Here is a 48477-nt window from a genome sequence, read left to right on the forward strand (position 1 = left end):
CCATGCTCAATTCCGTCGCCAATGCCTTCGGCGCCGGCAAATCCAAGTCCTCAACCTCAACCGCAGCGTCCAATGACGACTGGGAGGAATTTTGATGCAAGACATAACAAAGAGTTCGGCCGACGCGGGCTTTCTCGAGATCATCTCGTTTCACCTGGGCAAGCAGGTCTTCTGCGTCAACATCATGTCGGTTCGCGAAATCCGCGGCTGGGCGCCATCGACGACGCTGCCGCATTCGCCGCCGCATGTGCTGGGCGTGATCAACCTGCGCGGCTCGGTGATCCCGGTGATCGACATGGCGATCCGTCTCGGCCTCCAGCCGATCGAGCCGACCGAGCGCTCGGCCATCATCGTCACCAACATCGCCGGCAAGCTGGTGGGCCTCTTGGTCGAGAATGTCTCCGACATGATCACTGTCAACACCTCCGAGCTGCAGCCCGCGCCCGATGTGCTGCCGGCGGCCGAGCGCGCGCTGACCAAGGCGATCATCCCGCACGACAAGCAGATGATCTGCTATCTCGATCTGGACGCCCTGTTCGCCAGCGCCGAGGACATCGCCGCCTGACAGGCGTCGTCCCAAGCCCGATCTTTCGCGCCGCGTCTTCGCCCGAAGCCGCGGCGTTTGCCTTGCGGCCTCCGCCCGGTGACTGCGGGGCGTTCACCCGCCGAGCGCGTCGAAGGCCAGTTCCGAGACGATCAGCCCGGTCATCACCATCATCACGGTGATGAAGATCGGGACCATCAGGTCGCCGCCCAGGCAGGCGCGGATCACCCGGTAATAGAGCCAGATCACCACCAGATAGACGAACAGCGAGACAAAGGCGTTGGCCGTCTCGGGCAGCGGCGCGAGATAGCGCAGCGCCGCGGGAAAGAACCCGACATAGGCCGACAGCAGACCGTACCAGTTGGTGACCACCACGAGCTGGGCGAATTTTCCGGACAGGCCGAAGAGCTGGGAGACCGCGAACAGCAGCGCCGCCGGCGCCACCCAGGCGGCCACGTCGAAACTGGTCGAGACGAAGAAGAACCGGATCGTCTCGCCCGCGGTTTCGGGCCTGGTGTCGGGCAGCGCCCGCCACATGCCGGTCCACAGGAAGCACTGCACCGGCCAGGCCCAGGCAAACACCCCGAAGGACCGCCAGAAGCCGTCCGGCGAGGCGTCGATGAGCCGCAGTCCCTCCGGCCGCTTCAGGATCAGATAGAACAGCCCGGCCAGCGAGCGGCCGGCCTCCGCCCGCGACGGAACCAGTGTGCCCGCCAAGATCAGCGGATCCCGGCGGCGGACCGGTGGTCGAACCAGCGCTCCAGGAATGTCTCGTAGATCCGGGTCAGGCTCTCGAGATCGCTGAGCGCGACGCGTTCGTCGACCATGTGCATGGTCTGCCCCACCAGGCCGAACTCGACCACGGGGCAGTAATCCTTGATGAAGCGGGCGTCCGAGGTGCCGCCGGTGGTCGACAGCGCCGGGGTCCGCCCCGTGGCCTCGCGGACCGCCGCCGACAGCGTCTCGATCAGCGCGTCGTCGCGGGTCAGGAACGAGGGCGAGCTGCGCGGGGCAAATTCGACCCGGTAGCGCACGGGCTCGTGCCCGGCGCGCAGCCGCGTGTCTTTGGCGGCGCGCGCGAGCCGCGCGCGGAGTTCCGCCGCGAGGCTTTCGGCCGTCCAGATGTCGTTGAAACGGATGTTGAACGTCGCCGTCGTGCGCGCCGGGATGACATTGGCGGCGGGGTTGCCGGTGTCAACGCTGGTGAATTCCAGATTTGTGGGCGGAAACCGGTCATTGCCCGCATCGAGCGGCGGGTCGAGCAGGCCGTCCATCAGCGTCACCAGCCCGCTCAATGGATTGTCGGCCAGGTGCGGATAGGCCACGTGGCCCTGCACGCCCTCGACCGTGAGCACGCCCGACAGCGAGCCGCGCCGGCCGATCTTGATCATGTCGCCCATCTCGTTCGGGTTGGTGGGTTCGCCCACCACCGCCGCGTCCCAGCGCTCGCCCTTGGCGGCGGCATGGGCGAGCAGCTTCTCGGTGCCGTTGATCGACGGGCCTTCCTCGTCGCCGGTGATCAGCACCGACACCGATCCCTGCGGCGCGCCGCGGCGTTCGATCAGCCGCGCCAGGGCCGAGACGAAGCAGGCGATGCCGCCCTTCATGTCGACCGCGCCGCGGCCATACATGAAGCCGTCGACGATATCGGCGGAAAACGGGTCGCGGGTCCAGGCCTCGCGGTCTCCGGCCGGCACCACGTCGGTATGGCCGGCAAACATCAGGTGCGGCCCCTCGGTGCCCAGCCGGGAATAGAGATTGCCGACATCCGGCGTGCCCTCGTCGCTAAAGGTCACGGGGTCGTTGGAAAAGCCGAGTTCGCCCAGCATCTCGCCCAGCGTCGCCAGCGCGCCGCCGTCCTCGGGCGTGACGGAAGGGCAGCGGATCAGGGCGGCAAGGGTCTGGGCGGGATCGGTGAGGGTCATGTCTCGTGATTAGCCGATTGGCCGGGACCTGTCGACTGGTCTCGCCACGGCGGGCGGTCCGCAACCGCCCTCAGTATCCCGGCTGGTCCGGGGCCGGGCCGTGGCGGTTGGGCCCCCTGACCGAGGGCCAGATCACGATGATCAGCAGCATGAACAGCGACGCGGCCGGGATCACCAGGACACCCGCGAGGATGCCGGGAAGGCCGGCGTCGTGCAGCCGCTTGATGCTCATCACCGCGATCGACCACGCGGCCGGCAGGAACGCCAGGAGAATGCCGAAGCCGGCCAGGGTGAGCGCGGTGCTGTCGGGGGCGGCGCGGACCGCCGCCGAGATCGGGATCGCCAGCACCAGCGTCCAGAACAGCATCGCCCAGGCATAGGTCAGCCGCGACAGCCGGCCCGAAACGCCGAACAGCAGCCAGCGCATTCTGGAGCCGGGTCGCCGCGCCATGGCGCTGTCAATCCCTCAGCAGTTCGTTGATGCCGGTCTTCGAGCGCGTCTGCGCGTCCACGATCTTGACGATCACCGCGCAATAGAGATTTGGCGCCGCCGCGCCGTTGCCCATGGCGGCGGAGCCGGGCATCGAGCCCGCCACCACCACCGAATAGGGCGGCACTTCGCCATAGCTGACTTCGCCGGTCATGCGGTTGACGATCTTGGTCGACTTGCCGATGTAGACGCCCATGCCGAGCACCGAGCCCTCGCGGATGATGCAGCCCTCGACCACTTCCGAGCGCGCGCCGATGAAGCAATTGTCCTCGATGATGGTCGGCCCCGCCTGCAGCGGCTCGAGCACGCCGCCGATGCCGACGCCGCCCGACAGATGCACGTTCTTGCCGATCTGCGCGCAGGAGCCGACGGTGGCCCAGCCGTCGACCATCGTGCCCTCGTCGACATAGGCGCCGAGATTGACGAAGGATGGCATCAGCACGACATTCCGGCCGATGAACGAGCCGCGCCGCACGATCGAGCCGGGAACCGCGCGGAAACCGGAGCGCTCGAATTCATTGGCGGTCCAGCCCTCGAACTTCGACGGCACCTTGTCCCACCAGACCGCATCCCCCGGACCGCCCTTGATGATTTCCATCGGATTGAGCCGGAACGACAGAAGCACCGCCTTCTTGAGCCACTGGTTGACCGTCCAGACGCCGTCGTCGCCGCGCTCGGCGACCCGCGCCTCGCCCCTGTCGAGCAGGTTGAGCGCGGTTTCCACCGCTTCGCGCACCGGCCCGGTGGTCGTCGTGGCGATGGAGTCGCGGCTGTCAAAGGCGGCTTCAATCGTGGCGGCGAGGGCGGCCAGGTCGTGCTTCATCGTGGCGATTCCTTAAGGTTCAGCGTCTAGTGTGACGGCCATGGGCACGGGGAGCCGGACCGTCAGCGTGGTTGCACTTCTCCTAAGCGAGGCAGGGCGCGGGGTCAATTCCGACGCCGCCAAAGCCAGAACGGGAATTTGCAGATGAATGCCAAGCGTACCAATCAGGTCTGGGATCCACTCGCCGACAGCAGCCTGGACAAGCAGCGCGCCGAACGGCAGCCGAAAACGCCGCAGAGCATGTCGCCGACCTACCGGCTGGCCTATGCCGACGAGGAGTTCCTCTGCCGCGAGGAACTGCGGCCGGTGCGGCTGCAGCTCGAACTGCTCAAGTCCGAGCTCATCCTTGCGGAGGCCGGAATCCGCTCGACGGTGGTGATGTTCGGCGGCGCCCGCATTCCCGAGCCGGGCAAGGCGCCCTGGGCCGCCAAGAACGAGACCCAGGCGAAGAACCTGACCGCGGCGGCGAAATATTACGACGAGGCCCGCGCCTTCGCCCGGCTGTGCTCGACCCATTCGCTTGCCGCCGATGGCAAGGAGTTCGTCGTGGTCACCGGCGGCGGGCCGGGGGTGATGGAGGCGGGAAACCGCGGCGCCCACGATGTCGGCGCGGCCTCGATCGGCCTCAACGTGGTGCTGCCGCACGAGCAGGCGCCCAACCAGTATGTCACGCCGGAACTCAGCCTCAACTTCCACTATTTCGCCATCCGCAAGATGCATTTCCTGATGCGGGCCCGGGCGATCGCCATCTTCCCGGGCGGCTTCGGGACGATGGACGAGCTGTTCGAATCGCTCACCCTGATCCAGACCGGCCGCATGGAGCATGTGCCGCTGATCCTGTTCGGCTCGGAGTTCTGGAACCGGATCGTCGATTTCCAGGCGCTCGCCGATTTCGGCACGATCTCGCCGGGCGATCTCGACCTGATCAGCTTCGTCGACACCGCCGCCGACGCCTGGTCGATCATCCAGGAGCATTACGGGATCACCTCCGCCGCATGAAAAAGCCAGGCCGGACAGGGTCCGGCCTGGCTCTATCTTGCGTCTGATCCGGCGGGATCAGTTGTTGTCGGCGCGCTCGCGATAGAAGTCGGTGATGTCGATCTTCTTGTCGCCATTGCGGTCGAAGCGCTCGAACATCTTGCTGTCGACGGCGGTGAATTCCTGAAGGCTGATCTCGCCGTTCTTGTCGGCGTCGATCCGCTCCATCCTCATGCCGCCGCGCCGGTCGTCCCGGCCCTTGCCGTCGTGCTTGCCTGCCATGCGGCCGTCACGGTCGCCGGGCTTGCCCTTCATGTCGCCCTTCCCGGCGTCGCGCTCGGCGCGGCGCTCTTCGCGGTTCTTCTGGCGCATCTCCATGCGCTGCTCGCCGAAGGCCTTGAGCTCGGTCTCGCTCAGCGTGCCGGACTTGTCGGTGTCGACGGCCTGGAACATGGCCTGGCGATGGGCCGAGATCTCCTCGGGCAGGACGATGCCGTCCCGGTTGGCGTCGAAGCGTTCCATCATGCGGGCGACGGGCGGTCCCTTGCGGGGGCCGTCGCCGCGCTGGGCGGCCATGGCGGGAGCCGCGACGGAGGCGACAAGGGCGGCGGCGAGTGCGGTGAGAAGAAGTTTTTTCATGGTCTGGTTCCTCGAGTGGGGCTTGATGATTTTGCCTCCCCAATGTGGACCGCCGCAGCGCCCGCCACCACTTAAACCCCTGTAATGTGGATTAAAACTTGGCAAGGTTTGGCGCAAGGCCTTGCCGCGCCCTTGCCCGGGCTCAGGCCACCGCGGCGGCCAGGAAGGCCGCCAGATCATCGGTGATGTGGTCGATATGGGCGCCGTCCTTGCCCTCGTGCTCCCAGACCTCGTCGAGCACCTGGTCGAGATTGTTGGGCACGATCAGCACGGTGCGCATCCCCAGCTCGTGCGGCGCCACCAGGTTGCGCGGCAGATCCTCGAACATCGCCGCCTTGTCCTTGTGCACCCCGTGCCGGGCGAGAAACCGGTCGTAGGTCGCCGGCGCCGGCTTCGGCTGCAGGTCGGCGGCGATGATGTCGAAGATGTCGTCGAAATCGTCGAGGATCCCCAAGGCCCGCGCCGTCCGCTCCGCATGTGGCGTGTCGCCATTGGTGAAAATGAACTTCCGGCCCGGCAGCGCCCGGATCGCCGCGCCCAGCGCCGGATCGGGCTTGACCCAGGAATAGTCGATGTCGTGCACCTTCTCGAGGAAATCGCTGGCATTGATGCCGTGGTTGAGGATCAGGCCCTGCAGCGTGGTGCCGTGCTCCCGGTAATATTGCTTCTGGATGGAGCGCGCGGCGTCGTGATCGAGATCGAGCAGGTCCTGGACATAGGCCGTCATCTTCTTGTCGATCTGCGAGAACAGGTCGGTGTGGCGCGGATAGAGCGTGTTGTCGAGATCGAACACCCATTCGGTGACATGGGCGAAATCGGCGGGATCGGGCAAGGCCGATTTATGGGTCATGCGAACCTCGGTGGGTTGGTGGGACGAGTGATACTTGTGGCGGAACCCTCGACCGTCAAGCGTTAACGGTTCCATCAATTTCCGGGGATATTAGAAAAGTATAATATGGTCCCGTTTGCAGGCTTTGTGCCGGAATCGCCCGGCTTTCGCCCGCGGCCGGATTGTCATGGTTCATTCCGGGGCACCCCGCCCGGCCGTAAACGCCAGATTTACCTAGTCTGTACACCTGCTGTCAAAACTATCCTGCGATGTGACGCGTCACGGACATCAGGAATCGCTTAACATGCAGTCTCCCGGCCGATCGCCGACAATTTCCCGCGCCATGATCAGGAAGATCGGCGTCCTGACGGTTGGGTCGGTGGCGCTTTCCGTGCTGATCACCGGCATGATCATGCTCCTGCTCGGCGCCGGCCCGGACGGCACCCGGCTGGCACTGACCATCGCCGGGTTCTGCCCGCTGGTGGTGACGCCGCCGGCGACGTTTCTGTTTTACCGGCAGACGCTGGAGCTCGAGCTGGCGCACCAGGCCCTGCACGAGGCGCACAGGAACCTGTTTGCGATTCACGCCGAGCTCAAGGCCGCGCACGAGCGGCTGGAGCACCGGGCGAGCCATGACGGCATGACCGGCCTCGCCAACCGCGAGACCTTCCACGAGCGTCTGTCCGAGATCAAGCGCGGAGCCGGCCGCGGCTATCTGCTGATGATCGACGCCGACAGGTTCAAGCAGATCAACGACGAATTCGGCCATGATGCCGGCGACCGCGCCCTGCTGGCGATTGCCGGTGCCATATCCGGCTCGATCCGGCCCACCGACTTCGCCGCCCGCATCGGCGGCGAGGAATTCGCCATCGTGCTGCGCGACGCCGGCGTGGAGGAGACGCTGCTGATCGCCGAGCGGGTCCGCGCCAATGTCGAGCGGATGTCGGTGACCACGGCGGACGGCACGCCGTTCAAGGTCACGATCAGCGTCGGCTGCGCCGCCTTCGCCGGCGCCTCTCACACCAAGGAGATCATGCGCGCCGCCGACCGCGCGCTCTACGAGGCCAAGGGCGGCGGCCGCAATCAGGTGCGCATCGAAACCAGCGTGACCCGCGCGGCCTGAGGCCCGCCCTGTTCGGCGCGCATCCGGCTTGTCGCGATGCGCATCCGGCTGTAGACCCGTTGGATCATGCCGGCCGCTCCGCCATCCCGGTCCCCTGAGGCGGGCGGCGGCGCCGTCCCCCTCGAACAGGATTCAGACCGCCAAGATGGAAACCTGGGTGCTCATCACCATCGCCGCGGCGTTCCTGCAGAACATCCGCTCGGTCCTGCAAAAGCACCTCAAGGGAGTGATGGGCACCGCCGGCGCGACCTTCGTGCGCTTCGGCTTCGGCGTGCCCTTCGCGCTGGGCTACGTGGCGCTGCTGGCCTTGGCGCTCGACTATCCGATCCCCCGGCTCTCGCCGGTCTTCGGCTTCTGGGTCACGCTCGCGGCGCTGGCCCAGATCGCCGCACAGGCCCTGCTGATCCAGATGTTCGGCCATCGCAACTTCACCGTCGGCACCGCCTATTCGCGCACAGAGCCGGCCCAGGCGGCGCTGTTCGGCCTGATATTCGTCGGCGACCGGGTCAGCGGCGGCACGCTCGCCGCCATCGCCATCAGCCTGGTCGGCGTCGTGCTGATCTCCGTCGCCCGCTCCGCGACCGGCGCCTCGGCGCTCATGCGCTCGGTGTTCTCCCGCACCGCCGCACTTGGACTGGCGTCGGGCACCATGTTCGGCATCGCCGCCGTCGCCTACCGCGCCGCCTCGCTGTCGCTCGAAGGCCCCAACTTCATGATGCAGGCCGCCGTCACCCTGCTTGCGTCGATCATCCTGCAAACCCTCGTCATGCTGGTGTGGATGTGGTTCAGGGCGCCCGGAGAGCTCGGCCGGATCCGCGCCGCCTGGAGGATCTCGGCGCTGGTCGGCCTGGTCGGCGCCACCGCGTCCTTCGGCTGGTTCATGGCCATGACGCTGCAGACCGCGGCCGCGGTCAAGGCGCTCGCGCAGGTGGAAATGATTTTCACCTTCGCATCGTCGGTGCTAGTCTTCCGCGAGCACGTCAACAAGCTCGAAATAGCCGGCTGCGTTCTCATCGTGGCGGGTATCCTTGTGCTCCTGCTGGTCTGAGCCGTACGATGCCGATGGCGGCCCGCCCGGGCGCGGCCGCTGTCTTGAAACCGAACGGGATTCCCATGCCTGCCTGCCGCCTGTCCACGATCCAGCCGCCGCCCGCACCTGTCGGAGCCAGGCTTCGCGCCGGCCTGCTGCTGCTCGCGGTGGGGCTGGCAGGCTGCGCAAGCCCGCCCGAAGGCGTGCTGACGCCCGTCGCCCAGTCGGCGCCCGGCGCGACCGAGGTCTCGATCCTGGTCGCCACCACCCGCGCCCCGTCGGGCAATCCGGGCCTGCTTTACTCGGGCGAGCGCGGCGATGCGGTCGATTTCAACGAACTGGTGGTGTCGATCCCGCCCGAAGCCAGCCGCAAGGTCGGCGAGGTGCAATGGCCGCGGAAATTGCCCGCAGACCCCTCGCGCGAATTCGCCACGCTCTCGGCCAGCCGCTTCACCACGGTCGACCAGGTCGACGCTTGGTATGAGCGCAACCAATCGCCCACCGGGCGGCTGCTGATCTTCGTGCACGGCTTCAACACCCGCTATGAAAGCGCCGTCTACCGCTTCGCCCAGATCGCCCATGATTCGGGGACCGACGCCACGCCGGTGATGTTCACCTGGCCGTCGCGCGGCTCCGTGTTCGATTACGGCTACGACAAGGAAAGCACCAACTATTCCCGCTCGGCGCTGGAGGCGCTGCTGAAGGGGGCCACCGAATCGCCGGAAATCAGGGAGGTCACCATCCTGGCCCATTCGATGGGCACGTGGCTCACCATGGAATCGCTCAGGCAGATGGCGATCCGCCATGACGGCGTGCCGTCCAAGATCAGCAATGTCATCCTCGCCTCGCCCGATCTCGACGTGGACGTGTTCCGCCAGCAACTGGCCGACATGGGGCCGAAACGGCCGAACTTCACCGTGTTCGTCTCCAAGGACGACCGCGCGCTGACCCTGTCGCGGCGGATCTCCGGCAATGTCGACCGGCTCGGCCAGGTCGACATCACCAATCCCCTCTATCGCGACGAGTTCGAAGCCGGAGGGATCACGGTTCTCGATCTCTCCGCGCTGCAGGTGGGCGACCGCCTCAACCATTCCAAATTCGCCGACAGCCCCGAGGTGGTCAAGCTGCTGGGGCAGCGGCTGATCGACGGCCAGGCCGTGACCGACCAGGATCTGGGGCTCGGCGCGGAGCTGGGCGCGACCGCCCTGAGCGTGTCAAACACCGTGGGCTCCGCCGCGGGCATGGCGATCTCCGCCCCCATCGCCATCCTCGACCCCAAGGCGCGCGACACCTTCGACGCGCAGGCGCGGCGGCTGGGCCAAGGCCTCGGCGACAGCATCGACGGCGTCGCCACCGGACTGACCCTGGGACTGGCGGGAGCGCCTCCGGCGCGGCGCTGCGATCGCGAACGGACCGAGTGCTGAGCTGGATCCGGGTTATTGAGCGTGGCAGTGATCGTGCCGCCGCGCCAGCTTGAGCCCCGGCGCCGTTGCGGATAGCATGGCCCTCCAACCGGCATTCTCACGGGAGGCAGCCTTGACGGAACAGCGCCAGGTCCAGTCCGTGCTGTGGCTCGACACGCCGATCGGCCCGATGCGGGCGGTCGCCGACGAAACGCATCTGCTCGGACTGGAATTTCATGATCGGCGCCCGGAGCCCGAGCCGTTCGCGTCATCGGGTTTGAGCGCGCCGCTGGTCCGGATCGAGGCCGAGCTGAAAGCCTATTTTGCCGGCACCGGCGCCGAGTTCCATACGCCCCTGAAGATCGAGGGCAACGACCTCGAGCGCAAGGTCTGGGCGAGGCTCCTCGACGTGCCGCTCGGCGAGACCTGCTCCTATGGCGACATCGCCCGCGACACCGGCGCGATCGAGTCGATCCGCGTGGTCGCCCGCTACTGCGGCACCAACCGCTTTCCCGTCGTCATCCCCTGCCACCGCTGCATCGGCTCGGACGGGTCGCTCACGGGCTTCGGCGGCGGGCTGTGGCGCAAGAAATGGCTGTTGCGCCATGAGGGCCGGATGCGGCCGGTCGGATTGTTCGCGGAGGAAAGACAGTGACCCAGAATGAAAAAGCCAGACTGTTCGCAAGCCTGCACCGGAAGGGCGAGCCCGTCATCCTCTACAATGTCTGGGACGCCGGCAGCGCCGGGGCCGTTGCCGCCGCCGGCGCCAAAGCGCTCGCGACCGGCAGCGCCCCGGTGGCCTTCGCCAACGGCTATGCCGATGGCGAGCAAATCCCGATCGAGCGCCTGTTCGAGGTGGCGCGGTCGATCGTGGCGTCGACCAACTTGCCCGTCAGCATCGATTTCGAGGGCGCCTATGCGACCGATCCGCAGGAGGGCGCCCGCAATGTGGGTCGGCTGCTCGACACCGGCGCCGTCGGCCTCAATTTCGAGGATCAGGTGGTGGGCGGCGAGGGCCTGCATCCGGTCCGGGAACAGGTCGCCCGCATCGCCGCGATCCGGGCGATGGCGGCGGAGCGGGGCATCGAGCTGTTCCTCAATGCCCGCACCGACCTGTTCCTCAAGCAGAAGGACGCCGGCGCCCATCAAGCCTTGATGCCGGAGGCGATCGACCGCGCCCGCGCCTATGCGGAGGCCGGCGCCAGCGGCTTTTTCGCGCCGGGTCTCGATACGAAGGACCTGATCGGGGCGCTGTGCGACGCCTCGCCGCTGCCGGTCAATATCATCATGCGGCCCGGCGTGCCCGATGCCGCAACGCTGGCAAGCCTCGGCGTGAGCCGCATCAGCCACGGCCCCTATCCTTACCGGGCGATGATCGAGCGGCTGACGGAGGCCGCGCGCGAGGCGCTCCGGGCGGCCTCCGTCGACCGGTAGCAGCGGTCAGGCCGAAGCCGCGTCCTGCTCCTCGAAAAGCTGCATCGCCACGTTCATGCCGTTGATCGCCGCCGGCATGCCGCCATAGACCGACATCTGGAGAATGACCTCGAGCAGTTCCCGCCGGCTCGCGCCCGCCGCCAGGGCATGTTCGAGGTTGACGCGCAGTTGCGGCCCGGTCTGCCCGCCGAGCGCAGTCAGCGCCGCGACCGTGGCGATCTGCCTCGTCTTCAGGTCGAGCCCCTCGCGGGCGTAAAGCCTGCCATAGGCGAACTCGACCAGGGTCTCGGCAAATTCCGGAAACTGCGCGTCGTATTTCGCCGCCAGCGCCTGTTCGAGCCCGGGATTGATCTGGGCAACGATGGCGCGTCCGCGCTCGAGCGCGGTGCCGGGTGCAGTCTCGGATAGGGCGGTTTGCGTGTTCATTTCACAGTCCTTTTCCTGTCGGCACGCTCATGGGCGGCTTCGATCTCGTGATAATTGGCGATCTTGTGCTCGAGCAGCGCCGCGCAGGCCTGCAGCTCTGCCATGCGCGCGAGAACCGTCGCATGCTGCTTTTCCAGCATCACCCGGCGGTTGGCGGCGGTGGCGTTGCCCCTGGCCCGCATCAGCGCATAGCGCTTCATGTCCTCGAGGCTCATGCCGGTGGCCTTGAGCGCCTTGAGAAAATCGATCCAGCGCACGGCGTCGGGATCGTAGAGCCGTTGTCCGCCCGCCCGATAGGGCGGATCGATCAGCCCGATCTTTTCGTAGTAGCGCAGCGTGTCTATGCTGAGCCCGGTCAGCTCGGAAAGCCTGCCGATCTTCATGCGCGGACGCCTGCCCGCATCGCCGTCGCGTCCGTGTTCATTGCCATCACCTGTTCTCCAATTGCCAGTCTGCGCAAAGCCTACGGGCTGGAGTACGGTTCAGGTCAAGCGGCTTTCGGCATCTTTTTTCAGGGAACCAGAAGGGTGCCCGCGCCATGCGCGGTGAACAGTTCCAGCAGCACCGCATGCGGCGTCTTGCCGTTGAGGATGACCACGCCCTTCACGCCGCGCTCGATCGCCTCGATGCAGGTCTCTACCTTGGGGATCATGCCGCCCGAGATCGTTCCGTCGGCGATCAGCGCGCGGGCTTCGCTCACTGTCAGCTCGTCGATCAGCTTCTTGTCCTTGTCGAGCACGCCCGGCACGTCGGTGAGGAACAGAAGCCGGGAGGCTTCCACCGCGCCGGCGATGGCGCCGGCGAAGGTGTCGGCATTGATGTTGTAGGTGTGGCCGTCGCGGCCGGGCGCGACCGGGGCCAGCACCGGGATCATCTCCGACTTGGCGAGAAGGTCGAGCAGCGTCCGGTCCACTTCCACCGGCTCGCCGACGAAGCCCAGATCGAGGATCCGCTCGATGTTGGAATCGGGATCGACGAAGCGCTTCTGCGCCTTTTCGGCATAGACCATGTTGCCGTCCTTGCCGCACAGGCCGATGGCCCACTCGCCCTCTGCGTTGATCAGCGCGACGATTTCCTTGTTGATCGAGCCGGCCAGCACCATTTCGACGATCTCGACGGTCTTCTCGTCGGTCACGCGCAGCCCGCCCTCGAACTTGGATTCGATGCCCATCTTGGCGAGCATGGCGCCGATCTGCGGTCCGCCGCCATGGACGACGATCGGGTTGACGCCGGACTGCTTCAGGAGCGCGATGTCCTGGGCGAAGGCCTTGCCGAGCGCGGCGTCGCCCATGGCGTGGCCGCCATATTTGACCACCACGGTCTTGTTCTCGTAGCGCTGCATGTAGGGCAGCGCCTCGGCAAGCAGGCGGGCCTGGGTTGCGGCTTCGCCGCTGGTGATCTCTGACATTGGCGTGGCATCCCGGTTCGGCGTGAGCGCAAGAACAAAAAGGTCCGGCGCTGTTTAGCGGCAATCGGTCGCGGCGGCAACAACTCCGGCAGTCAATGCCGCAATCCCGGCCGGATCCACAACCGCGACGGCATTTCTTGCGTAGAGGGTTTCACCAGGGCCTTAAACTGGTATGGATTGATCGAAATCTCGGAGAAGCCAAGCCCCCCATGAGCAATGATGACCTCTCAGGATTGATCGCGCAGACCGCGCTGGGCGACCGCAAGGCGTTCTCGGCGCTGTATGCGGAGACGGCCGCGAAACTTTTCGGCGTCACCATGCGTATTCTCAAGGACAGGGCCCAGGCCGAAGACGCTGTCCAGGAAGTCTATGTCCGCATCTGGCGGCGCGCCGGCAGTTTTCGGGTGGGCCAGGCCTCCGCCATGGCGTGGCTGGTGACGATCGCCCGCAACCAGGCGATCGACATGATCCGGGCCCGCCAACCGGCAACACTGGACTATGACGAGGCGCCCGATGTGGCCGATCCGGATCCCGATCCGGAGGCCCGGGCGGCGATGAGCGGCGAGGCGCGGCGGATCGAGGCCTGCCTCGGCGAACTGGAGGCCGACAAGGCCAAGGCGGTGGTCGCCGCCTATGTCGAGGGGTTGAGTTACCAGGAGCTGGCAGAGGCGAACGCCGTGCCGCTCAACACAATGCGAACCTGGCTGCGGCGCAGCCTGTTGAAACTGAGAGAGTGCCTGAACCGATGAGCACCAACCGATGACAGAGGGCGAGCGCAGTCCCGACGACACCGCCCTGGCGGGCGAATACGTGCTTGGCGTGCTGCCGCTTGCCGAGCGGCGCGCGGTCGAGGAGCGCATGCTCCGAGACCCGGACTTCGCCGCCCTGGTGGTGTCCTGGCAGGCGCATCTTTCAAGCCTCGACGACGCCTATCAGCCCCAGTCCCCGCCCCAGGGCGTCAAGGCCCGGATCGACGCGCGCCTGTTCGCCGAGGCGGCGCCGGCTGCAGGCGGCCTGTGGGGATCGCTCGTCTTCTGGCGCGGCCTGGCCTTCGCCGGCCTCGCAGCGGCGGCGGCGATCGGCATTTTCCGTGACGATCTGCTTGGTTCCGCCGATCCTGGCGCGGCCCCGTCGCTGGTGGCTGAGCTCGGCGCGCCGGGCAGCTCGGTCGGGCTGGTCGCAGCACTCGATCCCGCCTCCGGCGCCCTGACCATCACGCCGGCCGCGTTCTCGCCCGATGACGGCAAGTCGCTCGAATTGTGGCTGGTGCCGGGCGAGGGCGCCCCGGTGTCGCTCGGCCTAGTGCCCGACGACGGCGGCCGGCTGGTGCTCGACCGCGGGCTGGCGGAGCGACTGGACGCCGGCGCGCTGCTGGCCGTCAGCCTCGAGCCCCCGGGCGGCTCGCCCACCGGCGGACCGACCGGCCCCGTGGTGCTGTCGGGCGCGCTCGGAAAGAAATAATAAGGTTTTGCTGAAACTCTTTTCCGACAGCTCCCGTCTTCCTCTTTAACCGCCGCAGATCAATGCGGCGGGTGATCAAAGGGCCGGATGATCCGTCCCTGTAAGCACACCAAAGAGGTCGTCTCATGAAAAACACTCTTCGCGCCTTCGCCGCCACCGCCGTTCTTCTGTCCGGCGTGAGCCTGGCCCATGCCGAAAATCCGATGGTCGGCGGCGCCGCCATGTTCGCCGACAAGACCATCGTCGAGAACGCCGTCAATTCGGCCGACCACACCACGCTCGTCGCCGCCGTCAAGGCCGCCGGCCTGGTCGAGACCCTGTCGGGCGAAGGTCCGTTCACCGTGTTCGCGCCGACCAACGCGGCCTTCGAAGCCCTGCCTGAAGGCACCGTCGACACGCTGCTCAAGCCCGAGAACAAGGACCAGCTCACCAAGGTGCTGACCTGCCACGTGGTTGCTGCCGATGCGATGTCCTCGGCGATCATGAAGATGGTCGACGATGATGGCGGCAAGCACCCGGTCGAAACCGTCGGCGGTTGCATGCTCAACGTCACCTACAAGGGCGACAAGATCATGATCGAAGACGAGACCGGCGCCGTGGCCAACGTCACCATCGCCGATGTCGACCAGTCGAACGGCGTCATCCACGTCATCGACAAGGTGCTTCTGCCCAAGTCGTAAGCCTCAAGAAGTCCGGGCGCGGCAGGCCAGGCGTCCACAACCGCCCAGCCGCCGCGTCAACCGGACCACCTCCCGCCCGTTCAGGCCCCTGTCGGGCGGGAGGCCTGTCACGGCCATGTGAGAACATGTGCTTGGCCTTTGGGGCGTCGCTGTCCTAGCTTTCAATCAGCACAAGGAGACACGAGATGACCACGACCACCGACTTCACCCGTCGCGCTCTGCTGACCGCCGGTGTCGCGGGCCTGGCCCTTTCGGTGTTTGGCCGCTTCACGTCGGCGCGCGCCACAGAAGGCACCTTCGAGATCACGCTGAGCGAAGCGGAATGGCGGGCGAAGCTCACCGAGCAGCAGTTCGCCGTGCTCCGCGAGGAAGCCACCGAACGCGCCTTCACCAGCCCCCTCAACGAGGAGAAGCGCAAGGGCATGTTCCATTGCGCCGGCTGCGATCTTCCCGCCTATTCGTCCGAGGCGAAATACGACAGCGGCACCGGTTGGCCGAGCTTCTGGAAGGCCGAGGACGGCGCCATCGGCACCAAGGAGGACCGCTCGCTGTTCTCCCTGCGCACCGAGGTCCACTGCAGCCGCTGCGGCGGCCATTTCGGCCATATCTTCGATGACGGCCCGGCGCCCACCGGCAAGCGCCACTGCCTGAACGGCGTGGCCCTGGCCTTCAAGCCGGCGCAGAACGCCTGATCTACCGGCCTGGCCGTCACCGACGGCCGGGCCTTTTTGATTTTACTGGGTGATGGCCAGCGCGATCGCCAGCCTGAGGTCGGCGATGCCGGTGTTCTTTTCCGACGACGTGGCGATGATTTCCGGATAGGCGGCGGGCCGGCGCTTGAGCACGGCGACCGTCTCGCTCATCAGCCGCGGCACGCCGGCTTCCTTGATCTTGTCGGTCTTGGTCAGGATCACCTGGTAGGACATCGCCGCCTTGTCCAGAAGATCCATCACCCCTTCATCGTTCTTCTTCACGCCGTGGCGGCTGTCGATCAGCAGATAGACCCGCTTGAGCGTCGAGCGGCCGCGCAGATAGTCGAACACCAGCTTGGTCCACAGGTCGACCTGATCCTTGGGCGCCTTGGCGTAGCCGTAGCCCGGCATGTCGACCAGCGCCATCGGCGGCAGGTCGTCCTCCGCGCCCGAATAGCCTTCCGGGACGAAGTAGTTGAGCTCCTGGGTGCGGCCCGGCGTGTTCGACGTCCGCGCCAGCCCGTGCATGCCGACCAGCGCATTGATCAGCGACGACTTGCCGACATTGGACCGGCCGGCGAAGGCGATCTCCGGCGGGCCTTCCGGCGGCAGGAACTTGAGCGCCGGCACGCCGCGGATGAACACCCAGGGCTTGGTAAACAGCGTCGCCGACAGCGCCTTGGCGGCCTGGACGGCCGGATCGGCGGACAGTTGGGTCATGGCTCCCGCCTTTCGCGCGCCATCAGGTCCCTTTCGGCTTGCGCTTGAACAGCGCCGTGAGATTGTCCCACAGCTCGATCTTGGCGCCCTGGCGCTTCATGATGACGCCCTGCTGGATCACCGAGAGCGTGTTGTTCCAGGCCCAGTAGATCACCAGACCCGCCGGGAAGGTGGCCAGCATGAAGGTGAAGACCACCGGCATCCAGGTGAAGATCATCGCCTGGGTCGGGTCCGGCGGCGTCGGGTTCATGCGCATCTGGATGAACATGGTGATGCCCATGATCAACGGCCAGACGCCGATCATCAGGAACGTCGGCACGTCATAGGGCAGCAGTCCGAACAGGTTGAACAGCGAGGTCGGGTCGGGCGCCGACAGGTCCTGGATCCAGCCGAAGAACGGCGCATGCCGCATCTCGATGGTGATGTAGAGCACCTTGTAGAGCGAGAAGAACACCGGGATCTGCAACAGCACCGGCCAGCAGCCGGCCACCGGATTGATCTTTTCCTTCTTATAGAGCTCCATCATACCCTGCTGCAGCGCCATCTTGTCGTCGCCGTGCTTGGCTTTGAGCTCCTCGAGCTTGGGCTGCACCTTCTTCATGTTGGCCATCGACACATAGGACTTGTTGGCCAGCGGGAAGAAGATCAGCTTGACGATCACGGTGGTGACCAGGATCGAGATGCCGAAATTGCCGAACAGCTTGTAGAGGTAGTCGATCAGCCAGAACATCGGCTTGGTCAGGAAATAGAACCAGCCCCAGTCGATCATCAGGTCGAAGTTGAGGATGCTGTACTGGTCCTTGTAGCCGGCGATCACCGGCACTTCCTTGGCGCCGGCGAAGACCAGCGTCTTCGAGGTGGCGCTGTCGCCGGGCGCGATCGACTGCGCGTCGGTCTTGAAGTCGGCCTGGTAGCGGGCGCGGCCGTCGGTGAAGTGGGCGAAGCGGGTCTCGAAGCCCGCGCCCTGCGGCGGCACAAGCGCCGCGGCCCAGTATTTGTCGGTGATGCCCATCCAGCCCGCGGTGGCCTTGGGCGGCGCGATGACGGGCGTGTCCTCGACATCGGCATAGTCGACTTCCTGCAGGCCCTCGTCGCCGATGACGCCGATCAGGCCTTCATGCAGCACGTAGATCCCGGCGGTCTTGGGCTTGAAGAAGCGGGTCACGCGGCCATAGCCGGCCACGGAGGCGGCAGTGCTGCCGGTGTTGGCAATGGTGTCGTCGAAGTTGAACATGTAGTGTTCGTCGACGGAGATGACGCGGGTGAAGACCAGCCCGGCGCCGTTGTCGAAGGTCAGCGTCACCGGCGAGGACGGCGTCAGCACCTGTCCGGGCTCCGCGCTCCAGACCGTGTCGGGTCCCGGAACCGGTCCCGACGCGGGGTCGGCGATGAAGCCCACTTCCGCGAAATAGCCGTCATTGAGCGCCGCCGGGCTCAGCAGCGTGATCCTCGGGCTCGTGGGGTCCACGGTCAGGTGGTATTCCTTGAGCAGGATATCGTCGATCCGCGCGCCCGACAGGTTGATCGATCCCGACAGCGACGGCGTGTCGATGGCGATGCGCTGCGTCTGCGCCAGCAGCTCCTCGCGCGAGGTTCCGGCCGCGGGTGCGGCCGAGGATCCCGGCGCCGAGCCGCTGACGGTAGCGCCCGGCGCCGCGGCGCCATCGGTGCCCGCGGCGGGCGTCTGCGCCGCCTGCTCGGCCTGCACAGCCTCGGCGGCCAGGCGTTCGCGCTCGATCTTCGGGCTGACATAGAGGAATTGCCAGGCGACGAGGACAATTACCGACAAGAGGATTGCGACGAAATAATTGCGGTTGTTTTCCATCACTCATTCCTGGTGGCCGGGCTCGGAGCGCCTGGCGTTCTGATGTTGTCCGGTGTGGCGGGATTGTTCTCCGCGCGCACAGGTCGTTGCCGTGTCGGTCCGCCGCTTTCGCCGATCCGCTCGGCGAGTGCCTGAACCAGCCGGTCAAACGGAGCGGCCAGCGTATCGCGGCGTGCGACAACCACATAGTCGTGTCCGGGCTTGAAGGGAACCCCTGCAATGTGACGCACGGCTTCTTTGAGACGGCGGCGCATTCTGTTGCGCTCGACCGAATTGCCCTGTTTTTTCGTCACTGTGTAGCCGATGCGGGGAGGGTGGTCCGGTTTGCCCCTGTCGAGGGTTTCCAGCAGGAAATAGGGTCCGCGCAGGCGTTTGCCCTTTTGCACGGCGAGGAAATCCGGGCGGGTTTTAAGCCGCCCGGGTTTCTTGGTGATGTCGTCTTGCGCCACGCGATTTTCTCTCTTCGCGGGCCGTCACTGATGATCAGGCCGAAAGACGATTGCGCCCGCGGGCGCGGCGAGCCTGGATGACCTTGCGGCCGCCCTTGGTGGCCATGCGCGCACGGAAGCCGTGGCGACGCTTGCGAACAAGCTTGGATGGTTGGTAAGTACGCTTTGGCATTTATTTTAATACCGCGGTGTGCGGCCCTTCTTGGAACATCTGCGTTTGGGTGTTCAGTCCGCCAAGAAACACTCCCGGAAACCGGAAGCATGCACGGACGAGCGGCTTATAAGCGTGTTCCCCGTCAAAAGTCAATGTGCGGCCCGGATCCGGCCCGGATGGCCCCGTTTCCCCCTGCCGCCCCGCCCGCGTCGCCGGCCGAAGTGCCGGGCGACACCTGCCCGATGCGCGCCGGGGCCAATGCGCTGTGGGGCCATGATGACGCGACTCTCACGACCGCGTGAGGTGTTCGTGCCCCTGCATCACGCGACTTTGGCGGAAAGCGAGGGATTGTCATTGGCGAGAAAAGACGCAACCGTCTATCAATTCTGGCAAGCACTGCTGGTTTCCGCTCGCCACGGGGACGAGGCGCGAGACCAGACATGACCCTGCAATCCCGGATCGGGCGGATGGACAAGACCATGCCACACATATCGGAGACGAGGCCCGCGCCGGATTGCCCGCTTGAGAGCGCGTCGGCTTGCGCGCAGGCCGCGGACGCAGCCTGCGCCGCCAGGACGCCGCTGTGGCGCCGTTTCCTGCCGCTCGCCGTCATCGCCGCCGGCCTTGGCGCCTTCTATGCGCTCGGTTTCCAGGACTACCTGTCGCTGAGCGTGCTGGCCGAGCAGCGCGAGACGCTCAAGGGCTTCGTCGCCGACCACCGCATCGGCTCGATCCTGGGCTATTTCCTCATCTACACCCTCGCCGTGGCCTTCGCCTTTCCCGCGGCCTCGGTGCTGACGATCTTCGCGGGCTTCGTCTTCGGCTGGTGGATCGCCGGCATCCTCACCGTCTTTGCCGCCACCATCGGCGCCTCGGTGATCTTCCTCGCCGCCCGCTCGGCCTGCGGCGATGTGCTGCGCAAGCGCGCGGGTCCCTTCGCCGCGCGGCTCGCCGACGGCTTCGCCCGGGACGCCTTCGGCTATCTCCTGGTGCTGCGCCTGGCGCCGGTGTTTCCGTTCCTCATCATCAACATCGCGCCCGCCTTCTGCAACATCAGGCTGCGCACCTATGCGGCGGCCACCTTCCTCGGCATCATCCCGGGGACGCTCGCCTATTCCTGGCTGGGCCAGGGCCTCGACAGTGTCATCGCCGCGGCCGATGCCGCCGGCCGCGAGGTCTCGGTTTCCGATCTGGTGACGCCGGAAATCACCATCGCCTTCCTCGGGCTTGCAATCGTCGCCGCGATCCCCACCCTTATACGGAAGATTCGGGGTCGCGCGTGAGTTGCGCCGAACGACCCTTCGCCAGCGGACCAACTGTTCGGAAAAGACGCTTTCATGACCAGCCGATTGACACCTGACATCTGCATCATCGGCGGCGGCTCCGGCGGGCTGTCCGTGGCCGCGGCGGCAGCCGCCTTCGGCGTCGAGGTCGTGCTCGTCGAGAAGGGCAGGATGGGCGGCGATTGTCTCAATTACGGCTGCGTTCCCTCCAAGGCCATGATCGCCGCCGGCAAGCATGCCCACGCCATGGCCGAGGCGCCGCGGTTCGGGGTGAGCGCCGGCGAGGTCAAGGTCAATTTCGGCAAGGTGCACGATCACATCCACGGCGTCATTGCCGCCATCGCCCCCAATGATTCGGTCGAGCGCTTCCGCGCCATGGGAGTCACCGTCCTCGAAGCCGAGGCGAAGTTCGTCAACAGGACGACGGTGATGGCCGGCGACACCGAGATCCGCGCCCGGCGCTATGTCGTCGCCACCGGTTCTTCTCCCTTCGTGCCGCCGATCCCCGGTCTCGACTCGGTCGATTACCTCACCAACGAGACCCTGTTCGAGCGCACCCGCGCCCCCAAGCACCTCATCATCATCGGCGGCGGCCCGATCGGCATGGAAATGGCCCAGGCCCACCGCAGGCTCGGCGCCGAAGTCACCGTCCTCGAGGGCGCCAGGGCGCTCGGCAAGGACGATCCGGAGCTCGCGGCCATCGTGCTCGACGCCATCCGCGCCGAGGGCGTGGCCCTGCTCGAGGGCTGCCAGGTCACCTCCGTCGAAAAACGCGGCAAGACCGGCATTCGCGTCAGTTACGAAGGCAAGGCTGGCGCCGGCGTCGTCGACGGCACCGATCTGCTGGTCGCCGGCGGCCGTCTCGCCAATGTCGAGGGACTGGGCCTCGATGAGGCCGGCGTCGCCCATGACCGGCGCGGCATCAAGGTCGGCGCCAATCTGAGATCCTCCAACAGCCGCGTCTACGCCATCGGCGACGTCGCCGGCGGGCTTCAGTTCACCCATGTCGCGGGCTACCACGCGGGCCTGGTGGTGCAGCAGATCCTGTTCCGCCTGCCGGCGAAGGAGAACCGCGACATCATCCCTTGGGTCACCTACACCGATCCCGAACTTGCCCATGTCGGGCTTTCCGAGGAAGAGGCGGCGCGGCGCCATGGCGGCCGCATCTCCATCCTGCGCTGGCCCTATGCCGAGAACGACCGGGCCCAGACCGAGCGCCGGACCACGGGCCTGATCAAGCTGGTGGTCGATCGCAAGGCGCGCATCCTCGGCGTCTCCATCGCCGGCGCGGGCGCGGGCGAGATGATCAACATGTGGGCGCTCGCCGTGGCCAATTCGATGACGCTCAAGGATGTGCGCGGCTACGTGCCGCCTTACCCGACCATGGCCGAAATTGGCAAACGCGCCGCAATTTCCTACTATAGTCCTTTGACGCGCAAGCCGTCGGTGCGTTGGATTGTACGGTTGCTGAGGCGGTTCGGTTAAGGACTGGGTGATAGAGGGCGGACCATGGCGGACACGAGAGCACCTGACACCGGGCCGAACCGGCCGGCCAATCCCCCCAGGACCATGAGCCTGTCCTCCAAGCTTCTGTGGCTGACGATCCTGTTCGTCATGATCGCCGAAGTGCTGATCTTCGTTCCCTCCGTCGCCAACACCAGGGTGCGCTGGCTCGCCGACCGCCTCAACATCGCCGCCGCCGCCGCCGTGGTGATCGACGCCGTCAACCAGATGGAGCTTCCCCAGTCGATCCAGGACGACGCGCTGATGGCCACCGGCACCAAGGCGATCGTGCTGCGCCGGGACGGCGCGTCGCGCATGATCGCCTCCGCCGACATGCCCCCCGTCGTCACCCACCAGTACGATCTCTCCGCCGTCACCCCGGTGGGCGCCATCGTCGATGCCTTCGACACGTTCCTGTTCGGCGGCGACCGGGTGATCCGCGTCTACGGGCCCGTGGCCGACGACCCGAACATGCAGATCGAGCTGGTGCTCGAGGACGCGCCGCTGCGCCACGCCATGTTGATCTACGGCCGCAACGTGTTCCTGCTCTCGGTGCTGATTTCGGTGATCACCGCCAGCATGGTGTTCTTCGCCATCAACCGGCTGTTGTTCCGGCCGGTGCGCCGCGTGACCGAGAACATGCAGGCCTTTTCGGAGGATCCGGAAAACCCCGGCAACATCATCATACCCGGCCCCGCCGTCGACGAGCTGAGCGCCGCCGAGGGCCACCTCGCCGCCATGCAGACGCGGCTGCAGCAGACGCTCAAGGAGCAGCGCCATCTGGCCGATCTCGGCCTCGCGGTCTCCAAGATCAACCACGACATGCGCAACATCCTGACTTCGGCGCAACTGATGTCGGACCGTCTGGCGATGATCGACGACCCGATGGTCAAGCGCTTCGCGCCCAAGCTTTTGCGCACCATCGATCGGGCGGTGAGCTATTCCGGCGAGGTGCTCGCCTATGGCAAGGCGCGCGAGGCGCAGCCGCGCCGCCGCTTCATCAACCTGGCGACGCTGGCCTGCGAGGTGCGCGACATCGTCACCGAGGAAACCGATGCCGACATAAATTATGTGCTCGACATCGACGCGGGCCTGGAGATCGAGGCCGACAGCGACCAGATGTTCAGGGTGCTCTACAATCTCGTGCGCAACGCCGTGCAGGCCTTCGGCGCCGACCCCGCCGACGAGGCCCTGGTGCAGCGCATTACGCTCTCGGCCCGCCGCACCGGCGCAGTCGTCGAGATCCGCGTCACCGACACCGGCCCGGGACTGCCCGCCAAGGCGCGCGAAAACCTGTTCCAGCCCTTCCGCGGCTCGGCCCGTTCCGACGGCACCGGCCTCGGCCTGGCGATCGCCCGCGAACTGGTGATCGCCCATGGCGGCTCGATCATGCTCGACGAGACCGTGACCCAGGGCGCCGCCTTCCGCATCGAGCTGCCCGACCAGCCGGTGCCGCTCGACACCTACCGGGCTCGTGCCTGACGGCACGCCCGTGTCGCCGATGCCCGGACGCCATTCGCCGTGCTGCCTCGCTGCCCCGGAATTTCGCCGGGATCGCTTTTTTCGCCAAATCCGCTTGCAATCCCCCGCCGTCCGTTTTAGGAGAACGCCTCGCAGGCGACCGACGCCTGCAACGCGCGCCCGTAGCTCAGCTGGATAGAGCACCAGACTACGAATCTGGGGGTCAGAGGTTCGAATCCTTTCGGGCGCGCCATTTTTTCTCGAAATTCCTGGATTTCCGAGCTCCGCCGCCGCAACCGGCGCCTTTCGCGCCCCTGCGGCCGGAGCGGCGACGATCCTGCGCGCGGGCTGCCCCTTGCGGCGCGGGAAGTCCCTCGTCTAGAAGGGATCGTCCCCGCGCCGGTGCGGTGCAGGGCAGCGGGACGAGGCAACAGCAGGCGTGGCATGACCGAACCGGGCGAGATCGAGGCCTTCATCATCCATCTGGAGCGCGCCCAGGCGCGGCGGCCGCAGGTCGAGCGCATCCGTGCGGCCTGCCCGGTGCCGGCCCAGGTGGTCGACGCCGTGGATGGCCGGGCGCTGCCGGCCGGCGAGATCGAGGCGGTCCTCTGCCGCGAAGGCCTGCATGCGCCGCGCTATCCCTTTCCCATCACCGCGGGCGAGATCGGCTGCTTCCTGAGCCACCGCAAGGTCTGGCGGATGATCGTCGACCGCAGGCTGAAGGCCGGGCTGGTGATCGAGGACGATGTCGAGATCGACCGCGCCGCGTTCGAACGGGCGCTGGCGCTTGCCGCCGAGGTCATCGACAGCGCCGGCTACATCCAGTTTCAGGTGAGGCCTGTCCCCGGCCAGGCGGAGATTGTCGCAAGCCGCGGTCCGGTCAGCATCCTGCGGCCGAAGGTCGGGATGCTGCGCACCTCGGCGCAGCTTGTCAGCCAGGCGCAGGCTAGGCGGCTGCTGCGGATCACGGAGCGCTTCGACCGGCCGGTCGACGGGCTCCTGCAGATGGGCTGGGTGACCGGCGTCGCCCCGAGCTGCGCCTCGCCATCGGGGGTGAGCGACCGGACCCGGGAGACCGGCGGCAGCACGATCTCGACATCGGCCGGCACGCCGTTGCCGCAGAGGCTCGCCCGCGAGATCAGGCGGCTCGTCTATCGCCACCGCATCCGCGCTTTTTCCGCCCGCCATCGGGCGCAAAATGGGGGCGAGACATGACCGTGCTCGTCACCGGCGGCGCCGGCTATATCGGCAGTCACATGGTCCTCGCGCTGCTCGAGCGCGACGAGGACGTCGTTGTCGTCGACAATCTGGTGACGGGGCATGAATGGGCGGTCCCCGCCGGGGCGACGTTCTACAAGGCAGACATCGCCGATCCGGCCGCGCTCGACAGGGTGTTTGCGAGCCACCGCATCGACGCCGTCATGCATTTCGCCGGGCTGATCATCGTGCCCGAATCGGTGCGGCTGCCGCTCGACTATTACCGCGAGAACACCTGCGCTTCGGGCGTGCTGATCCAGCGCGCGCTCGAGGCCGGGGTGGAGAGCTTCATCTTTTCCTCCTCCGCCGCCGTCTACGGCGCGCCGGGGCTCGAGCCGGTGAAGGAAACCGCCCCCTTCGCGCCCACCTCGCCATACGGAACCTCGAAACTGATGACCGAGTGGATGCTGAGAGATGTCGCGGCGGTCAATCCCGGCTTCCGCTACGCCGCCCTGCGCTATTTCAACGTCGCCGGCGCGGATCCGGAGATGCGCGCCGGACAGTCTTCCGGTCCCTCGACCCACCTGATCAAGATCGCCGCCGAAGCCGCGACGGGAAAGCGCGACGGCATCGCCATCTACGGCGATGATTTCGACACCCCGGACGGCACCTGCGTGCGCGACTATATCCACGTCACCGATCTCGCCGACGCGCATTACGCAGCGCTGTCTTATCTGCGCGCCGGCGGCGCCTCGATGGCGGCCAATTGCGGCTATGGCGTCGGCTATTCGGTGCGCCAGGTGGTCGATGCGGTCAAGGCCGTCTCCGGGGTCGATTTCCGCGTCACGCAGGCGCCGCGGCGGGCTGGCGACCCAGCCATGATCGTGGCCGCCCCGGGCTTCGCTCGCGAGGTGCTGGGCTGGACCCCGCGCCTTGACGACCTGCCGACGATCATCCGCCACGCGCTGCAATGGGAAAGCCTGCTCTCCGACCGCAAGGCCCGGGAGCAGGACGCCCGGTAATCCGCGCGCGGGCGCAGGCCTGGCCGCCTGCCGAGGCGCAGGTGGGCCGGAGATTTAGATTGCCAAGCCGGTGGTTGTCTTGGCATCCATGGGCCCGTCACCGAGGCTCGACCAACAGGACGAGAATGGACCGCCGCGATGCAGATCTCCATGATAATGCCAAACTACAATGGCGCGAAATACCTCGACAAGGCGCTCGGCGGGTTCGCGGTCCAGGACCATCCCGACAAGCGGCTGATCGTGGTCGACGGCAAGTCCACCGACGCCTCGCATGCGATCCTGTCCGCGTTTTCAGGCCAGCGCCCGGACGTCGTCTGGTCCACCACGCCGGACCGCGGCATCTCCGATGCCATCAACATCGGCGCTGAGATGGTCGGCGACGACGCCGTCTGCGGCTATCTCGGATCGGATGACATCCTGAGAAAGGGCGCGCTGTCAGCGGTTTCCGACCTGTTCGAGGAATACCCTTTCATCGACGCGGTCTATTGCCGCTCCTATTTCTATGACGGCGGCAGCCTGGTCCGGCTGCACGTGCCGCTGCCGACTTTCAGCAAGAAGATGCTGCGCCGCCATGGCACCATCGCCGGGCTGCAGAACTTCTTCGTCCGCGCCAGCATTCTCAAGCGGCTGAAGATGGACACGGAACTGAAGTATGCCATGGATCTCGACTTCTATTTCCGCATGATCGCCGCGGGACATCCGAGGATCCTGGCTTCCCCCGTCATTTCGACCCTGAACATGGGAGACGGAAGCATCTCGACCTCGCAGCGGGCCGCGTCCTCGCGCGAACGGCACCGGGTCACGATCAGTCATTGCGGCTACCATCCGAAGACCGTGCTGCGCTACGCCTGGGCTTCGGCGAGACTGATGGCGAAGGGATAGGCGCCCGTGATCATCACCCACATCAATGGCGGGCTGGGCAACCAGATGTTCCAGTATGCCGCGGGCAGGGCCCTGGCGCTGCGCCACGGCGAGGAGCTGCGCCTCGACACGCGGGAGTTCGACGGCAAGGTGCAGTTCGGGTTCGGGCTCGATCATTTCGCCATCGCCGCCAGGCCCGGCGCGCCCGCCGAACTGCCGCCCGAACGCAGGCGGGACCGGCTGCGCTATCTCGCCTGGCGCGGCTTCCGGCTCAGCCCCCGCCTGGTGCGGGAAAACGGGCTCGGCTACAATCCCGGCTTCGCAGAGATCGGCGACGGCGCCTATCTCAAGGGCTACTGGCAGAGCGAGCGCTATTTTAGGGATGTCGAGGCGACGATCCGGCGGGATTTCACGATCATCACCCCGCCGGATCCGGTGAACCGGGCGATCCTGGACGACCTGGCCGCGTCGCCCGCGGTCTCGCTGCATATCCGCCGCGGCGACTATGTGGTCGATCCCCGCACAAATGCCACCCACGGCACCTGCTCGATGGACTATTACGCCCGGGCGGTGGATCTGATCGCCGAACGGATGGCCGAGACGCCGGTGGTCTACGCCTTCTCCGACGATCCCGCCTGGGTGCGCGACAATCTCGAGCTGCCCTGCGAGATCCGCGTGATGGATCACAATGATTCCGCCCGCAATTACGAGGACCTGCGCCTGATGAGCGCCTGTCGGCACCACGTGATCGCCAATTCGTCCTTTTCCTGGTGGGGCGCCTGGCTCAATCCCTCCGCGGACAAGATCGTGGTCTCGCCCGCCCGCTGGTTCGCCGACCCGAAGCTCGTCAACGAGGACATCTGGCCCACGAGCTGGATCAGGCTGTCGTAAGCCCATCGTCCGGTCCCGGGCGCGCCTCCGGGCGGTCTGCCGTCGGTGGTCAGGAGCGGCCGAAGGCCTCGTTCAGCGCCAGGCGGAGCCGCTCCATCGGCTGGTCGAGCGGATAGTGGTGGTTGCCGATGAACAGCCCGTTGCTGTCGGCCAGTTCCGCGTTCGGCAGGCCGGCATGGATCTCGTGATCCATGTAGCGCGTGACCACCTCGTTCTTGGCGAAATTGCCCGCCACGATCGGCCGCGCCTCGATGCCGTGCCGGGAAAAGCAGTTAACCAGCTCCCTGCGGCTCACGCCGCAGTCGGGCTCGAGGATCATCGAGAAGCCGAACCAGCTGCTCTCGCCGGTCTCGCGCTGGGTGCGGATCTGCTGGAACCCGGTCATCACCTGTTTGAACAGCGCCGCGTTCTTGCGGCGGTTGTCGACGATCATTGGAAGCTTGGCCATCTGCTCGAGGCCGATGGCGCCGCTCATTTCCAGGGGGCGCAGATTGTAGCCCGGCAGCACGAAGCGGAAGGCTTCCTCGAACGGATCGTCGCCCTTGGCGCCGGTGACATGGTTCGGGTTGGGCAGGTTGCGGGTCCAGCCATGCGCCCGCAGGCTCAGCATGATGTGGAACAGCTCCTCGTCATGGGTCACGGTGACGCCGCCCTCCATGGTCGAGATGTGATGCGAGAAGAACGCCGAATAGCTGCCCGCGAGCCCGAAGGTGCCGGCCTGGCGGCCGTTGAAGGTGGCGCCGAGCGATTCGCAATTGTCTTCGAGCAGGATGATGTCGCGGCCGCCGATGATCGCCGCGATCCGGTCGAAATCATTGGGGTTGCCGAGCAGGTTCACCGCCAGGATCGCCTTTGTCCTGTCGCTCACCGCGGCTTCCAACTGGTCGAGGTCGAAGTTCAGCGTGTCGAGATCGATGTCGACGAATTTGAGCCGCAGGCCGTATTGGTAGAGCGGCGAATAGGTGGTGCTCCACGACACCGCCGGCACGATCACCTCGTCGCCGGGCGAAAGCCTGAAGCGCGAGTGATAGCGAAGCGCCGCGACGAACAGCAGGTTCGCCGACGAGCCGGAATTGGACATCACCGCGTAAGGCGCGCCAAGCTGTTCGGCGAAGAGTTTCTCGAAGGCCGCGACTTCCTTGCCCATCGAGAAGAAGCCGGATTTGACCACGCGGTCGATCGCCGCATATTCCTTTTCGTCCCAGGAGCTCGTGGCCAGCGGAAACGTGGGGTCTGACAAGGGTTAGTCTCCTCTTACGCTTCAGGCAGCGTGCGGAAATGGGCGTAGGTCCGGGCGATGGCGTCGTCGAGCGGGGTGGAGGGCATCCAGCCGAACTGGCGCTGCAGCTCCACGGAGACCAGTTTCTGTTTCATGCCGACCGGCTTGCTCAAATCATGGGTGAACGTACCATGCCAACCGATCACCCGGGCGACTGCGGCATAATAGTCGTTGATCGAATGATCCTGGCCGACGCCCATGTTCATCATGCCCGGCAGGTCGTCGAAGCGCGTGACCGCGGTCCAGATGCCATGGGCGAGATCGGAGGCGAACATGAACTCGCGCCGCGCCTCGCCGCTGCCCCAGATCTCGACGCTGCCGGCGCCCGTGCGCCTGGCCTCGTCGATCTTGCGGATGATCGCCGGCAGCAGGTGCGAGACGGCGGGGTCGAACTTGTCGTGGATACCGAAGATGTTGCACGGGATCAGCGTCTTGTAGGCAAGCTCCGGCTGCGAGCGGCGGACATAGTCGCACAGCCGCGCCGTCATCACCTTGGACAGCGCATAGCCCTCGTTGGTGGGCTCCAGCTCGCCCGTGAGCACGGCGCTTTCCTCGAGCGGGTTGGGGGCCGCGCGCGGATACATGCAGGAGCTGCCGATGTTGAGAAGCCGCGGCACGCCCGCCTTGCGCGCGGCCATGACGATGTTGCGTCCCATGTCGAGGTTCTCGACCAGGAATTCGACCGGATGGGCCATGTTGGCCTGGATGCCGCCGACCCGGCCCGCCGCATGGATGATCATGTCCGGCTCGAGCCGCGCCACATAGGCGTCGGTCGCCGCCGCATCGGTCAGGTCGAGTTCGCGGCTTGGCGGGGCGACGAGGTCGTGCCGGCCGGAATCTGCCTGGTCGCGGATGTTGCGGCCGACCATTCCGTTGCCGCCGGTCAGCAGGATCTTCATCCGCCTGCGCTCCCGGGCCGGGCCCGTTCGTGTCTAACCATTGCGCTTGGCCTCGGCGAGATCGGCCTCGGCCATCTCGGCCACCAGGTCGGCGAACGAGGTCTGCGGCGTCCAGCCGAGTTTCTGCTTGGCCTTGGAGGCGTCGCCCAGCAGCGTTTCCACCTCGGTCGGCCGGAAATAGCGCGGATCGACCGAGACGATGACCTTGCCCGCGGCGTCGCGGCCGACCTCGTCCACGCCTTCGCCCTCGAAATTTATGGTCATGCCGAGCGCCGCCGCGGCCGCCAGCACGAAATCGCGCACCGAATACTGCACGCCGGTGGCGATGACGAAATCGTCGGGCTCCTCCTGCTGCAGCATCAGCCACTGCATCTCGACATAGTCGCGCGCATGGCCCCAGTCGCGCAGTGCGTTGAGATTGCCGAGCCTGAGGCCGTCCTGCCGGCCGAGCTTGATGCGCGCCAGCGCCCGGGTGATCTTGCGGGTGACGAAGGTCTCGCCGCGCAGCGGACTCTCGTGGTTGAACAGGATGCCGTTGCAGGCATAGAGCCCGTAGGCCTCGCGGTAGTTGACCGTGATCCAGTAGGCATAGAGCTTGGCCACGCCATAGGGCGAGCGCGGGTAGAACGGCGTGCGCTCGGTCTGCGGCGTCTCCTGCACCAGGCCGTAGAGCTCGGAGGTGGAGGCCTGGTAGAACTTGCTCTTGTCCTTGAGGCCCAGGATGCGGATGGCTTCCAGCAGCCTGAGCGTGCCGAGCGCATCGGAATTGGCGGTGTATTCGGGTTCCTCGAAGGAGACCGCGACATGGCTCTGGGCGGCGAGGTTGTAGACCTCGTCTGGCTTGGTCTGTTGCAGGATATGGGTGAGCGACGAGGAATCGGTCATGTCGCCGTGATGCAGCACGAACTGGCCCGAGCGCCCGTACTCGCCGTCGAACAGATGGTCGATGCGCGCGGTGTTGAACAGCGAGGTCCGCCGCTTGATGCCGTGCACCTCGTAGCCCTTCTTGAGCAGGAACTCCGAAAGATAGGCGCCGTCCTGTCCGGTCACGCCGGTGATCAGGGCGGTTTTGGGCGAAGTGCTGTCGGTCATGGCTTGGAGTGTGTCCTCTGCGCGGCGGTCTTGACGATGTGGGCGGCGGCCCGCTCATGGTCGGCGTAACGAGATGCCTTTTCCTTGTTCTTGGCGACAAATTCAAGACGGGACGTGTAGTCGGCCTCCGAAACCGCGCCGATGGCGGCCTGGATGTCGTCGAGCGAGCGGCACACCCTCATCCCGCGTCCGTCGAAAATCGCCTCGATGTCCTGGGCGCCCCAATAGATCGGCACGGTGTCGCAGAGCAGGCAGTCGATCAGCTTTTCGGTGACATAGCCGGGTTCGCGGACGTTTTCGATGATCACCGAGTAGCGGTAGGGCGCGAGCCCGTCGGACTTGCGCTCGAACGGCGCATAGCCGCGGCCGAGAATGTCGGCGTCGATCCCGTGGGACCTGATCCAGTCGACCACGCGGTGGCGCAGCCTGTGGCCTTCATAGGTCTGCTTCCCGGACGCGATCAGCGACAGCATCCGCGTCTTGGTGGTGTCGACGGCGCGCCAGTCCTGGATCCAGGTCGAGCCGAACACGAAACGGTGGCCGTTGGGAATCGCGGCGATGAGCGGGGGATTGCAGGCAAGCACCGCGAAGAAGCGCCACCACAGCAGCCTGAGCCAGATCATGTTGCGCCGGTGCACCGCCTCGGGCTCGACAACCATCACCGAGATCCGCGCCCGCACGCCCGGCCGCGGCAGGGAGAGGAGCCGGGAGCTGACAAAGGCGATCAGGTGGTCGTCCGGCCCCATGTCCGCGACGGCGCCGCCTTCGAGCCGCAAGGGTCGGCCGAGCGGCCAGGAGAGAGCGTCCAGCCGCATCCGGGCGAGGCCGGGCGTGATCTTCGTGCCATAGGGCACGATGGCGATCGCCGGGGCCTCGTCCGCCCGCCGCGGCAGGTCAGTCATGATCGCGGCTGTAGAGCGAATTGTTGCGCGTGCGGCCGACCAGCGCGTAGCCGTGGCGGGCGAAGGCCGCCGCGCAGCCGGGATAGTCGGCCCCGGGCTCGGGATGCTCGATGACGATGCGGCGCGGCAGCATGGCCGGGTCTGCGCCGTCGAGAAACGGAACCAGCGCCTTGTCCTCATGGCCCTCGATGTCGATCTTGAGCCCGTCGACGCGGGTGAGGCCGGCTTCCGCGAGCAGCGCCGCCAGCGTCCTGACCGGGATCGGCCCCGCGCCGGTTTCCTCCACCGCGACAATGGCGTCGTCGTTCTTGCGCACCGCCAGGTGTCCCGATCCCTCGCGGTCGCTCACCGCGCTGGCGATGCAGGTGATGTTGGCAAGCCCGCTCAGGGCCGCGTTGCGCATGAGCCGTTCGACCATCAGCGGATTGGCGTCGATCGACACGCAGCGCCCGTTGGGGCCGGCGGCCCGGGCGAGCGGCAGGCTGTAGAGCCCGATGTTGCAGCCGATATCGACAAATACCCCGCCGTTCGTGACGGCGCCGCGCAGGAAGTCGATGTCCTCTTCATTGTAGGCGGGATTGAGCAGGATGCCGTATTCGATCAGGTTGCGCCCGCCCTCGAGCCGGAACACCACGTCGCGGAAGCCGATGTCGATCGGACGGCCGCCGCCCAGCAGGAAGACCAGCCGGCTCACAGTGGCGCGGAAGACGCCGCGGCGAAGCACGCTCGCCCGGGCGATGGCGATGAGGCGCTGCTGCAGCCGGTTCGGCGGGCGCGCCTCGGGCCGGCCTTCCGCGGCCAGCGCCCCGCCCTGCGCGGACCAGCGGCGCGCGTCGAGCAGCTTCCACTCCGGCCCGCTCACCCTGCTACCCCGCCCATGCCGGAAGGCCGGCCGGCCGCTATCCGCGTGCCGGTCACGTGCGGTGTCATGGCGTTTTGCCGGGGTCCGTTTTGGCTCATGAGCGGTTTTCCCAGTTCCTGGCGACGAATTCAAGCGGGGTTGCGCCGGCCAGCATCGCCCAGCCGTTTACATGTCCGCGCGCCCCGCGGCAACGTCGCTCGGCGCCGGCCCGGCGGAAAACAGCTCCGGATGCCGGGCCACCAGCGGTTCGAGCAGCGTGATGAGCTGATTGAGGTGGCGCCGGGTCGCCGCGCGCGCGGCCTGCGGATCATGGGCCTCGAGCGCCGCCACGATCGCCTTGTGTTCCGCGAGCGTCGCCTTCATGCGGCCGGGCAGCGGCAGGTTGAGACGGCGGGCGCGGTTGACCTGGATCCAGGAGGTCTCGGCCAGCGCCGCCAGCCGTCGGTAGCCGGTGAAGGACAGGATGAGTTCATGCATCTGCGCATCCACCTGGTAGAAGCCGGCGGTGTCGCCGTCCTGCATCAGCGCCTCCTGGATGCGCAGGTTCCGCCGGAGCGCGACAAGCTGCTCCTCGGTGATGGTGCTCGCCACCCTTTCCACCGCCGCCAGTTCCAGCGCCTCGCGCAGGAACGCGCCCTCGCGGATCTCCGCCATAGAGAAGCGCGTCACGAAGGTGCCGGTTTGCGGAACGATGTCGACCAGGCCTTCGCTGGCGAGCCGCGCCATGGCCTCGGTGACCGGAGAGCGGGAGACGCCGAGTTCAGTGCAGATGTGCGATTTCTGCATCATCTCGCCCGGGCGGAACTCCAGCGTCAGGATCGCCTGCTTGAGCGACAGGTACACCTTGTGGGACAGCGAGCCGGTGTAATCGTCAAGAGGCGTGAGCGATGGCCGGGACTTTTTCACCGCGTGCAGTGGACTATCCTCGTTGACTGGCATACTAACATGTTAGATTGAACTTCAGGCCTGTCAAGCCGATACAAGCTTGAGCTGCAGGCCCTGCAACCCATGGACGGATGCATGACCCCCGACCTGCCCCAGACCATTCGCCTCAACCCCAAGGACAATGTCATCATCGCGCTCAAGGACCTGGGCGCCGGCGCGACGGTCCCGGGTCTCGACGTGCCCCTCGCCGGGCCGGTGGCGCGCGGCCACAAGATCGCCACCCATCCGGTTGCGGCAGGCGAGAAGGTCATCCGCTACGGCCAGACCATCGGCGTGGCGAGCCGCGCCATCGTGCCCGGCGAGCATGTCCATGTCCACAATCTCTCGATGGGCGGCCATGCAGAGGCGCAGGAGTTCTCGACCGAGGTCCGTCCGCTCCCGGCGCCCGCCGAAACCCGCCATTTCATGGGCTATCACCGCGCCGACGGTTCGGTCGGCACCCGCAATTATCTGGGCATCCTCACCTCGGTCAATTGCTCCGGATCGGTCGCGCGATTCATGGCCGAGGCGGTGGAGAAGCAGGGCTGGCTCGACGAGTTCGAGAATGTCGACGGCGTCGTGCCGATCGTCCACGGCAGCGGCTGCGGCATGTCTGGCAGCGACGAGGGCTACGACACGCTGTTCCGCACCCTGCAGGGCTATGCCCGCAACCCGAACTTCGCCGGCATCCTGCTCTTGGGGCTCGGCTGCGAGGTGATGCAGGTGCCCGATCTGGTCGGCCGCGGCCGCATGCGCGCCGACGGCAATGTCCGCTACATGACCATCCAGCAATCGGGCGGCACCCGCAGGACCATCGAGCGCGGCGTCGAGCATCTGAAGGAAATGGCCGCGAAGGCCAATCTGGTCGGCCGCGCGCCCGCGGGCCTCGAACATCTGATGGTCGGCTTGCAGTGCGGCGGTTCGGACGGCTATTCAGGCATCACCGCCAATCCGGCGCTGGGCGTGGCCTCCGACCTGCTGGTCGCCCATGGCGGCACCACCATCCTGTCGGAAACCTCGGAAATCTACGGCGCCGAACATCTCCTGACCCGCCGCGCGGTGACGCCGGAAGTGGGCGCCAAGATCGTCGAGCGGATCCATTGGTGGGAGGAGTATACGGCGCGCAACGGTGGCGAGATGGACAACAATCCCTCGCCCGGCAACAAGAAGGGCGGGCTGACCACCATTCTCGAGAAATCGCTGGGCGCCGTGGCCAAGGGCGGCTCTGCGCCGCTGACCCAGGTCTACAAATTCGCCGAACCCGTGACCGAGCGCGGCTTCGTGTTCATGGATTCCCCCGGCTACGATCCCTGCTCGGTAACGGGGCAGATCGCCTCGGGCGCCAATCTGATCGCGTTCACCACCGGCCGCGGCTCGGTCTCGGGCTACAAGCCCACCCCCTGCATCAAGCTCGCCACCAATTCGGAAATGTATGGCCGCATGTCCGAGGACATGGACATCAATTGCGGCGACATCGTCAGCGAGGGCGTGAGCCTCGAGGCCAAGGGCCGCGAGATCTTCGAGCTGTTCCTGCGCATCGCGTCGGGCGAAAAGACCAGGAGCGAGGAACTGGGCTTCGGCGGCGCCGAATTCGTGCCCTGGCAGATGGGCGCGGTGATGTGATCGCCGCCGCCGCCTCGGCCTGAGCCTGCGCGGCTGACCGGCGGATCCTTCCGTCCGGTCAAACGCCGGTTGCCGTGAATCAGAATCTGCTGATTGACTCTCGTCCCGACTCTGGCGTTAAATAGAACATAACAGGAACAAGATGGATCACGCATGAGTCTCTCGAGGCTGCAGACCGCGACGGATATTCTCACGGCCCACACCCGTGCGCAGGAGGCGCGTGCCTATGCGGCGATGGCCGGAACCGGGCCGGTCTCTGAGCCTTTGCCGCTCGGCGCCGGCGCGGTCGACCAGTGCCTGGATGGCGGGCTTGCCTGCGGCGGACTGCATGAGGTGCGCAGCCCGCTCGCGCGCGACATAGGTGCTGCCGCCGGCTTCGCGCTGGGGCTTGCGGCGCGGGCCGTTCAGGCGGATCGCGGCGGCCGCCACGGCATCGTCTGGGTCAGCGATCCCGCCGCGCGCATCGATGGCGGCGGGTTGTTCCCCGCCGGCCTCGCCCAGTACGGGCTCGATCCGTCGGGCCTGACCCTGGTCGAGCCCTGCGACCTGCAGGCAGCCATGTGGGCCGCCGACGAGGCGGCGGGCTGCGCCGGGCTGGCGGCGCTGGTCTTCCAGATCAAGGGCAATCCGGCGCGCTTCGACATCACCGCGACGCGGCGGCTGATGCTGCGGGCGCGGGAGAGCGGCGTGCTGGCGCTGGTCCTCAGGCAGAGCGGCGAGGAGGAGGCGAGTGCGGCAGCCACACGCTGGCGGGTGACAACCGAACTGTCCGGGGCGGACGAGATCTATCCACGCGGCGTGGGGGCAATGCGGCTGTCGCTCACGCTGGAACGCAACCGCACGGGGCGGACAGGCCAGTGGTGTCTCGCTTGGAACCCCAAGACCAGGAATTTCGACCATGCCGCTTCCGACCCAGCCCGCCAGCCCGCCCACCCGGCAGCGCATCCTGTCGATCGTCTTTCCGCAACTTTCGACCGACAGGATTCACCGGGCGCGATGGGGCAAGTCCTGGATCGCCGACGCGATTTTGGACGCGCATCCTGACGCCCCGCCCGTCGTCGTCACCGATACGGTCAGGAACGCGCTGTGCATCGCCGCGCTCGACACCCGCGCCCGCGCCCGCGGCGTGCGGCTCGGCCAGAGCCTGAGCGATGCCCGCGCGCTCGCGCCCGATCTCGAGTGCCATGCCACGGACCACGAGCGGGACCGGGCGCTGCTCCTGACCATCGCCGCCTGGTGCGAGCGCTACACGCCGCTGGTGGCGCTGGATGCGGCGCCCGAGGCGGTGCGCGACCATGGCCTGTTCATGGACGTCACCGGCTGCGCCCATCTCCTGGGCGGCGAGGCGGCGCTGGTGGCAGATCTCGAAGCCCGGCTCGGCGCGCAGGGCTTTCACGTCCGGCTCTGCCTCGCCGACACGCCGGGCGCCGCCTGGGCCATGGCGCGCTATGGCCAGGCGCACATCATTGCCGAGGGCGGGCACGGGGAGGCGGTGCTGCCGCTGTCCCTCAGCGGGTTGCGCCTTCCCCCCGCCCTGGTGGCCTCGCTCGGTCGCGTCGGGCTCAAGACCATCGGCTGCATCGCCCATCTGCCGCGCGCGCCGCTCGCCGCCCGCTTCGGCGCGCGGCTGATGCAGCGGCTCGACCAGGCGCTGGGCCGCGAGGCGGAGGCCATCTCGCCGATCATGCCGGTGGCGGACCTCTCCACCGAACGCCGCTTCGCCGAGCCGATCGCCCGCCAGGAGGACATCAGCCAGGTGATCGCCGCGCTGGCGTCGGGCATCATCGAGCCGCTGGAGCGGCGGGGCCTCGGCCTGCGCCGCTGCCGGATCCGGCTGTTCAGGGTCGATGGCCATGTGAGCGGGCTCGAGGTGCAGACGGCGCGGCCGCTGCGCGACGCCAGGACGATCGCCCGGCTGTTCGAGGAACGCATCGCCGGCCTGCATGACGACCTCGATGCGGGTTTCGGCTTCGACCTGATCCGGCTCGACGTCGCCCATGCCGATCCCTTCGAAGGGGCGCAGGCCGAGATGATGGCCGGGGGGATGGGAAGCCATGCGGGCGGCCACGGCCATGACGCGCTGGTCGACCGGCTGGGCGCGCGGCTCGGCCTCGAGCGGGTGCAGCGCTTCGTGCTGGCCGACACCCATATTCCCGAGCGCAGCTTCGGCCGCGAGCCGGTGGCCGCCTCCCATCCCGGCGCCCGCAGGGCGGCCTCCGGGGCGGCGGCGCTGGCCTTGCTGCCGGATCTGCCCACGCCCGACGCGATCATCACCCGTCCGCTGATCCTGTTCGACCGGCCCGAGATGCTGCAGACCATCGCCGAGGTGCCCGACGGCCCGCCGCTCAAGTTCCGCTGGCGCGGCGTCTCCTACGAGGTCGCCCGCTCGGAAGGGCCCGAGCGCATCGCCTGCGAATGGTGGCGCGACGGCCGCGGCGCCCGCACCCGCGATTATTTCCGCGTCGAGGACAGCCAGGGCTATCGCTTCTGGCTGTTCCGCCACGGCCTCTACGGCCGCGAGACCGGCGAGCCCGCCTGGTACATGCACGGGCTGTTCGCATGACCCTTAGTCCCTTGTCCGGTCCGGGGGCTGCGCCCGCCTATGCGGAACTCGCCGCCGCCAGCAATTTCTCCTTCCTGCGCGGCGCCTCCCATGCTGAGGAACTGGTGGTTCAGGCCTCCCGGCTCGGCCTTGCAGGCCTCGCGATTGCCGACCGCAATTCGCTGGCGGGCGTCGTCCGCGGCCACATGGCGGCCAAGGAAGCGGGGCTTGCCTTCGCGCCCGGCTGCCGGCTGGTGTTCATGGACGGCACGCCCGACATTCTGGTCTGGCCCGAGCACCGCGCCGGCTACGGGCATCTGTGCGAACTCCTGACCACCGGCAAGCGCCGCGCGCCCAAGGGCGAATGCCATTTGACGCTCGAGGACCTGCTCGCCCATGGCGAGGGCCTGCTGATGGCCGTGGTGCCGGCAAGCCGCGACGTCCGGGCGCTGCCGCCGGTGCTCGAGCGCCTGCGCGCCCGCTTCCCCGATCATCTTCATCTCGCGCTCGTGCGCGCCTATGGCGCGAGCGACCAGCGCCACCTGGCCGGTGTCGCCCGGCTGGCGCGCGATCACGGCCTGCCGCTGGTGGCGATCGGCGACGTGCTCTATCACGCCCCCGAGCGCCGCCCGCTGCAGGATGTGCTCACCTGCATCCGAGAGGGGGAGCGGCTCGCCACCATCGGCGCCCGGTTGCAGGTCAACGCCGAGCGGCATCTGCGCTCGCCCTCGGCCATGCTGCAGGCGTTCAAGGGCTACGAGCAGGCCGTCGCCCAGTCGCTGGCGTTGTTCCGGCGCATCCGCTTTTCCCTCGACGAATTGCGCTACCAGTATCCCGATGCGCCTGTCTTTCCCGAGCTCGGGCTCGAGCCGCTGCCCGCGCAGCAGGCGCTCGAACGGCTCACGGCCATCGGCCTCGAGAAGCGCTACCCCGGCGGCGCGCCCGAGAAGGTGGTCAAGGCCATCGCCCACGAGACGCGGCTGATCGCGAAGCTCGACTACGCGCCCTATTTCCTCACCGTCTACGACATCGTCCGCTTCGCCCGCTCGCAGAACATCCTCTGCCAGGGCCGCGGCTCCGCCGCCAATTCCGCCGTCTGCTACTGTCTCGAGATCACCGAGGTCGATCCCGGCAAGGTCGACCTGCTGTTCGAGCGCTTCATCTCCGAGGAGCGCAACGAGCCGCCCGACATCGATGTCGATTTCGAGCACGAGCGGCGCGAGGAGGTGATCCAGTACATCTACGGCAAATACGGCCGCGACCGGGCGGGGCTCGCCGCCACCGTCATCACCTACCGCGCCCGCTCGGCGATCCGCGAAGTGGGCAAGGTGTTCGGCCTCTCCGACGACGCGATCAGCGCCATCTCCGGCACCAAATGGGGCGGCTGGTCGCGCGAGGTCGATCCCGAGGACGCCCGCCGCGCCGGCCTCGATCCCTCCGACAGGCATCTCGCGCAGATGCTCGATCTCGCCTCCCAGATCACCGGCTTCCCGCGGCACCTGTCGCAGCATGTCGGCGGCTTCGTCATCACCCGCGACAAGCTCTCCTCGCTGATCCCGATCGAGAACGCGGCGATGGAGGACCGTACCATCGTCGAATGGGACAAGGACGATCTCGAGAGCCTGGGCATGCTCAAGATCGACGTGCTGGCGCTCGGCATGCTCACCTGCATCCGCAAGGCCTTCGGCCTGCTCGAGGACCATTACGGCCGCCGCGAGACACTCTCCTCGCTGCCCGATGGCGACACCGCCACCTATGACATGATCTGCCGCGCCGACACCATCGGCGTGTTCCAGATCGAGAGCCGGGCGCAGATGTCGATGCTGCCCCGTCTGAAGCCGCGCTGCTATTACGACCTCGTCATCGAGGTGGCGATCGTCCGCCCCGGGCCAATCCAGGGCGACATGGTCCATCCCTATCTGCGCCGCAGGCAGGGCAGGGAGCAGGTCTCCTTCCCCAAGGAGGAACTGCGCGCCGTGCTCGGCAAGACGCTGGGCGTGCCGCTGTTCCAGGAGCAGGCGATGAACATCGCCATCGTCGCCGGCGGCTTCTCGCCGGGCGAGGCCGACAAGCTGCGCCGCGCCATGGCCACCTTCCGCCGCGTCGGCACCATCGGCTCGTTCCAGCAGAAGATGGTCGAGGGCATGGTCAGCAACGGCTATGAGCGCGATTTCGCCGAGCACTGCTTCCGCCAGATCGAGGGCTTTGGCGAATACGGCTTTCCCGAAAGCCATGCGGCCAGTTTCGCGCTGCTGGTCTATGTCTCCTGCTGGCTCAAGTGCCATTATCCCGATGTCTTCTGCGCCGCCATCCTCAACTCCCAGCCGATGGGCTTCTATGCCCCGGCGCAGCTCATCCGCGACGCGCGCGAGCACGGCGTCGAGATCCGCCCCGTCGACGTCAACTGCTCGGACTGGGCCGCGACGCTGGAGCCCGATCCGGCGCCCGGCCCCCTGTCGCCCCGCCACCGCGAGATGCGGGGCGTGATGAAGCACGCCCGCGCCGTGCGGCTCGGGCTCAGGCACGTCAAGGGCTTTGGCGAGGCCGAGGCCATGCAGCTCATGCAGCGGCGCGGGCGCGGCTATGACAGCGTCCGCGACCTGTGGATGCGCTCGGGCCTGCCGCGCCGCGCCATCGAGCAGTTGGCCGAGGCCGATTGCTTCCGCTCCATCGGGCTCGAGCGCCGCGACGCGCTGTGGGCGGTCAAGGCGCTCGATCCGCTGTCGAGCGCCGAGCGGCTGCCGCTGTTTGCGCTCGCCGACAGCCACAATCTGCAGAACGAGCCCGATGTCGACCTACCGCCGATGCCGCTCGGCGAGCAGGTGATCAACGACTACCAGTCGCTGTCGTTTTCATTGAAGGCGCATCCGATGTCCTTCCTGCGCACGCAACTCGCCCGCTCCGGCTGCCGCCCGAATTCCGATCTGGAAGGGATCCGCACCGGCCGGGTCGTCAAGGTCGCGGGCCTCGTGCTGGTCAGGCAGCGGCCGGGCTCGGCCAAGGGCGTGGTGTTCGAGACCATCGAGGACGAGACCGGCGTCGCCAACATCATCGTCTGGCCCAAGGTGTTCGAGACATTCCGCGCCGTGGTGCTCTGCAGCCGCTGCGTCGGCGTGCGCGGCCGGCTGCAGAACGAGGACGGCGTCATCCATGTCGTGGCCGAATATCTGGAGGACCTGACCCCGATGATGGCGCAGATCTCCGACATGGCCGGCGCGATGGGCGGGCTCGCCAATGCCGACGAGGTGCGCCGCCCGGTCGCGGAGTCGCGCGCGCGCGACCGCAAGCCCGCCGCCCGCATCGCCCGGCTGATCCGCGATGCGCCGGAACTGCGCAGCGATTTCGAGGATTTGGCCCGCGCCCGAGCCGCGGGCCGGGCCTTGCCGAAGGGGCGGAATTTCCAATGAAGCCCGGCGCAGGAGCGGCCGGGCCGGCCCGGCGCAGGCCGGATCAGCCCTTGTGCCCGGAATCCGCCCGCGGCGGACCCAGCGTGCCCCGCTCGATGATTGCCGTCGGGATCTCGATCCGGCGCTCCACCGGCTGCTTGGTGATCAGCTTGATCAGCATCTCGGCGGCGGCCTCGCCCATGCGCCGGTGCGGCACCCGCACCGTGGTCAGTTTCGGATCGACCACGCCGGCGAGATCGATATCGTCGAAGCCGGTGAGCGACACGTCGCCCGGCACCTTGAGGCCGAGCTCGCGCGCCATCTGCATGGCGCCCACGGCGAGCACGTCATTGCCGCACATCACCACGGTCGGACGCGGGTTCGCCTTCATCAGCTCGCCCATCGCCCGGGCCCCGTCCTCGAAGGTGTAGGCGGCCTCGATCACCGGCAGGTCCGCAGGGGCAATGCCCGCTGCCTCCGCCGCCGCGCGCACGCCCGCGGTCCGGTCGGCCGCGCGGTCGTTCATGTAGGAGATGCCGGCAATCATCGCCAGGCGGCGATGCCCCCGGGCGATCACCATCTCGGCCAGCCGGGCGGCCGCGGCGCGATTGTCGAAGCCCACGAAGCAGCCGTCGCCGCTGCCCAGGTTCCAGGCCCCGACGAAGGGGATGCCGCGGCGGCGCAGGTATTCGGTGCTGCTTTCGGGCCGGGCCGAGCCGATCAGCAGCAGCCCGTCGGCGCCGCGCCCGGCGAGCGCCTCCATCTGCTGGCGCTCGCGCGCCGGGTCGTAGCCGGAGCTCGCCACCAGCAGCGTCTTGCCGAAGCGTGAAAGGGTTTCCTGGAACGACTGCAGCCCGCGCGCGAAAATGGCGTTGTCCATGGTCGGAATGATGGCGCCGACCGTGTTGGTCCGCCGCGAGGCGAGCGCCCGCCCGCCGAAATCCGGCGTATAGCCAAGTCTCTCGACGGCCAGCATCACCCGCTCGCGCGTGAGCGCGATCACCTGGTCGGGCGAATTCAGGCAGCGCGACACGGTCGCGGTCGACACTCCGGCCGCGCGCGCCACATCGTCCAGCGTTGGTTTTGCATGTTCATTCATCGCCACCCCGGCTATCCTACACAAATAATGACCTGATGCATGATATAGGTGCTTGCATATCAACATGTAAGCGCTTACATTGCAATGGTTGAAACCTTGGGAGGGGTCATGAGACAAGCGGAAAAACCGGCATTCTGGATGGCGGGCTTGGCTATGGCGCTGTTTGCCGCCGATGTGACGGCAGGCGCTTTCTTTCGCGCCGCCTTCCTGTCCGACGTGGCGCAGGCATTGCTGCTTGCGCTCTCCTGCGGCTTCTTTGTCGCCGGCCTGCTTCTCATCGAAGCGAAAGTAAAACCCGGCGAGACATCAATCATGAATGGGGAGGAGGAAACCCGATGACCGACACGAAGATTCAGGACGAACTGGCTTCCGCCGAAAGGCGCAATTTTCTCAAACTGACCGGTGCGGGCGCGTTCACCGCGGCCATGCTGCTGGGTGCGGCGGGCACGCTGTGGTCCGACGAGGCCGTGGCCCAGACCGCCAAGGAAGAGAGCGACCGCGAGGCCGCCGCGGCGCATATCATGACGCTCGCCACCGAATATGTGATCGGCACCTCGCGCAGCTACCCGATGATGCAGCTCGACGTGAAGGAAAACCTCCAGAACGCCTCGAACGGCAAGATCTATGTCAAGCTTGCCCCGGGCGGGCAGTTGGGCATCGGCTCGGCGCTGGCGCAGAAGGTGCAGGGCGGCACGGTCAATGCCGGCCAGTTCTCGCTGTCCAACTTCGCCCCCTTCGCGCCCGCCGTCGACCTCATCAACATGCCCTATTTCTGCGGCGCCAACCAGCGCTTCGTCAATCTGGTGACGTCCGACATCTGGAAGAAGGAAGTCGACGCGCTGGTCGAGGCGCGCGGCTTCAAGCCGATGTTCTACTTCTGCATCGATCCCCGCGTCATGGCCGTGCGCCAGGGCGGCAACGCCATCATCACCCCGGCCGACCTCAAGGGCGTCAAGTTCCGCGTGCCGGGCTCCAAGATGCTGCAGCAGTTCTACCAGATGGGCGGCGCCAACCCGACGCCGGTGGCCTGGGGCGAAACCCCGTCCGCCATCAAGCAGGGCGTGGCCGATGCGCTCGACCCTTCCGTCGGCGCGCTCTATGCCTTCGGCTTCAAGGACATCCTGAGCCATGTCACCTTCACCCAGGCCGTGCCCGACAGCCAGGCCTATGCCTGCAATCTCGAATGGTTCAACACCCTGCCCGCCGACGTGCAGGAGGCGATTGCCTGGGCCTCGGAAATGAGCTTCCACCAGAACCTCGCCAAGGTGCCCTCGGCCCGCGCCTTCGCCATGGCCGAGATGGCCAAGTCCGGCGTCGAGTTCCATTCGCTCACCGAGGAGCAGCTCACCGAGTGGAAGGACACGGTCGGCTACCAGCGCTCCGAATGGGACGGGTTCAAGACCGAACTCGCAGGCTCCATGGAGACCTTCGACAAACTGGTCGAGGCCGCGGGCACGCAGGGCAAATATTACGTCCACGACGCCTGAGTTTTCCGCCTATGGCTCCGCCGCAGGCCAAGGCCCGGCGGCGGAGCTCTCACCCAGTCAACAACTCAGGCGGACGGGCTTTCTCGAGCCCAGGCCGCAAGGGGGCGTCGTGTCGAAATTTCTCATCGCGCTGGACAGGAACCTGGAACGCTGGGCGCTGCTCATGTTCTACGTGCTTCTCGTGGTGACCATGGCGATAGAAGTGCTTCGCCGCGAGGTCTTCGCCTATTCCTCGATCTGGGGCGAGGAGGTCGTGCGCTACGCCTTCATCTATCTGGTCTGGATCGGGGCTGCGGCGGCGGTGCGCGAGCGCGGCCATATCCGCATCGACGTGATGATGCATTACCTCGGGCCGCGGGCGAAGGCGGCGCTCTACATCTTCGGCGACCTGGTGATGGCCGTCGTCGCGGTGATCGCGCTCTACTGGTCGTTCGAAACCGTGCTGGTCTCGGCCAAGTTCGGCTCTGTCAGCGCCGGCCTCCGGGTGTCGATGGTCTGGTTCCTGATGGCGGTGCCGCTCGGCTTCGCCATCATGCTCTGGCGCCTGTTCCAGTCGCTCGTTCGCGATTTCAAGAGCTTTCGTGACGGCACACCCGTCTATGAAGGCCAACAGCTGTTTGATTGAGGGCTAGTTCATGCTGTGGCAACAACTCAATCAGACCGTGGAACTGGGCTGGGATTTCTACGCCCCCGTGCTGCTCTTCGTCGCGCTGATCACGCTGGCGGTGCCGGTCTGGGCGGCCATCGGCGCAGGCGCGATCCTGATGCTGGCGATGTCGGGCGACATGCCGCTGAGCGCGGTCGGCGAAAGCCTGTTCACCGGCATCGACGCCTTCGCGCTCACCGCCGTGCCGCTGTTCATCCTCACCGGCGACGTGCTGGTGCGCACGGGATTGAGCCGCAAGTTCCTCGATGTCGCCGAAGCGCTCACCTGCTGGACCAAGGGCGGCTTCGGCTCGGCCACGGTGCTGGTCTGCGGCATGTTCGCGGCCATTTCCGGATCGGATGCCGCCGGCGCCGCCGCCGTCGGCCGCATGACCATCGCGCGCCTCGTCGAAAGCGGCTATCCGCGCCCCTATGCCTGCGCGCTGGTCGCCGCCGGCGCCTGCACCGGCATCCTCATCCCGCCCTCCATCGCTTATATCATCATCGGCCTGGTGCTCGGCATCTCCGCCTCCACCCTGTTCCTGGCGGCGCTCATTCCCGGCATCTGCATCCTCATCTCGATCCTGGTCACCAACCTCGTCGTCAACCGCATCTATCACTACGAGGGCGGCCACCCGATGACGTTCCGCGAGTGGGGCGCGAACCTGTTGAAGGCGCTCAAATCCGGCTGGTACGCCTTCATCGTGCCGGGCATCATCTTCTACGGCATCTTCTCCGGCCGGCTGACGCCGACCGAGGCGGGCGCCACGGCGGTGGTCGTGACCATTGCCATGGGCTTCATGCTGCGCACGCTGAGCCTCGCCGATTTCCCGGCCATGCTGCTGGGCTCCGCCAAGGTCAACGGCGTGATCCTGCCGATCATCGCCTTCTCCGCGCCGCTCGCCGAAGCGCTCGCCATCATGGGCGTTCCGCAGGGTTTCGTGCTGGCGGTGACCTCGCTCAGCGAGGATCCGGCGGTCATCATCCTGATGATGATCTTCATCCTGATCGCGGCCGGCTGCGTCATGGAGACCACGCCCAACATCGTCATCCTGGCGCCGATCCTCAAGCCGCTGGCCGACAATATCGGCATGAACGAGATCCAGTTCTGCGTCATGATGATCACCGCGCTTGGCGTCGGCTTCATCACCCCGCCGCTCGGGCTCAACCTCTTCGTCGTCTCTGGCATTACCGGCGAGTCGATCCTGAAGATAGCCTGGCAGGCGATCCCCTTCGTACTGTTCATGCTCGTCGTCGTGCTCATCATCGCCTTCGTCCCGGCGCTGTCCACCACCCTGCTGCCCGACATCTACAAATAGTCTGATACCCATTCACAGGAGGTCCGGGGACATGTCCCGCATCTATCTCAAGAAAGCCGCAAAAACCTCGTCCACCGATTCCGGCTCCGTCCGCGACACGGTCCAGGCCATTCTCGACGAGATCGAGACCGGCGGCGAGGACGCGGCGCGGCGCTACGCCGAGAAATTTGACCGCTACACCGGCAACATCGTCGTCACCCGCGAGGAGATCGAGCGCGCCGCATCGCAACTGCCGCAGAAGCTCAAGGACGACATCCGCTTCGCGCACGACAATGTGCGCAAGTTCGCCGAGGCGCAGAAGTCCACGCTGAGCGACGTCGAGGTCGAGATCGTGCCCGGCCTCGTCGCCGGCCAGAAGACCATCCCGATCGAGGCCGCCGGCTGCTACGTGCCGGGCGGCCGCTACAGCCATGTCGCCTCCGCCATCATGACGGTGACCACCGCCCGGGTGGCGGGCTGCAGGCACATCTCGGTCTGCTCGCCGCCGCGCCCCGATGTCGGCGTCCACCCGGCGATCCTTTACACCGCCGATCTCTGCGGCGCCGACACCATCCTCGCCATGGGCGGCGTGCAGGGTGTAGCCTCGATGGCCTTCGGCCTGTTCGGCGTGCCGGCCTCGGGCATCCTGGTCGGCCCGGGCAACCAGTTCGTCGCCGAAGCCAAGCGCATCCTGTTCGGCCGCGTCGGCATCGACATGTTCGCGGGCCCCACCGACAGCCTGATCCTCGCCGACAGGGACGCCGATGCCGAGATCGTCGCCGCCGACCTCGTCGGCCAGGCCGAGCACGGCTACAACTCGCCGGTCTGGCTGGTCACCGACGACCGGGCGCTGGCCGAAACGGTGATGGCGCTGGTGCCGAAGCTGATTTCCACGCTGCCCGAGGTCAACCGCGACAATGCAGCCGCCGCCTGGCGCGACTTCGCCGAGGTGATCCTCTGCGACAGCCGCGAGGAAATGGCGGCGACCTCGGACGAGTACGCGCCCGAGCATCTGACCGTGCAGGCCGCCGATCCCGACTGGTGGCTCGCCCGCCTCGGCTGCTACGGCTCGCTGTTCCTGGGCGAGGAGACCACCGTGGCCTTCGGCGACAAGGCGTCCGGCACCAACCACGTGCTGCCCACCTCGGGCGCCGCGCGCTACACCGGCGGGCTTTCGGTGCACAAGTTTATGAAGATCGTCACCTGGCAGCGCGCCACGCGAGAGGGTTCGAAATCCATCGCCGAGGCCACGGCGCGGATCTCCCGGCTCGAAGGCATGGAAGGCCATGCCCGCACCGCCGACATCCGGCTCAGGAAATATTTCCCCGGCGAGAATTTCGACCTCTCGGGCACCGACCGGGACATCTGAGATGGCAGCATCTGACATGTTCAACCTTGAGGGCAGGGTGGCGCTGGTCACTGGCGCCAGCTCCGGCCTCGGCCGGGCGGCGGCGAGCTGTCTCGTCCGGGCCGGCGCGCGCGTGGTCGGCCTCGCCCGCCGCGCCGAGGCTCTCGACCGGTGGCGCACGGAGGCGGGCGGGGAGACGGCTGCGGTCACGGCAGACCTTGCGTCGGACGCCGATCTCGCGGCGATCGCCGCGCGCGCATGCGCCCCCTTCGGTCCCCCGGACATCCTCGTCAACGCCGCGGGCCTCAACCTGCGCCAGCCGGCCGATCAGGTGACGCGCGACGGCTGGGAGCGTACCATCGCGCTCAACCTCACGGTGCCGTTCTTCCTGGCCCAGGCGCTGGTTCCGGCGATGCGGGAAAAACGCTGGGGCCGGATCGTCAATTTCGCCTCGCTGCAGTCGCGCCGGGCCTTCGCCAACGGCATCGCCTATGGCGCGTCCAAGGGCGGGGTCGAGCAAATGACCCGCGCCATGGCCGAGGCTTGGTCCGCCGCCGGGATCAACGCCAACGCGCTGGCGCCGGGCTTCTTCCATACGGAGCTGACGGGCCCGGTTTTCGCCGATCCGGCGGTCGCGGCCCGGCATGCCGCCGCCACCTGCATCGGCCGCAACGGCGAGATGCAGGACATCGAGGGGCCGCTGCTGTTCCTCGCCTCCGAGGCGTCCGCCTATGTCACGGGCCAGGTGCTCTTCGTCGACGGAGGCTACACGGCCAAATGAGAGCGCTCGTCTACACCGAACCCAGGAGCCTGACCTATCGCGACGAGCCCGCGCCGCGCCTGCCCGATGGCGAATGCCTGGTCCGGGTCGAGGCGGTGGGCATCTGCGGCTCCGACATGCATGCCTATTTGGGCCATGATGAGCGCCGCCCGGCGCCGCTGATCCTCGGCCATGAGGCCGCCGGCGTCGTCGTCGAAGGCCCCGGAACGGGCAGCCGCGTCACCGTCAATCCGCTCGCCACCTGCGGCCAGTGTCGCGCCTGCAAGGCCGGCCGCAACAATCTGTGCCCTGAGCGCCAGATCCTGTCGATGGCGCCGCGCCAGGGCGCGTTTGCCGAATTCATTGCCATTCCCGCCGAAAACCTGGTCGAGATCCCGGGCGGCGTCTCCTTCGAGAAGGCCTGCCTGGCCGAACCGCTCGCCTGCGGCTGGCATGGCGTCCGGCTCGGCGCCCGCGCACTGGACCTTCCGCTCGAACGGGCCCGCTGCCTGGTGATCGGCGGCGGCGCCATCGGGCTCGGTGCGGCGCTGGCGCTGAAGGCGCAAGGCGCGTCCGACGTCACCATCAGCGAGGCCAATCCGCGCCGCGTCCCGGCGCTTAAATCCGCCGGCGACTTCACCATAGCCGGCCCCGACGCGATCGCGGCGGAGGATCCCGGCGGCTACGACCTGGTGATCGACGGCGTCGGTTTCGGCGCGACGCGCGCGACCGCGAGCCGCGCCGCGCGCCCGGGCGGCGTGATCGTCCATATCGGTCTCGGCGACGCCTCCGCCGGGCTCGACATCCGCCGCATGACGCTGCAGGAAATCACCTTCATCGGCGCCTACACCTATACGCCGCAGGACTTCCGCGACACCGCCGCGGCGATCTTCGACGGCCGGCTCGGACCGCTCGACTGGGCCGAGATATGCCCGCTCGCCGACGGCGCGTCGGCCTTTTCCGCCATTCTCGACGGGCGGGCGTCCGCCCCGAAAATCATTCTCAAACCCTGAAAAAGGAGATTTGCCATGGGGACCCCCCATTTGCTGGTTCATGATCACGCGGACAATGTCGGCGTTG

The 48477-nt window shown here is 67.1% G+C and carries 49 protein-coding genes and 1 tRNA gene; 30 read left to right on the forward strand and 20 right to left on the reverse strand.

Translation table 11 applies throughout. The features are described 5' to 3' along the window. Positions 1-94: 94 nt before the first annotated feature. Positions 95-565 carry a chemotaxis protein CheW gene (locus LL06_RS20600; protein WP_035531208.1) on the forward strand — a complete coding sequence of 157 codons (471 nt, stop codon included), beginning with the start codon at positions 95-97 and terminating at the stop codon, positions 563-565. 93 nt (positions 566-658) lie between these two features. Here LL06_RS20600 and LL06_RS20605 read toward each other — a convergent pair whose 3' ends face one another. From LL06_RS20605 to dapD, 4 genes are all read right to left on the reverse strand, one after another. Continuing rightward, a complete protein-coding gene (locus tag LL06_RS20605) occupies positions 659-1261 on the reverse strand; it encodes a hypothetical protein (protein ID WP_035531211.1) in 603 nt (200 codons plus the stop codon). Positions 1262-1263: 2 nt separating this feature from the next. Beyond that, the gene (dapE, locus tag LL06_RS20610; protein WP_035531212.1) at positions 1264-2469 is read right to left on the reverse strand and encodes a succinyl-diaminopimelate desuccinylase; all 1206 of its coding nucleotides are present in this window, start codon (positions 2467-2469) and stop codon (positions 1264-1266) included. Positions 2470-2539: 70 nt separating this feature from the next. Further along, positions 2540-2920 carry a DUF805 domain-containing protein gene (locus LL06_RS26550; protein WP_081964107.1) on the reverse strand — a complete coding sequence of 127 codons (381 nt, stop codon included), beginning with the start codon at positions 2918-2920 and terminating at the stop codon, positions 2540-2542. Positions 2921-2927: 7 nt separating this feature from the next. Beyond that, entirely contained in the window at positions 2928-3782 is an 855-nt protein-coding gene (gene dapD / locus LL06_RS20620; RefSeq protein ID WP_035531214.1) for a 2,3,4,5-tetrahydropyridine-2,6-dicarboxylate N-succinyltransferase, read from the reverse strand. A gap of 144 nt (positions 3783-3926) precedes the next feature. Between dapD and LL06_RS20625 the strand changes: the two genes are divergently transcribed. After that, entirely contained in the window at positions 3927-4781 is an 855-nt protein-coding gene (locus LL06_RS20625; protein ID WP_035531215.1) for an LOG family protein, read from the forward strand. A 57-nt stretch (positions 4782-4838) separates the two neighbouring features. Here the strand turns inward: LL06_RS20625 and LL06_RS20630 are convergent, their stop codons facing one another. Beyond that, positions 4839-5399, reverse strand: coding sequence for an EF-hand domain-containing protein (locus LL06_RS20630; protein WP_035531217.1), 561 nt, complete (start codon positions 5397-5399; stop codon positions 4839-4841). Positions 5400-5541: 142 nt separating this feature from the next. Continuing rightward, positions 5542-6249 carry a pyrimidine 5'-nucleotidase gene (locus tag LL06_RS20635; protein ID WP_035531219.1) on the reverse strand — a complete coding sequence of 236 codons (708 nt, stop codon included), beginning with the start codon at positions 6247-6249 and terminating at the stop codon, positions 5542-5544. A 283-nt stretch (positions 6250-6532) separates the two neighbouring features. Here LL06_RS20635 and LL06_RS20640 point away from each other — a divergent pair, with 283 nt between their 5' ends. The 5 genes from LL06_RS20640 (at position 6533) to LL06_RS20660 (ending at position 11218) form a co-directional block, all read left to right on the forward strand. Next, positions 6533-7351 (forward strand): GGDEF domain-containing protein, encoded by an 819-nt coding sequence (locus LL06_RS20640; RefSeq protein ID WP_081964109.1) that lies wholly within the window; start codon positions 6533-6535, stop codon positions 7349-7351. Between the two features lie 145 nt (positions 7352-7496). Further along, positions 7497-8399 carry an EamA family transporter gene (locus LL06_RS20645; RefSeq protein WP_035531223.1) on the forward strand — a complete coding sequence of 301 codons (903 nt, stop codon included), beginning with the start codon at positions 7497-7499 and terminating at the stop codon, positions 8397-8399. 65 nt (positions 8400-8464) lie between these two features. Continuing rightward, entirely contained in the window at positions 8465-9805 is a 1341-nt protein-coding gene (locus tag LL06_RS20650) for an alpha/beta hydrolase (RefSeq protein WP_081964110.1), read from the forward strand. A 112-nt stretch (positions 9806-9917) separates the two neighbouring features. Continuing rightward, a complete protein-coding gene (locus tag LL06_RS20655; protein WP_052161776.1) occupies positions 9918-10439 on the forward strand; it encodes a methylated-DNA--[protein]-cysteine S-methyltransferase in 522 nt (173 codons plus the stop codon). After that, positions 10436-11218 (forward strand): isocitrate lyase/phosphoenolpyruvate mutase family protein, encoded by a 783-nt coding sequence (locus tag LL06_RS20660; RefSeq protein ID WP_035531225.1) that lies wholly within the window; start codon positions 10436-10438, stop codon positions 11216-11218. The genes LL06_RS20655 and LL06_RS20660 overlap by 4 nt, the downstream gene beginning before the upstream one ends. Positions 11219-11224: 6 nt before the next feature. Here LL06_RS20660 and LL06_RS20665 read toward each other — a convergent pair whose 3' ends face one another. The 3 genes from LL06_RS20665 to argB form a co-directional block, all read right to left on the reverse strand. Then, positions 11225-11644 (reverse strand): carboxymuconolactone decarboxylase family protein, encoded by a 420-nt coding sequence (locus LL06_RS20665; protein WP_081964112.1) that lies wholly within the window; start codon positions 11642-11644, stop codon positions 11225-11227. Continuing rightward, on the reverse strand, positions 11641-12027 hold the full coding sequence (locus tag LL06_RS20670) for a MerR family transcriptional regulator (RefSeq protein WP_035531228.1): 387 nt from the start codon (positions 12025-12027) through the stop codon (positions 11641-11643). Before LL06_RS20670 ends, LL06_RS20665 begins: the two co-directional genes overlap by 4 nt. 128 nt (positions 12028-12155) lie before the next feature. Continuing rightward, the gene (gene argB, locus LL06_RS20675) at positions 12156-13052 is read right to left on the reverse strand and encodes an acetylglutamate kinase (RefSeq protein WP_035531231.1); all 897 of its coding nucleotides are present in this window, start codon (positions 13050-13052) and stop codon (positions 12156-12158) included. Positions 13053-13261: 209 nt separating this feature from the next. Between argB and LL06_RS20680 the strand changes: the two genes are divergently transcribed. The 4 genes from LL06_RS20680 (at position 13262) to msrB (ending at position 15885) form a co-directional block, all read left to right on the forward strand. Continuing rightward, the gene (locus LL06_RS20680; RefSeq protein ID WP_035531234.1) at positions 13262-13801 is read left to right on the forward strand and encodes a sigma-70 family RNA polymerase sigma factor; all 540 of its coding nucleotides are present in this window, start codon (positions 13262-13264) and stop codon (positions 13799-13801) included. Positions 13802-13811: 10 nt separating this feature from the next. Next, positions 13812-14513 (forward strand): anti-sigma factor, encoded by a 702-nt coding sequence (locus tag LL06_RS20685; RefSeq protein WP_035531237.1) that lies wholly within the window; start codon positions 13812-13814, stop codon positions 14511-14513. 125 nt (positions 14514-14638) lie between these two features. Further along, positions 14639-15193 (forward strand): fasciclin domain-containing protein, encoded by a 555-nt coding sequence (locus LL06_RS20690; protein WP_035531240.1) that lies wholly within the window; start codon positions 14639-14641, stop codon positions 15191-15193. A 185-nt stretch (positions 15194-15378) separates the two neighbouring features. After that, positions 15379-15885 (forward strand): peptide-methionine (R)-S-oxide reductase MsrB, encoded by a 507-nt coding sequence (gene msrB, locus LL06_RS20695; protein ID WP_035531244.1) that lies wholly within the window; start codon positions 15379-15381, stop codon positions 15883-15885. Between the two features lie 42 nt (positions 15886-15927). Here the strand turns inward: msrB and yihA are convergent, their stop codons facing one another. The 4 genes from yihA to rpmH are packed head-to-tail and all read right to left on the reverse strand — an operon-like array spanning position 15928 to position 19051. Next, positions 15928-16605: a ribosome biogenesis GTP-binding protein YihA/YsxC gene (gene yihA / locus LL06_RS20700; protein WP_052161777.1), complete on the reverse strand. Its 678-nt coding sequence runs from the start codon at positions 16603-16605 to the stop codon at positions 15928-15930. Positions 16606-16627: 22 nt separating this feature from the next. Next, positions 16628-18430 carry a membrane protein insertase YidC gene (gene yidC, locus LL06_RS20705; RefSeq protein ID WP_035531245.1) on the reverse strand — a complete coding sequence of 601 codons (1803 nt, stop codon included), beginning with the start codon at positions 18428-18430 and terminating at the stop codon, positions 16628-16630. Then, entirely contained in the window at positions 18430-18879 is a 450-nt protein-coding gene (gene rnpA, locus LL06_RS27035) for a ribonuclease P protein component (RefSeq protein ID WP_081964113.1), read from the reverse strand. Before rnpA ends, yidC begins: the two co-directional genes overlap by 1 nt. 34 nt (positions 18880-18913) lie before the next feature. Continuing rightward, positions 18914-19051, reverse strand: coding sequence for a 50S ribosomal protein L34 (gene rpmH, locus LL06_RS27040; RefSeq protein ID WP_007199880.1), 138 nt, complete (start codon positions 19049-19051; stop codon positions 18914-18916). 461 nt (positions 19052-19512) lie between these two features. On the opposite strand from rpmH, the gene LL06_RS20715 reads away from it, so the two are divergent. The 8 genes from LL06_RS20715 (at position 19513) to LL06_RS20750 (ending at position 27251) form a co-directional block, all read left to right on the forward strand. After that, complete coding sequence (locus tag LL06_RS20715; RefSeq protein ID WP_244447197.1) at positions 19513-20316, forward strand: TVP38/TMEM64 family protein; 804 nt, start codon at positions 19513-19515, stop codon at positions 20314-20316. Positions 20317-20370: 54 nt separating this feature from the next. After that, positions 20371-21801, forward strand: coding sequence for an FAD-dependent oxidoreductase (locus LL06_RS20720; protein WP_035531253.1), 1431 nt, complete (start codon positions 20371-20373; stop codon positions 21799-21801). Positions 21802-21885: 84 nt separating this feature from the next. Beyond that, a complete protein-coding gene (locus LL06_RS20725; protein WP_244447199.1) occupies positions 21886-23301 on the forward strand; it encodes a HAMP domain-containing sensor histidine kinase in 1416 nt (471 codons plus the stop codon). 155 nt (positions 23302-23456) lie between these two features. Continuing rightward, positions 23457-23533 (forward strand) — tRNA-Arg (locus LL06_RS20730). A gap of 191 nt (positions 23534-23724) precedes the next feature. Further along, on the forward strand, positions 23725-24495 hold the full coding sequence (locus LL06_RS20735; RefSeq protein ID WP_035531258.1) for a glycosyltransferase family 25 protein: 771 nt from the start codon (positions 23725-23727) through the stop codon (positions 24493-24495). Then, a complete protein-coding gene (gene galE / locus LL06_RS20740) occupies positions 24492-25499 on the forward strand; it encodes a UDP-glucose 4-epimerase GalE (protein ID WP_035531262.1) in 1008 nt (335 codons plus the stop codon). Before LL06_RS20735 ends, galE begins: the two co-directional genes overlap by 4 nt. 150 nt (positions 25500-25649) lie before the next feature. Next, positions 25650-26381, forward strand: coding sequence for a glycosyltransferase (locus LL06_RS20745; protein WP_161785004.1), 732 nt, complete (start codon positions 25650-25652; stop codon positions 26379-26381). A gap of 6 nt (positions 26382-26387) precedes the next feature. After that, positions 26388-27251, forward strand: coding sequence for an alpha-1,2-fucosyltransferase (locus tag LL06_RS20750; RefSeq protein WP_035531266.1), 864 nt, complete (start codon positions 26388-26390; stop codon positions 27249-27251). A 49-nt stretch (positions 27252-27300) separates the two neighbouring features. Here LL06_RS20750 and LL06_RS20755 read toward each other — a convergent pair whose 3' ends face one another. The 6 genes from LL06_RS20755 to LL06_RS20780 form a co-directional block, all read right to left on the reverse strand. After that, positions 27301-28491, reverse strand: coding sequence for a DegT/DnrJ/EryC1/StrS family aminotransferase (locus tag LL06_RS20755; protein WP_035531268.1), 1191 nt, complete (start codon positions 28489-28491; stop codon positions 27301-27303). Between the two features lie 14 nt (positions 28492-28505). After that, the gene (locus tag LL06_RS20760; protein ID WP_035531269.1) at positions 28506-29429 is read right to left on the reverse strand and encodes a GDP-L-fucose synthase; all 924 of its coding nucleotides are present in this window, start codon (positions 29427-29429) and stop codon (positions 28506-28508) included. A gap of 33 nt (positions 29430-29462) precedes the next feature. Further along, positions 29463-30521, reverse strand: coding sequence for a GDP-mannose 4,6-dehydratase (gene gmd / locus LL06_RS20765; RefSeq protein WP_035531272.1), 1059 nt, complete (start codon positions 30519-30521; stop codon positions 29463-29465). Next, positions 30518-31423: a glycosyltransferase family 10 gene (locus LL06_RS20770; RefSeq protein WP_035531275.1), complete on the reverse strand. Its 906-nt coding sequence runs from the start codon at positions 31421-31423 to the stop codon at positions 30518-30520. The genes gmd and LL06_RS20770 overlap by 4 nt, the downstream gene beginning before the upstream one ends. Further along, a complete protein-coding gene (locus tag LL06_RS20775) occupies positions 31416-32285 on the reverse strand; it encodes an FkbM family methyltransferase (protein WP_052161778.1) in 870 nt (289 codons plus the stop codon). The genes LL06_RS20770 and LL06_RS20775 overlap by 8 nt, the downstream gene beginning before the upstream one ends. A gap of 165 nt (positions 32286-32450) precedes the next feature. Continuing rightward, entirely contained in the window at positions 32451-33191 is a 741-nt protein-coding gene (locus LL06_RS20780; RefSeq protein WP_035531277.1) for a GntR family transcriptional regulator, read from the reverse strand. 114 nt (positions 33192-33305) lie between these two features. Here LL06_RS20780 and LL06_RS20785 point away from each other — a divergent pair, with 114 nt between their 5' ends. The 4 genes from LL06_RS20785 (at position 33306) to LL06_RS20800 (ending at position 40781) form a co-directional block, all read left to right on the forward strand. Further along, positions 33306-34832, forward strand: coding sequence for an altronate dehydratase family protein (locus tag LL06_RS20785; protein WP_035531316.1), 1527 nt, complete (start codon positions 33306-33308; stop codon positions 34830-34832). Positions 34833-34985: 153 nt separating this feature from the next. Next, positions 34986-35876 (forward strand): hypothetical protein, encoded by an 891-nt coding sequence (locus tag LL06_RS28310; protein ID WP_052161780.1) that lies wholly within the window; start codon positions 34986-34988, stop codon positions 35874-35876. Next, a complete protein-coding gene (locus LL06_RS20795; protein WP_244447200.1) occupies positions 35785-37395 on the forward strand; it encodes a DNA polymerase Y family protein in 1611 nt (536 codons plus the stop codon). Before LL06_RS28310 ends, LL06_RS20795 begins: the two co-directional genes overlap by 92 nt. After that, a complete protein-coding gene (locus LL06_RS20800) occupies positions 37392-40781 on the forward strand; it encodes an error-prone DNA polymerase (RefSeq protein WP_052161781.1) in 3390 nt (1129 codons plus the stop codon). Before LL06_RS20795 ends, LL06_RS20800 begins: the two co-directional genes overlap by 4 nt. A gap of 43 nt (positions 40782-40824) precedes the next feature. Here LL06_RS20800 and LL06_RS20805 read toward each other — a convergent pair whose 3' ends face one another. Beyond that, on the reverse strand, positions 40825-41859 hold the full coding sequence (locus LL06_RS20805) for a LacI family DNA-binding transcriptional regulator (protein WP_035531280.1): 1035 nt from the start codon (positions 41857-41859) through the stop codon (positions 40825-40827). A gap of 108 nt (positions 41860-41967) precedes the next feature. Between LL06_RS20805 and LL06_RS20810 the strand changes: the two genes are divergently transcribed. The 7 genes from LL06_RS20810 (at position 41968) to LL06_RS20840 (ending at position 48410) form a co-directional block, all read left to right on the forward strand. After that, complete coding sequence (locus LL06_RS20810) at positions 41968-42198, forward strand: hypothetical protein (protein ID WP_035531283.1); 231 nt, start codon at positions 41968-41970, stop codon at positions 42196-42198. Continuing rightward, positions 42195-43346, forward strand: coding sequence for a TRAP transporter substrate-binding protein (locus LL06_RS20815; RefSeq protein ID WP_035531285.1), 1152 nt, complete (start codon positions 42195-42197; stop codon positions 43344-43346). Before LL06_RS20810 ends, LL06_RS20815 begins: the two co-directional genes overlap by 4 nt. Before the next feature lie 109 nt (positions 43347-43455). Then, positions 43456-43971 (forward strand): TRAP transporter small permease, encoded by a 516-nt coding sequence (locus LL06_RS20820; RefSeq protein ID WP_244447198.1) that lies wholly within the window; start codon positions 43456-43458, stop codon positions 43969-43971. Positions 43972-43981: 10 nt separating this feature from the next. Beyond that, positions 43982-45310, forward strand: coding sequence for a TRAP transporter large permease (locus LL06_RS20825; RefSeq protein ID WP_035531287.1), 1329 nt, complete (start codon positions 43982-43984; stop codon positions 45308-45310). A gap of 31 nt (positions 45311-45341) precedes the next feature. Continuing rightward, complete coding sequence (gene hisD, locus LL06_RS20830) at positions 45342-46658, forward strand: histidinol dehydrogenase (protein ID WP_035531289.1); 1317 nt, start codon at positions 45342-45344, stop codon at positions 46656-46658. Position 46659: 1 nt separating this feature from the next. Then, on the forward strand, positions 46660-47418 hold the full coding sequence (locus LL06_RS20835) for an SDR family oxidoreductase (protein ID WP_035531291.1): 759 nt from the start codon (positions 46660-46662) through the stop codon (positions 47416-47418). Continuing rightward, complete coding sequence (locus LL06_RS20840; RefSeq protein WP_035531294.1) at positions 47415-48410, forward strand: alcohol dehydrogenase catalytic domain-containing protein; 996 nt, start codon at positions 47415-47417, stop codon at positions 48408-48410. The genes LL06_RS20835 and LL06_RS20840 overlap by 4 nt, the downstream gene beginning before the upstream one ends. Positions 48411-48477: the final 67 nt, after the last annotated feature.

Origin of the sequence: Hoeflea sp. BAL378 (genome assembly GCF_000759435.1) — a bacterium.
GTDB lineage: Bacteria > Pseudomonadota > Alphaproteobacteria > Rhizobiales > Rhizobiaceae > Hoeflea.

What these genes read in the sequence shown, in the direction of transcription:
- LL06_RS20600 (WP_035531208.1), top strand. Translation starts at nt 95, where the DNA reads ATGCAAGACATAACAAAGAGTTCGGCCGACGCGGGCTTTCTCGAGATC.
- dapE (WP_035531212.1), bottom strand. Translation starts at nt 2,469, where the DNA reads ATGACCCTCACCGATCCCGCCCAGACCCTTGCCGCCCTGATCCGCTGC.
- LL06_RS26550 (WP_081964107.1), bottom strand. Translation starts at nt 2,920, where the DNA reads ATGGCGCGGCGACCCGGCTCCAGAATGCGCTGGCTGCTGTTCGGCGTT.
- dapD (WP_035531214.1), bottom strand. Translation starts at nt 3,782, where the DNA reads ATGAAGCACGACCTGGCCGCCCTCGCCGCCACGATTGAAGCCGCCTTT.
- LL06_RS20625 (WP_035531215.1), top strand. Translation starts at nt 3,927, where the DNA reads ATGAATGCCAAGCGTACCAATCAGGTCTGGGATCCACTCGCCGACAGC.
- LL06_RS20630 (WP_035531217.1), bottom strand. Translation starts at nt 5,399, where the DNA reads ATGAAAAAACTTCTTCTCACCGCACTCGCCGCCGCCCTTGTCGCCTCC.
- LL06_RS20635 (WP_035531219.1), bottom strand. Translation starts at nt 6,249, where the DNA reads ATGACCCATAAATCGGCCTTGCCCGATCCCGCCGATTTCGCCCATGTC.
- LL06_RS20640 (WP_081964109.1), top strand. Translation starts at nt 6,533, where the DNA reads ATGCAGTCTCCCGGCCGATCGCCGACAATTTCCCGCGCCATGATCAGG.
- LL06_RS20645 (WP_035531223.1), top strand. Translation starts at nt 7,497, where the DNA reads ATGGAAACCTGGGTGCTCATCACCATCGCCGCGGCGTTCCTGCAGAAC.
- LL06_RS20650 (WP_081964110.1), top strand. Translation starts at nt 8,465, where the DNA reads ATGCCTGCCTGCCGCCTGTCCACGATCCAGCCGCCGCCCGCACCTGTC.
- LL06_RS20665 (WP_081964112.1), bottom strand. Translation starts at nt 11,644, where the DNA reads ATGAACACGCAAACCGCCCTATCCGAGACTGCACCCGGCACCGCGCTC.
- LL06_RS20670 (WP_035531228.1), bottom strand. Translation starts at nt 12,027, where the DNA reads ATGAAGATCGGCAGGCTTTCCGAGCTGACCGGGCTCAGCATAGACACG.
- argB (WP_035531231.1), bottom strand. Translation starts at nt 13,052, where the DNA reads ATGTCAGAGATCACCAGCGGCGAAGCCGCAACCCAGGCCCGCCTGCTT.
- LL06_RS20680 (WP_035531234.1), top strand. Translation starts at nt 13,262, where the DNA reads ATGAGCAATGATGACCTCTCAGGATTGATCGCGCAGACCGCGCTGGGC.
- LL06_RS20685 (WP_035531237.1), top strand. Translation starts at nt 13,812, where the DNA reads ATGACAGAGGGCGAGCGCAGTCCCGACGACACCGCCCTGGCGGGCGAA.
- LL06_RS20690 (WP_035531240.1), top strand. Translation starts at nt 14,639, where the DNA reads ATGAAAAACACTCTTCGCGCCTTCGCCGCCACCGCCGTTCTTCTGTCC.
- msrB (WP_035531244.1), top strand. Translation starts at nt 15,379, where the DNA reads ATGACCACGACCACCGACTTCACCCGTCGCGCTCTGCTGACCGCCGGT.
- yihA (WP_052161777.1), bottom strand. Translation starts at nt 16,605, where the DNA reads ATGACCCAACTGTCCGCCGATCCGGCCGTCCAGGCCGCCAAGGCGCTG.
- yidC (WP_035531245.1), bottom strand. Translation starts at nt 18,430, where the DNA reads ATGGAAAACAACCGCAATTATTTCGTCGCAATCCTCTTGTCGGTAATT.
- rpmH (WP_007199880.1), bottom strand. Translation starts at nt 19,051, where the DNA reads ATGCCAAAGCGTACTTACCAACCATCCAAGCTTGTTCGCAAGCGTCGC.
- LL06_RS20715 (WP_244447197.1), top strand. Translation starts at nt 19,513, where the DNA reads ATGCCACACATATCGGAGACGAGGCCCGCGCCGGATTGCCCGCTTGAG.
- LL06_RS20720 (WP_035531253.1), top strand. Translation starts at nt 20,371, where the DNA reads ATGACCAGCCGATTGACACCTGACATCTGCATCATCGGCGGCGGCTCC.
- LL06_RS20725 (WP_244447199.1), top strand. Translation starts at nt 21,886, where the DNA reads ATGAGCCTGTCCTCCAAGCTTCTGTGGCTGACGATCCTGTTCGTCATG.
- LL06_RS20735 (WP_035531258.1), top strand. Translation starts at nt 23,725, where the DNA reads ATGACCGAACCGGGCGAGATCGAGGCCTTCATCATCCATCTGGAGCGC.
- galE (WP_035531262.1), top strand. Translation starts at nt 24,492, where the DNA reads ATGACCGTGCTCGTCACCGGCGGCGCCGGCTATATCGGCAGTCACATG.
- LL06_RS20745 (WP_161785004.1), top strand. Translation starts at nt 25,650, where the DNA reads ATGATAATGCCAAACTACAATGGCGCGAAATACCTCGACAAGGCGCTC.
- LL06_RS20760 (WP_035531269.1), bottom strand. Translation starts at nt 29,429, where the DNA reads ATGAAGATCCTGCTGACCGGCGGCAACGGAATGGTCGGCCGCAACATC.
- gmd (WP_035531272.1), bottom strand. Translation starts at nt 30,521, where the DNA reads ATGACCGACAGCACTTCGCCCAAAACCGCCCTGATCACCGGCGTGACC.
- LL06_RS20770 (WP_035531275.1), bottom strand. Translation starts at nt 31,423, where the DNA reads ATGACTGACCTGCCGCGGCGGGCGGACGAGGCCCCGGCGATCGCCATC.
- LL06_RS20785 (WP_035531316.1), top strand. Translation starts at nt 33,306, where the DNA reads ATGACCCCCGACCTGCCCCAGACCATTCGCCTCAACCCCAAGGACAAT.
- LL06_RS28310 (WP_052161780.1), top strand. Translation starts at nt 34,986, where the DNA reads ATGAGTCTCTCGAGGCTGCAGACCGCGACGGATATTCTCACGGCCCAC.
- LL06_RS20800 (WP_052161781.1), top strand. Translation starts at nt 37,392, where the DNA reads ATGACCCTTAGTCCCTTGTCCGGTCCGGGGGCTGCGCCCGCCTATGCG.
- LL06_RS20805 (WP_035531280.1), bottom strand. Translation starts at nt 41,859, where the DNA reads ATGAATGAACATGCAAAACCAACGCTGGACGATGTGGCGCGCGCGGCC.
- LL06_RS20810 (WP_035531283.1), top strand. Translation starts at nt 41,968, where the DNA reads ATGAGACAAGCGGAAAAACCGGCATTCTGGATGGCGGGCTTGGCTATG.
- LL06_RS20815 (WP_035531285.1), top strand. Translation starts at nt 42,195, where the DNA reads ATGACCGACACGAAGATTCAGGACGAACTGGCTTCCGCCGAAAGGCGC.
- LL06_RS20825 (WP_035531287.1), top strand. Translation starts at nt 43,982, where the DNA reads ATGCTGTGGCAACAACTCAATCAGACCGTGGAACTGGGCTGGGATTTC.
- hisD (WP_035531289.1), top strand. Translation starts at nt 45,342, where the DNA reads ATGTCCCGCATCTATCTCAAGAAAGCCGCAAAAACCTCGTCCACCGAT.
- LL06_RS20835 (WP_035531291.1), top strand. Translation starts at nt 46,660, where the DNA reads ATGGCAGCATCTGACATGTTCAACCTTGAGGGCAGGGTGGCGCTGGTC.
- LL06_RS20840 (WP_035531294.1), top strand. Translation starts at nt 47,415, where the DNA reads ATGAGAGCGCTCGTCTACACCGAACCCAGGAGCCTGACCTATCGCGAC.